Annotated in this window: 52 protein-coding genes (2 of these 52 only partly in view); 22 read left to right on the plus strand and 30 right to left on the minus strand. The window is 63.9% G+C overall.

From position 1 onward, the window contains the following. Positions 1-168, minus strand: partial view of a type II secretion system minor pseudopilin GspK gene (gene gspK, locus B4L76_RS05165; RefSeq protein ID WP_296230966.1) — the 5' end (the start) only. Its footprint begins 798 nt before the window's first position; 168 of the gene's 966 nt are visible here — the first part of the coding sequence; it begins with the start codon at positions 166-168; its stop codon lies off the left edge, out of view. A gap of 143 nt (positions 169-311) precedes the next feature. Between gspK and tatA the strand changes: the two genes are divergently transcribed. Genes tatA through tatC form a run of 3 tightly spaced genes read left to right on the plus strand, consistent with a single transcriptional unit; the run spans position 312 to position 1584 of the window. Next, positions 312-539: a twin-arginine translocase TatA/TatE family subunit gene (gene tatA, locus B4L76_RS05170; protein WP_296230968.1), complete on the plus strand. Its 228-nt coding sequence runs from the start codon at positions 312-314 to the stop codon at positions 537-539. Next, positions 539-826, plus strand: coding sequence for a Sec-independent protein translocase protein TatB (gene tatB, locus B4L76_RS05175; protein ID WP_296230970.1), 288 nt, complete (start codon positions 539-541; stop codon positions 824-826). The genes tatA and tatB overlap by 1 nt, the downstream gene beginning before the upstream one ends. Then, on the plus strand, positions 823-1584 hold the full coding sequence (tatC, locus tag B4L76_RS05180) for a twin-arginine translocase subunit TatC (protein ID WP_296230972.1): 762 nt from the start codon (positions 823-825) through the stop codon (positions 1582-1584). Before tatB ends, tatC begins: the two co-directional genes overlap by 4 nt. A 103-nt stretch (positions 1585-1687) precedes the next feature. Here the strand turns inward: tatC and B4L76_RS05185 are convergent, their stop codons facing one another. Further along, positions 1688-1999: an NGG1p interacting factor NIF3 gene (locus B4L76_RS05185; RefSeq protein ID WP_296230973.1), complete on the minus strand. Its 312-nt coding sequence runs from the start codon at positions 1997-1999 to the stop codon at positions 1688-1690. 3 nt (positions 2000-2002) lie between these two features. After that, a complete protein-coding gene (gene purL / locus B4L76_RS05190; protein ID WP_296230975.1) occupies positions 2003-5902 on the minus strand; it encodes a phosphoribosylformylglycinamidine synthase in 3900 nt (1299 codons plus the stop codon). Positions 5903-6410: 508 nt separating this feature from the next. Between purL and mltF the strand changes: the two genes are divergently transcribed. Next, positions 6411-7868, plus strand: a complete 1458-nt coding sequence (gene mltF, locus B4L76_RS05195; protein WP_296230976.1) for a membrane-bound lytic murein transglycosylase MltF — start codon at positions 6411-6413, stop codon at positions 7866-7868. 11 nt (positions 7869-7879) lie between these two features. Here the strand turns inward: mltF and tadA are convergent, their stop codons facing one another. From tadA to B4L76_RS05225, 6 genes are all read right to left on the minus strand, one after another. Beyond that, entirely contained in the window at positions 7880-8359 is a 480-nt protein-coding gene (gene tadA, locus B4L76_RS05200) for a tRNA adenosine(34) deaminase TadA (RefSeq protein WP_170028477.1), read from the minus strand. Then, positions 8359-9741 carry a multicopper oxidase family protein gene (locus B4L76_RS05205; RefSeq protein WP_296230977.1) on the minus strand — a complete coding sequence of 461 codons (1383 nt, stop codon included), beginning with the start codon at positions 9739-9741 and terminating at the stop codon, positions 8359-8361. The genes tadA and B4L76_RS05205 overlap by 1 nt, the downstream gene beginning before the upstream one ends. Before the next feature lie 89 nt (positions 9742-9830). After that, positions 9831-11303 carry a M48 family metallopeptidase gene (locus tag B4L76_RS05210; RefSeq protein WP_296230978.1) on the minus strand — a complete coding sequence of 491 codons (1473 nt, stop codon included), beginning with the start codon at positions 11301-11303 and terminating at the stop codon, positions 9831-9833. Then, positions 11300-11965, minus strand: a complete 666-nt coding sequence (locus B4L76_RS05215) for a hypothetical protein (protein ID WP_296230979.1) — start codon at positions 11963-11965, stop codon at positions 11300-11302. Before B4L76_RS05215 ends, B4L76_RS05210 begins: the two co-directional genes overlap by 4 nt. Further along, entirely contained in the window at positions 11958-12623 is a 666-nt protein-coding gene (locus tag B4L76_RS05220) for a hypothetical protein (protein ID WP_349679066.1), read from the minus strand. The genes B4L76_RS05215 and B4L76_RS05220 overlap by 8 nt, the downstream gene beginning before the upstream one ends. Next, positions 12620-13066, minus strand: coding sequence for a hypothetical protein (locus tag B4L76_RS05225; RefSeq protein ID WP_296230980.1), 447 nt, complete (start codon positions 13064-13066; stop codon positions 12620-12622). The genes B4L76_RS05220 and B4L76_RS05225 overlap by 4 nt, the downstream gene beginning before the upstream one ends. A 176-nt stretch (positions 13067-13242) precedes the next feature. On the opposite strand from B4L76_RS05225, the gene B4L76_RS05230 reads away from it, so the two are divergent. Next, positions 13243-14187 (plus strand): helix-turn-helix transcriptional regulator, encoded by a 945-nt coding sequence (locus B4L76_RS05230; RefSeq protein WP_296230981.1) that lies wholly within the window; start codon positions 13243-13245, stop codon positions 14185-14187. Positions 14188-14252: 65 nt separating this feature from the next. On the opposite strand, the gene guaA is transcribed toward B4L76_RS05230, so the two are convergent. The 4 genes from guaA to B4L76_RS05250 all read right to left on the minus strand — a co-directional run bounded on the left by guaA (position 14253) and on the right by B4L76_RS05250 (position 18828). Further along, positions 14253-15830, minus strand: coding sequence for a glutamine-hydrolyzing GMP synthase (gene guaA / locus B4L76_RS05235; protein ID WP_296230982.1), 1578 nt, complete (start codon positions 15828-15830; stop codon positions 14253-14255). Between the two features lie 78 nt (positions 15831-15908). After that, the gene (gene guaB, locus B4L76_RS05240) at positions 15909-17378 is read right to left on the minus strand and encodes an IMP dehydrogenase (RefSeq protein WP_296230983.1); all 1470 of its coding nucleotides are present in this window, start codon (positions 17376-17378) and stop codon (positions 15909-15911) included. Positions 17379-17464: 86 nt separating this feature from the next. After that, positions 17465-18022: a sugar ABC transporter ATPase gene (locus tag B4L76_RS05245; protein WP_296230985.1), complete on the minus strand. Its 558-nt coding sequence runs from the start codon at positions 18020-18022 to the stop codon at positions 17465-17467. Positions 18023-18072: 50 nt separating this feature from the next. After that, positions 18073-18828 (minus strand): sulfite exporter TauE/SafE family protein, encoded by a 756-nt coding sequence (locus B4L76_RS05250; protein WP_296230986.1) that lies wholly within the window; start codon positions 18826-18828, stop codon positions 18073-18075. A gap of 97 nt (positions 18829-18925) precedes the next feature. Between B4L76_RS05250 and B4L76_RS05255 the strand changes: the two genes are divergently transcribed. The 4 genes from B4L76_RS05255 (at position 18926) to leuA (ending at position 24210) form a co-directional block, all read left to right on the plus strand. After that, positions 18926-19804 (plus strand): LysR family transcriptional regulator, encoded by an 879-nt coding sequence (locus tag B4L76_RS05255; RefSeq protein ID WP_296230988.1) that lies wholly within the window; start codon positions 18926-18928, stop codon positions 19802-19804. 113 nt (positions 19805-19917) lie between these two features. Continuing rightward, the gene (gene xseA / locus B4L76_RS05260; RefSeq protein ID WP_296230990.1) at positions 19918-21297 is read left to right on the plus strand and encodes an exodeoxyribonuclease VII large subunit; all 1380 of its coding nucleotides are present in this window, start codon (positions 19918-19920) and stop codon (positions 21295-21297) included. 3 nt (positions 21298-21300) lie between these two features. After that, a complete protein-coding gene (locus tag B4L76_RS05265; RefSeq protein ID WP_296230992.1) occupies positions 21301-22128 on the plus strand; it encodes a M23 family metallopeptidase in 828 nt (275 codons plus the stop codon). Positions 22129-22536: 408 nt separating this feature from the next. Further along, positions 22537-24210, plus strand: a complete 1674-nt coding sequence (gene leuA, locus B4L76_RS05270) for a 2-isopropylmalate synthase (RefSeq protein ID WP_296230994.1) — start codon at positions 22537-22539, stop codon at positions 24208-24210. A gap of 166 nt (positions 24211-24376) precedes the next feature. On the opposite strand, the gene B4L76_RS05275 is transcribed toward leuA, so the two are convergent. From B4L76_RS05275 to zwf, 3 genes are read right to left on the minus strand one after another with little or no spacing between them, the layout of a single operon-like run. Beyond that, positions 24377-25057, minus strand: a complete 681-nt coding sequence (locus tag B4L76_RS05275) for a bifunctional 4-hydroxy-2-oxoglutarate aldolase/2-dehydro-3-deoxy-phosphogluconate aldolase (RefSeq protein WP_296230995.1) — start codon at positions 25055-25057, stop codon at positions 24377-24379. Positions 25058-25074: 17 nt separating this feature from the next. Next, on the minus strand, positions 25075-25788 hold the full coding sequence (pgl, locus tag B4L76_RS05280) for a 6-phosphogluconolactonase (RefSeq protein WP_296230996.1): 714 nt from the start codon (positions 25786-25788) through the stop codon (positions 25075-25077). After that, complete coding sequence (gene zwf, locus B4L76_RS05285) at positions 25775-27244, minus strand: glucose-6-phosphate dehydrogenase (RefSeq protein WP_296230997.1); 1470 nt, start codon at positions 27242-27244, stop codon at positions 25775-25777. Before zwf ends, pgl begins: the two co-directional genes overlap by 14 nt. Before the next feature lie 212 nt (positions 27245-27456). On the opposite strand from zwf, the gene hexR reads away from it, so the two are divergent. After that, positions 27457-28320, plus strand: a complete 864-nt coding sequence (gene hexR, locus B4L76_RS05290; protein WP_169774905.1) for a DNA-binding transcriptional regulator HexR — start codon at positions 27457-27459, stop codon at positions 28318-28320. Here the strand turns inward: hexR and B4L76_RS05295 are convergent. The 12 genes from B4L76_RS05295 to B4L76_RS05350 form a co-directional block, all read right to left on the minus strand. Beyond that, complete coding sequence (locus tag B4L76_RS05295) at positions 28313-29167, minus strand: D-hexose-6-phosphate mutarotase (RefSeq protein ID WP_296230999.1); 855 nt, start codon at positions 29165-29167, stop codon at positions 28313-28315. The genes hexR and B4L76_RS05295 overlap by 8 nt on opposite strands. A 116-nt stretch (positions 29168-29283) precedes the next feature. Further along, positions 29284-30627, minus strand: coding sequence for a carbohydrate porin (locus B4L76_RS05300; protein ID WP_225780593.1), 1344 nt, complete (start codon positions 30625-30627; stop codon positions 29284-29286). Between the two features lie 41 nt (positions 30628-30668). Beyond that, the gene (locus B4L76_RS05305) at positions 30669-31823 is read right to left on the minus strand and encodes an ABC transporter ATP-binding protein (protein ID WP_296231000.1); all 1155 of its coding nucleotides are present in this window, start codon (positions 31821-31823) and stop codon (positions 30669-30671) included. Positions 31824-31826: 3 nt separating this feature from the next. Beyond that, positions 31827-32672 carry a carbohydrate ABC transporter permease gene (locus B4L76_RS05310; protein ID WP_225780591.1) on the minus strand — a complete coding sequence of 282 codons (846 nt, stop codon included), beginning with the start codon at positions 32670-32672 and terminating at the stop codon, positions 31827-31829. Next, positions 32665-33573: a carbohydrate ABC transporter permease gene (locus B4L76_RS05315; RefSeq protein WP_296231003.1), complete on the minus strand. Its 909-nt coding sequence runs from the start codon at positions 33571-33573 to the stop codon at positions 32665-32667. The genes B4L76_RS05310 and B4L76_RS05315 overlap by 8 nt, the downstream gene beginning before the upstream one ends. A 182-nt stretch (positions 33574-33755) precedes the next feature. Further along, a complete protein-coding gene (locus B4L76_RS05320) occupies positions 33756-35054 on the minus strand; it encodes an ABC transporter substrate-binding protein (RefSeq protein ID WP_296231005.1) in 1299 nt (432 codons plus the stop codon). A 104-nt stretch (positions 35055-35158) separates the two neighbouring features. Beyond that, positions 35159-36409 carry an AGE family epimerase/isomerase gene (locus tag B4L76_RS05325; RefSeq protein WP_296231006.1) on the minus strand — a complete coding sequence of 417 codons (1251 nt, stop codon included), beginning with the start codon at positions 36407-36409 and terminating at the stop codon, positions 35159-35161. Between the two features lie 128 nt (positions 36410-36537). Then, positions 36538-37992 carry an ATP-binding protein gene (locus B4L76_RS05330; RefSeq protein WP_296231008.1) on the minus strand — a complete coding sequence of 485 codons (1455 nt, stop codon included), beginning with the start codon at positions 37990-37992 and terminating at the stop codon, positions 36538-36540. Then, complete coding sequence (gltR, locus tag B4L76_RS05335; protein ID WP_296231009.1) at positions 37973-38698, minus strand: two-component system response regulator GltR; 726 nt, start codon at positions 38696-38698, stop codon at positions 37973-37975. The genes B4L76_RS05330 and gltR overlap by 20 nt, the downstream gene beginning before the upstream one ends. A gap of 73 nt (positions 38699-38771) precedes the next feature. Further along, complete coding sequence (locus B4L76_RS05340) at positions 38772-39731, minus strand: glucokinase (RefSeq protein ID WP_296231010.1); 960 nt, start codon at positions 39729-39731, stop codon at positions 38772-38774. Continuing rightward, positions 39728-41554 carry a phosphogluconate dehydratase gene (edd, locus tag B4L76_RS05345; RefSeq protein ID WP_296231011.1) on the minus strand — a complete coding sequence of 609 codons (1827 nt, stop codon included), beginning with the start codon at positions 41552-41554 and terminating at the stop codon, positions 39728-39730. Before edd ends, B4L76_RS05340 begins: the two co-directional genes overlap by 4 nt. Before the next feature lie 71 nt (positions 41555-41625). Next, on the minus strand, positions 41626-41820 hold the full coding sequence (locus tag B4L76_RS05350) for a hypothetical protein (RefSeq protein ID WP_296231013.1): 195 nt from the start codon (positions 41818-41820) through the stop codon (positions 41626-41628). Here B4L76_RS05350 and gap point away from each other — a divergent pair. The 6 genes from gap to B4L76_RS05380 all read left to right on the plus strand — a co-directional run bounded on the left by gap (position 41819) and on the right by B4L76_RS05380 (position 48625). After that, the gene (gap, locus tag B4L76_RS05355; RefSeq protein ID WP_296231014.1) at positions 41819-42820 is read left to right on the plus strand and encodes a type I glyceraldehyde-3-phosphate dehydrogenase; all 1002 of its coding nucleotides are present in this window, start codon (positions 41819-41821) and stop codon (positions 42818-42820) included. The two genes, B4L76_RS05350 and gap, sit on opposite strands and share 2 nt — an antisense overlap. 224 nt (positions 42821-43044) lie before the next feature. Next, positions 43045-43557, plus strand: coding sequence for an RNA polymerase sigma factor (locus B4L76_RS05360; RefSeq protein ID WP_296231015.1), 513 nt, complete (start codon positions 43045-43047; stop codon positions 43555-43557). A 71-nt stretch (positions 43558-43628) separates the two neighbouring features. Further along, complete coding sequence (locus tag B4L76_RS05365) at positions 43629-44591, plus strand: FecR family protein (RefSeq protein WP_296231016.1); 963 nt, start codon at positions 43629-43631, stop codon at positions 44589-44591. A gap of 240 nt (positions 44592-44831) precedes the next feature. Beyond that, a complete protein-coding gene (locus tag B4L76_RS05370; RefSeq protein ID WP_296231017.1) occupies positions 44832-47417 on the plus strand; it encodes a TonB-dependent receptor in 2586 nt (861 codons plus the stop codon). Between the two features lie 144 nt (positions 47418-47561). Further along, positions 47562-48155 (plus strand): biliverdin-producing heme oxygenase, encoded by a 594-nt coding sequence (locus B4L76_RS05375; protein ID WP_296231018.1) that lies wholly within the window; start codon positions 47562-47564, stop codon positions 48153-48155. A 56-nt stretch (positions 48156-48211) separates the two neighbouring features. Beyond that, positions 48212-48625 carry a YbaN family protein gene (locus B4L76_RS05380; protein ID WP_296231020.1) on the plus strand — a complete coding sequence of 138 codons (414 nt, stop codon included), beginning with the start codon at positions 48212-48214 and terminating at the stop codon, positions 48623-48625. On the opposite strand, the gene arcD (B4L76_RS05385) is transcribed toward B4L76_RS05380, so the two are convergent. Beyond that, positions 48605-50032 (minus strand): arginine-ornithine antiporter, encoded by a 1428-nt coding sequence (gene arcD / locus B4L76_RS05385; RefSeq protein ID WP_296231021.1) that lies wholly within the window; start codon positions 50030-50032, stop codon positions 48605-48607. The genes B4L76_RS05380 and arcD (B4L76_RS05385) overlap by 21 nt on opposite strands. Before the next feature lie 430 nt (positions 50033-50462). Here arcD (B4L76_RS05385) and arcD (B4L76_RS05390) point away from each other — a divergent pair, with 430 nt between their 5' ends. The 6 genes from arcD (B4L76_RS05390) (at position 50463) to B4L76_RS05415 (ending at position 57284) form a co-directional block, all read left to right on the plus strand. Beyond that, the gene (gene arcD / locus B4L76_RS05390; RefSeq protein ID WP_296231022.1) at positions 50463-51890 is read left to right on the plus strand and encodes an arginine-ornithine antiporter; all 1428 of its coding nucleotides are present in this window, start codon (positions 50463-50465) and stop codon (positions 51888-51890) included. A gap of 33 nt (positions 51891-51923) precedes the next feature. Continuing rightward, positions 51924-53177 (plus strand): arginine deiminase, encoded by a 1254-nt coding sequence (gene arcA / locus B4L76_RS05395; protein WP_296231025.1) that lies wholly within the window; start codon positions 51924-51926, stop codon positions 53175-53177. A 69-nt stretch (positions 53178-53246) separates the two neighbouring features. After that, the gene (locus tag B4L76_RS05400) at positions 53247-54257 is read left to right on the plus strand and encodes an ornithine carbamoyltransferase (protein WP_296231026.1); all 1011 of its coding nucleotides are present in this window, start codon (positions 53247-53249) and stop codon (positions 54255-54257) included. Between the two features lie 84 nt (positions 54258-54341). Continuing rightward, positions 54342-55271, plus strand: a complete 930-nt coding sequence (gene arcC, locus B4L76_RS05405) for a carbamate kinase (protein ID WP_296231027.1) — start codon at positions 54342-54344, stop codon at positions 55269-55271. Positions 55272-55327: 56 nt separating this feature from the next. After that, on the plus strand, positions 55328-55696 hold the full coding sequence (locus B4L76_RS05410; RefSeq protein ID WP_296231030.1) for a DUF5064 family protein: 369 nt from the start codon (positions 55328-55330) through the stop codon (positions 55694-55696). Positions 55697-55775: 79 nt separating this feature from the next. Then, on the plus strand, positions 55776-57284 hold the full coding sequence (locus B4L76_RS05415) for a sigma-54-dependent transcriptional regulator (protein ID WP_296231033.1): 1509 nt from the start codon (positions 55776-55778) through the stop codon (positions 57282-57284). A 65-nt stretch (positions 57285-57349) separates the two neighbouring features. Here the strand turns inward: B4L76_RS05415 and B4L76_RS05420 are convergent, their stop codons facing one another. Further along, on the minus strand, positions 57350-57410 hold the end of the coding sequence (locus B4L76_RS05420) for a CE1758 family FMN-dependent luciferase-like monooxygenase (RefSeq protein ID WP_296231035.1). Its footprint extends 1022 nt past the window's final position; the window shows 61 of its 1083 coding nt (coding positions 1023-1083); its start codon lies off the right edge, out of view — the gene reads right to left on this strand; the stop codon is at positions 57350-57352.

Consider the following 57410-nt stretch of genomic DNA (forward strand, 5'->3'; position numbering starts at 1 on the left):
CAGGCCTGCCTGTTCCATGGCCCGCGCCTGTACCCGCTGGTGCAGCAGGCGCACCTCGTCGACCTGACGGCGGCCATCTTCCACCAGCCAGGCCATGCCCGCAGCCAGCATGGCCAGTACCACCATTACCATCAGCAGGGCCGCGCCCCGCTGTTGCCTGCCACCCATTCATGCACACCCACAAGCGAATGAAAACGCCAGTCAACACGTCAGGTGTTGCAGGTAGATGGCAGCAGCCGTTCGTCATGTGCCCGTCATCTACACAAGGCACGATTGCCCTTCCTTTTCATGACCTTACAGGAGTGGTCGCAATGGGTGGCATTGGAATCTGGCAACTGGTGATCGTACTACTGATCGTATTCCTGCTGTTTGGTACCAAGCGCCTCAAGGGCCTGGGTAGCGACGTGGGCGAGGCGATCCAGGGCTTTCGCAAGTCCATGGGCAGCGACAACGACGCCAACGCGGCTGGCCGCACGCAGGTGCCGCAATGCCCGCTGACAGGCCAGGCGGCACAACAACACACGGACCCCCAGGCCTGATGTTCGAGGTAGGTTTCAGCGAACTGTTGCTGGTAGGCGTCGTCGCACTGTTGGTGTTGGGTCCGGAACGCCTGCCGCTGGCGGCACGTACCCTCGGCCGTGGTCTGGGCCGGGCGCGTCGGGCCATGCAGGCCTTGCGCGCGCAGGTGGAACGGGAGATCGAGCTGCCTGGCTTCGATAACGCGCCCCTGCAGCGCCTGGAGCAGGAGCTCCGCCAGGGCGTCCGCCTCAGCGCAGATTCCACCAATGGAGCGGCCACGACACAGCCAGGGAGAATGCCTGAATGAGCATGGCAACGGACCCGACGGCCAGCATGCCGCTGACCGAACACCTGCGCGACCTGCGCAAGCGCCTGGTGCGCTGCCTGGGGCTGGTCGCGCTGATGTTCGCCGGCCTGTTCCCCTTCGCCCAGACGCTGTACACCCTGATATCCGAACCGCTGCGACGCTTTTTGCCGGAAGGCGCAAGCATGATCGCCACCAGCGTCACTTCGCCGTTCCTGACGCCGTTCAAGCTGACTGCGATGTGCGCGCTTTTCGTCGCCATGCCGCTGCTGCTGCACCAGGCCTGGGGGTTCATGGCGCCCGGGCTGTATCGCCGCGAACGGCGCATTGCCCTGCCGTTGCTGGTGTCGAGTATCGTGCTGTTCTATACCGGCATGGCCTTCGCGTTCTTCCTGGTGTTCCCGATGATGTTCGGCTTCTTTGCCAGCGTGACGCCAGAAGGCGTAGCGATGATGACCGACATCAGCCAGTACCTGGACTTCATCCTGGCGCTGTTCCTGGCGTTCGGGCTGGCCTTCGAGATCCCGGTGGCGACCTTCATCGTGGTCTGGGTGGGGTTGGCCGATGTGCCGACATTGCGCCGTAGCAGACCCTACGTGATCGTTGGCTGCTTTGTGGTGGGGATGATCCTGACGCCGCCGGATGTGTTTTCGCAGACCATGCTGGCGGTGCCGATGTGGCTGCTGTTCGAGGCGGGGCTGCTGGCTTGCGCCTGGTTGAAGCGGCCTGAGCCAGGCAAGGCGATTGTGGCTGATTTGTAGGGCCCTTTCGCGGGCAAGCCCGCTCCCACAGGGATATCACTGGCTCTGGAAACCGTGATGTCGCTGTGGGAGCGGGCTTGCCCGCGAAGAGCCTTGATGCGGACTAGAACTCGGCTAGCCGCCAGACCTCGTAGGCTGGCGTCTCGTACGGGTGGCTCTGCCGGAGGGCAGCGACGACCTGGGCAATCAGCTCGTTGGCGACCACCAGCTCCACCTTCCACTCCTCCACCACCTCGACCTGGCCGGTTTGCCCGAGGAACGGCTGGCTGCCGTCCAACGGGCGGAACTGGCCCTGGCCCAGGGTTTGCCAGGCGCAGTGGTCATAGTCGCCGATGCGCCCGCCACCCGCGGCGAACACAGCAGCCTTGACCACTTCGACGTGGCTGGCAGGGACGAAGAAGGCGAGCTTGTACACGCCTTAGTTCACCCACACCCGGGCATTACGGAACATACGCATCAGCGCGGCATCTTCCTGCCACTCGTCCGGGCGCCAGGAGTTCTGCACGGCGCGGAACACGCGCTCCGGGTGCGGCATCATGATGGTCACACGGCCGTCGCGACTGGTCAGGCCGGTGATACCACGCGGCGAGCCGTTCGGGTTGGCCGGGTAGGCTTCGGTGACCTTGCCGTGGTTGTCGACGTAGCGCAGGGCCACGCAGCCGGACACATCTGCAGCCAGCAGCGCCTCTTCGCTGGCGAATTCGGCATGACCTTCACCGTGGGCGATGGCGATCGGCATGCGCGAACCGGCCATGCCCTGCAGGAAGATCGAGTTGGACTTCTGCACCTCGACCATGGCCACGCGCGCCTCGAACTGCTCCGAGCGGTTGCGCACGAAGTGCGGCCAGTACTCTGTGCCCGGGATCAGCTCGTGCAGGTTGGACATCATCTGGCAGCCGTTGCACACGCCCAGGGCGAAGCTGTCGGTACGCTCGAAGAAGGCCTGGAAGGCGTCGCGGGCGCGGCTGTTGAACAGCGCCGACTTGGCCCAGCCTTCACCGGCACCCAGCACGTCGCCGTAGGAGAAGCCGCCGCAGGCGACCAGACCCTTGAACGCTTCGAAGTCAACACGGCCGGCCAGGATGTCGCTCATGTGCACGTCGATGGCAGCGAAGCCGGCGCGGTCGAAGGCGGCAGCCATCTCGACCTGGCCGTTGACACCCTGCTCGCGCAGGATGGCCACTTGCGGGCGAATGCCTTTCTTGATGTACGGCGCGGCGATGTCGTCGTTGACGTCGAAGCCCAGTTTCACCGACAGGCCCGGGTTGTCTTCCTCGAGCAGCAGGTCGAATTCCTGGTCGGCGCAGTCGGCGTTGTCGCGCAGGCGCTGGATCTGGTAGCTGGTTTCAGCCCACTGGCGCTGCAGCATGCGGCGGTCGTCGTCGAACAGCACTTCGCCGTTCAGGCTGATGGACACTTCACCGTTGTTGACCGGCTTGCCGATCACCGCGACGCATTCTTCGCCCAGGCCAGCGGCGCTGAACTGTGCCAATACGTCCGGGGTGGCATCCTGGCGAACCTGGATGACCGCGCCCAGCTCTTCGTTGAAGAGAATGGCCGGCACGTCGGCCTTGCTGTCGGTCAGCGGGTCGAGGTGCAGGTCGAGGCCGCAGTGGCCGGCGAAGGCCATTTCCAGCACGGTGGTGACCAGGCCGCCGTCGGAACGGTCATGGTAGGCCAGCAGGTGACCGTCGGCGTTGAGGCCCTGGATCACCGCGAAGAACGCCTTCAGGTCCTCGGCATCGTCGACGTCCGGAGCCTCGGCGCCGAGCTTGCCGTAGGTCTGGGCCAGGATCGAGGCGCCCATGCGGTTCTTGCCGCGGCCCAGGTCGATCAGAATCAGGTCGGTCTCGCCCTTGTCCATGCGCAGTTGCGGGGTCAGGGTGCTGCGAATGTCGACCACCGGGGCGAAGCCGCTGACGATCAGCGACATCGGCGCGGTGACGCTCTTCTCGACACCGTCCTCGCTCCACTTGGTCTTCATCGACATGGAGTCCTTGCCGACCGGAATGGTCAGGCCCAGCTCCGGGCACAGCTCCATGCCGACAGCCTTGACGGTGTCGTACAGGCGGGCGTCTTCACCGGGGTGGCCGGCAGCGGACATCCAGTTGGCCGACAGCTTGATGTCGGAGAGTTTTTCGATACGCGCGCCAGCCAGGTTGGTGAGTACCTCGCCAATGGCCATGCGGCCCGATGCCGGGGCGTCCAGCAGGGCCAGCGGGGTGCGCTCGCCCATGGCCATGGCTTCACCGGTGTAGACATCGAAGCTGGTGGCGGTGACGGCGCAGTCGGCCACCGGTACCTGCCACGGGCCGACCATCTGGTCGCGTGCCACCAGGCCGGTGATGGTGCGGTCGCCGATGGTGATCAGGAAACTCTTGCTGGCCACGGCCGGGTGGCTGAGCACGCGCTGTACGGCGTTGTCCAGGTCCAGCTGGCTCGGGTCGAAGTCATCGCCCAGCTCGGCTTCGCGGGTAACCGAACGGTGCATGCGCGGCGGCTTGCCCAGCAGCACGTCCAGCGGCATGTCCACCGGGGTGTTGCCGAAGTGGCTGTCGGTAACGGTCAGGTGCGGCTCTGCGGTGGCTTCGCCGACAACCGCGAACGGGCAGCGCTCGCGCTCGCAGATGGCCTGGAAGCGCTCGAAGTCCTCGGCGCTGACGGCCAGCACGTAACGTTCCTGCGACTCGTTGCTCCAGATTTCGTGCGGGGCCATGCCCGGCTCGTCATTGGGCACGTTGCGCAGTTCGAAGCGGCCACCACGGCCACCGTCGTTGACCAGCTCGGGGAAGGCGTTGGAGATACCGCCAGCGCCAACGTCATGGATGAAGGCGATCGGGTTCTTGTCGCCCAACTGCCAGCAACGGTCGATCACCTCCTGGCAGCGGCGCTCCATTTCAGGGTTTTCGCGCTGTACCGAAGCGAAGTCGAGGTCAGCCGAGCTGGCACCGGTGGCCACCGAGGAAGCGGCGCCGCCGCCCAGGCCGATCAGCATGGCCGGGCCACCGAGCACGATCAGCTTGGCGCCGACGGTGATCTCGCCCTTCTGTACGTGGTCTTCACGGATGTTGCCCATGCCGCCGGCGAGCATGATCGGCTTGTGGTAGCCGCGCACTTCTTCACCGCGCGGGGTGTTGATGGCCTGCTCGAAGGTGCGGAAGTAGCCGGTCAGGGCCGGGCGACCGAACTCGTTGTTGAATGCGGCGCCACCCAGCGGGCCTTCGACCATGATGTCGAGGGCATCGACAATGCGCCCTGGCTTGCCGTAGTTCTGTTCCCACGGCTGTTCGAAGCCAGGGATGCGCAGGTTGGATACGGTGAAACCGGTCAGGCCAGCCTTGGGCTTGGCGCCACGACCGGTGGCACCTTCGTCGCGGATTTCGCCGCCCGAGCCGGTGGAGGCACCGGAGAACGGCGCGATGGCGGTCGGGTGGTTGTGGGTTTCCACCTTCATCAGGATGTGCACCGGCTCCTGCACTGCGCCGTACTGGCGGGTTTCAGGGTTCGGGAAGAAACGGCCGGCCACGTTGCCGACGATCACCGAGGCGTTGTCCTTGTACGCAGACAGCACGCCTTCGCTGTGCATCTGATAGGTGTTCTTGATCATGCCGAACAGGCTTTTTTCCTGGGCCTGGCCGTCGATGTCCCAACTGGCGTTGAAGATCTTGTGGCGGCAGTGCTCGGAGTTGGCCTGGGCGAACATCATCAGTTCGATGTCGTTCGGGTTGCGCTTGAGGCCCTGGAAGGCATTGACCAGGTAGTCGATCTCGTCTTCGGCCAGGGCCAGGCCCAGGTCGATGTTGGCCTTGGCCAGGGCGTCACGGCCACCGGCCAGGATGTCCACCGAGGTCATCGGCCTGGGCTGGGCGTGGCTGAACATGTCAGCGGCCTGCTCCAGCTGGCCGAGCACGCGCTGGGTCATGCGGTCGTGCAGTTCGGCAGCGATCAGCTCGGCATCGGCGGCGCTCAGGTCGCCGGCGACGTAGTAGGCAATACCGCGCTCGAGGCGCTGGATGGCCTGCAGGCCGCAGTTGTGGGCGATGTCGCTGGCCTTGCTGGCCCACGGCGAAATCGTGCCCAGGCGCGGTACGACCAGGAACAGGCGGCCGCTCGGCTCCTGTACCGGCACGCTCGGGCCGTACTTGAGCAGACGGCCCAGCACCTGCTGCTGGTCGGCGGTCAGCTCGCCGTCGACATCGGCGAAGTGGGCAAATTCGGCATACAAACCAGTAACAGCGGGGACTTTCTGGCTCAGTTGCTCGAGTAATTTACCGTGGCGAAAGGCAGAAAGGGCAGGAGCGCCGCGCAGGATCAACATCGTCGGGACAGCCTCAGGAAGGGGTGTGCTTAGAGGCCGTGCATTCTAGCCTAATTCGAAGGGTTTCGGCACCCGCTCTAAGCCACGACTGCCGGGCGGTGGAACCGGACTTCGGGGTCAGATTTCCAAGGGCTCGGCATGACAGATTCAGCGCCTGTAAGATCGAGCGCCGCCCGCGCGGCGCTTCGCGGGGCAAGCCCGCTCCCACATGTATCTCCTGCCGCCATTGGCGCTCGGTCCCTTGTTTGTACGACGCGATATTGAAAGGGACAAACAAGGGACCGCGCGCCGATACCTCAGGAATAACTGGCCCTAAACAAATGTGGGAGCGGGCTTGCCCCGCGAAGCGCCGCGCGGGCGGCGCTCGATCTCACAGGCGCTGAATATCTTGAGGCGGGCACCCTGAGGCCTTCACGCAATCCCCCCACCCCACCACACAACCCGCTACCAGACAAGCTAACAGTTGTCGAGATATGGCTGTGCCAGTCCTTTGCGTATACTGCAACCTATGTTCGCCCACACTGCTTTGCGCCAGCGTTGCGCCAGATGGCTTTTCGCAACCGGACTCTTTCTGCTGCTCGGTGCCTGCGTTGAAAAACCCAGCACCCTCGAGCGCGTGAAGGAGGATGGCGTGCTGCGCGTGATCACCCGCAACAGCCCGGCCACCTACTTCCAGGACCGCAACGGCGAAACCGGCTTCGAGTACGAGCTGGTCCAGCATTTCGCCGATGATCTCGGCGTGAAGCTGCAGATCGAGACCGCCGACAACCTCGACGAGTTGTACGACGCCCTCGGCAAGCCCTCCGGCCCGGTGCTGGCGGCGGCCGGCCTGGTCAGCAGCGAACGGCGCCAGGCCCAGGTGAAATATTCCCACCCCTACCTGGAAGTGACGCCCCAGGTCATCTACCGCAACGGCCGCCCGCGCCCCACCGACGCCAAAGGCCTGGTCGGCAAGAAGATCATGGTGCTCAAGGGCAGCAGCCATGCCGACCAACTGGCCGAACTGAAAAAACAGTACCCGGGCCTGGAATACGAAGAATCCGATGCCGTCGAGGTGGTCGACCTGCTGCGCATGGTCGACGAAGGGCAGATCGACCTGACCCTGGTCGACTCCAACGAGCTGGCAATGAACCAGGTGTACTTCCCCAACGTGCGGGTGGCCTTCGACCTGGGCGACACCCGCGACCAGCGCTGGGCGGTAGCCGCAGGCGAGGACAACAGCCTGCTCAACGAGGTCAACGAATTCCTCGACAAGGCGCAGAAGAACGGCACCCTGCAACGCCTGAAGGACCGCTACTACGGGCATGTCGACGTACTCGGCTATGTCGGCGCCTACACCTTCGCCCAGCACCTGCAGCAGCGTCTGCCCAAGTACGAGAAGCACTTCAAGAGCTACGCCAAGGTCGAGCAGGTCGACTGGCGCCTGCTGGCGGCCATCGGTTACCAGGAGTCGATGTGGCAGCCGGAAGTCACCTCCAAGACCGGCGTGCGTGGCCTGATGATGCTGACCCAGCGCACCGCCCAGGCAATGGGCGTGTCCAACCGACTGGACCCGAAACAGAGCATTCAGGGCGGCGCCAAGTACTTCATGAAGATCAAGCAGGAGCTCGACGACAGCATCCAGGAACCGGACCGCACCTGGTTCGCCCTGGCCGCCTACAACGTCGGCACCGGCCATCTGGAAGACGCCCGCACCCTGGCCAAGCGCGAGAAGCTCAACCCGAACAAATGGCTGGACGTGAAGAAGATGCTGCCGCGCCTGTCGCAGAAGCAGTGGTATCGGCAAACCAAGTATGGCTACGCCCGCGGCGGCGAACCGGTGCATTTCGTGGCCAACATTCGTCGTTACTACGACATCCTTACCTGGGTGACCCAGCCGCAGCTCGAAGGCCAGGTGGCCGAGGGCAACCTGCATGTACCCGGGGTGAACAAGGACAAGCCGGCGGAACAGTCGCCGCCGATGTAGTCCGCCACAGGTCAACCCTTGGCCCGGCGCGCCCTGAAGAACTCCGTCAGGATCTGCCCGCATTCCTCGGCCAGCACCCCGCCCTCCACCATCACCCGATGGTTCAGGAAGCCCTGCCCGAAGAACTGCCCTTGGCTCTGCACGATCCCCGCCTTGGGTTCCAGCGCCCCGTACACCACGCGCATGACCCGCGAATGCACGATCAGCCCCGCACACATGCTGCACGGTTCCAGGGTCACGTACAGGGTGCTGCCAGGCAGTCGGTAATTGCTGGCCGACCTGGCCGCCGCCCGGATCGCTACCATCTCGGCATGCGCGCTGGGGTCGCTATCGATGATCGGCCGGTTGAAACCCTGCCCGATGACCTGGCCATGTTGCACCAGCACCGCGCCCACCGGTACTTCGCCCAGCGCCGCCCCCTCGGCGGCCAGGGCCAGGGCCAGACGCATGAATTCCTGATCGCGGCTGCGGTCGATGATCTGCGGGCGCATCAGACCACCGCGATCGCGGCCATCAGGCCGGTTTCCATGTGGTCGATGACGTGGCAGTGGAACATCCAGGTGCCCGGGTTATCCGCCACCAGCGCCACCTGGGCGCGCTCGTTCCGGCCCAGCAGGTAGGTGTCGGTGAACCACGGCTCCTTGATGTCGTGGCGGTTCGAGGCGATTACCTTGAAACTCATGCCATGCAGGTGGATCGGGTGCTGGTACTGGGTCATGTTCTTCAGCTCGAAGATGTAGCTTTTGCCCCTCTTCAACGTGGCGATCGGCCGTTCCGCGCAGGTCTTGTCGGTGATGTCCCAGGCCTGGCCGTTGATCTGCCACATGCTCGAGGGCTTGTCCTGGTCTGTACTGACAGAAACCTTGGCCGCCCATTCGAAATTGAAGTTGAGCTTTTCGGCGTTCTCCAGGTCCGGTTCGGCAATCGGGTTGGGCGGCAGTGCCGGCGGCCAGTCCCCTGGTGCATCACTGCTGGGCACCGAACGCAGCGTGCCCAGGCGGACAAAGCCGTCCCGCAGGGAAATCTCCTCGCCCGCCTGGGGAATGCGGATAGCCAGGCAGATGCGCATGCCCGGGCCAAGCCAGTAATCGTCGTCCAGCGGCCGAGGCGTCACCGGGTTGCCGTCAAGGGCATAGACCATTGCCTCGCAATTGCCCTTGAGGTTGATGCGGTAGGTCCAGGTGTTGTCCAGGTTCAACAGGCGTACACGCACCACTTGCCCGGCCGGCAGCTCGGTGACCGAATCAGCCTGGCCATTGATGGTGATCAGCCGCCCGGCGGTGCCGTTGCGCGCGGCCTCGCGGGGGATGCTGAACGGCAGCCAGGCGCCCTGCTCGTCCACATGCCAGTTCTTCAGGCTCAGGGTGCGCTCATGGCGGAACCCGGTGGGTTCGCGCTCCTCGACGATCAGCGGGCCGACCAGGCCGCGGCCCAGCTCCTCGGAGCTGCTGACATGCGGGTGGTACCAGTAGCTGCCGGCATCCGGCACGCGGAACTTGTAGTCGAAGTACTCGCCCGGCTTGACCGGCAGTTGCGACACATAAGGCACGCCGTCCATTTCCAGCGGCAGGCGAATGCCATGCCAATGGATGGTGGTTTCCACCGGCAGGTGGTTGATGAAGCGCACCCGCAGCCAGGTGCCCTGGCGCACGCGCAGCTCGGTGCCTGGGGCCGAGGGGCCGAACGCCCAGGCCTCGGTCTTGAACCCCGGCACCAGTTCCACGTCCAGCGGTGCGGCGATCAGTTGGTAATCATGCCCGGCATTGTCGTCCTCGACCCGGCCCAACCAGTAACGCGCCGCGCCCCCGGCGCCCAGGCCAACCACAACCAGGCCGGTCAGGCCCTTGAGCATTTGTCGACGGGTGAAGGACATTGGTGCGGGTACCTCATGTTCTGCGCAATCAAGCTGCCAGCATGGCTGGCGATGAAGGGCGAATACGATACACCTGCAAATGGGAAATATTAAGTGAAGTCTCTGGCAACGCCGCCCGCAGCCTTGCCATCGGCGCTGCCGCCGGGGGCCAGGCAAAGCTCGTTGAACCACCGCTGGTCATCGCTGGACGGCGCGCGCAAGGCCGCCTGCAGCAATTGCGGGTCGAGCAGGATGTTCAGGTTCTGCAAGCGCGTGGCGGTGTCGGGGTGGGTATCGAACGGGTGGGTAATGGTCAGCGCCAGCGCCTCTTCGCCCAGTTGCAACGGGGTGCGTTGCAAGTGCAACGCCAACGCCTGCGGCAGACCTTCGCCACCGCGAGCATTCAGTAACCCATCGATCACCCTGCCCAGGGCAATGGCCCGCAGCAGCGCCTGGACGAACAGCTTCGGCCCACCGACCTCGGCACCCGCCCGGTCGGCCAGCAATTCCTGCGCCCGCCCCCAGTGGTGCACCGCGACCTGGAAATGATGCAGGAACTGGCCGGCCATCCACAGGACCGGGCGCACAGCCCAAGGCGGGGCGCTGTCGGCGCCAAGCATGGCCTGATAGTGCGCGCACATCAGGCTGAAACGTGCACAGGTTTCGCTGCCTCGCTCGGTGTCACGGCGGCGGAAATGGCCCAACTCATGGCCGATCAGCGAGGCCGCCTCCGCCTGGCTCATGGCCGCCAGGCATGGCAGCGGCAGATACAGGGTCCGCCCGCTGAGCGGCGTCCCGCTGGGCTGCAGCACGACAGGCACGCAGGTGACGAAAAAGCCTTGGTCAAGCCCGACCACGATATGGTCGGGCACAGGCGCATGCAGTTGCGCAGCCAAGCCTTCGACCCAGCGCCACAGCGCCGGCGCCGCCTGCCTGTGGAGCTGCCGGCCAAGAAAGCTTGCACTTGGCGCGCCCATGCCCGGCCATTGTTGGCGCAATCGCCAAAAGGTGCGCATGCACACGAGGAGCACAGACGTCAGCGGCAGCACCACGATCAGGACGGTCAGGCCGCCTTGCGCCATATGGCTCAGCCCGAAACTGGTCTCATAGAGCAATGACAGGCTCAGCGAGCCCGCGAGCAGGACCAGGTAGGCACTCAGCCAGCGGCCCAGCGCCAACCAGCTGGCGCTCATCCGGCCGTACAAGTAATGTGCCGAGCGCAGCGCCCGCCAGGCGTCGACTTTCAGCCGGAGCCAGGCGCCGACACCGGTGAACAAAGCCCCCAGTGCCAACCAGCCGCTGAGGCCGGCCATCCATTCGCGTACGCCCAGCCAGTGGCGGTCGGCGTCGAGCACAGCCAGCTGCGCCTGCAGCGCTTCTCGCCTGTCGAGCCGCCCGTTGAGCTGCTTGCGCGCGGCCCAAGGCAGGCTTTGCAGCAAGGCATCGCTGGGTGCAGCCAGCCATTGGCGGATGACCTGTGCCTGCTCCTGCGCCGTGTCGGCGCGCCAAAGTTGCACCTGACCCCAGCCGTACAGCGCCAGCGGTAGCAACAGCAGGGCCAAGCCCCAGCCCAGGCGCCTCATCCGGCCGTTGCACCCAGCCGCGCCACGCCCGGAAACAGCTGCGCCAGGCTACGCCTGGCCTGGGCCGCCTGCACATAGGCGTAAAGCAGATCCACCAGTTCCTGCAGGCTCGCGCGACGCCCGCCCACGACGGGCGTGCACAACCACAGGCTGACCCGCAAGCCGCCCGCGATGGCCACCGCGTCAGGCGAGGCCAGCGCCCTGAAACAGGCCGGCGCCAGGGCTGGCGCGTGACTGAACGCCGACACGGTAAAGATCAGCCGGGTGGTGAAATACCCCTGCTCGACCTCGAAGCCATCAAAGCCATGCAGGGGTGTCGGTGCCTGCGCGTTGGCAAAGCACAGCATATCGGGTGTCACGCTCAGCGCTCGCTTGCCGTGCCGGCGATGGAGCACGGCGGCGCAAGCCAGCGCCGCCACCCCGGCGCCGGCCAGGGCGAGGCCGAAACCAGACATCAGCCAGGTGACACCGCTGCTGGCATTGGCACTGAACTGCAGCGCCAGGGCGATCAGCCACGCCCCCAGTCCGCCGAGCAAGAGGCCAATCACGGCGCAGGCCAGCGCCTTGCCGAGCGAGTGCTCCAGCAGTTCGAAGCTGTCGGTGGGGCCGTCGGCCTGCGCCTGCAGGTACGCCAGGTGAGCTTCGCGTTCGGCGTTATCCATCAGCCTGCAGCAGCTCCAGTTGCCGTTGTGCATGCGCCGCATTGCGGTAGGCTGCCAGCACCGCCAGCACTTCTTCGTTATCCAGCTTGCGCCCGTTGCTGGCCAGGCCGGCGGACATGATGCGGATCTGCGGTCGCGGTTTTTTCAGCACCATGGCCTGGTTACCGAAGAACTGCAGCTTCACCACATGGTGCTTCGGCAAGGCGGCTTCGCTGCTCATTTCCAGCGTCTGCACCATGACCAGCCCTTCATCCTTGACCGAAATATCCTCCACTTCCGCCAGGTCCACCGGCGCATCCAGCGTATCGACAAACAACTGCCTGCGGGTCAGGCGCATGAATACCTGGGTACCGGCATTGCGGTGTTGCCAAGTCACTGCCGCAGCGATCAGGGTTATGAAGACACCGGCTGCGACCGCCCCCAAGCGTTCCGGGTTGAAAGTGACAGCCGTGATAATCAGAGAGCCCAGCAACAGTATCGGCCCCCACACCCGGTAACGCCGGGAGTTGGTGAACTCGCTCTGCTCGGGCACGCGCTCGATCACCTGCTTGAGCTCGGCAATCACCCGGTCGCGCTGGGCGGCCCGGGTATGCTCGTAGTCCTGGCCGAGCGAGCCGGACAGGTCAGACAACGGGTCGGTGAATTCGCCCATGGTCATTGCCCCTCCTGGTTCTGTGCCGCCAGGTAATCGGTAAGAAATGCCTGCGCATTACCCTGCTGCGACAGCTCTTGCGAATAGCCGACTTGCAGCGCTTGCGCCTCGCCCGGCAGGTAGAGTTCGCCCCCCCAGCTGCCCTGGACGATCAGGACGACGAATTTCTTGCCATCCACGGTGGTGGAATAACGGGTATCCCGGCTGGTCTTCTCCACCTGCATTTTCTGGATGCGCATGTTCCAGTCGTGATCGACGCCTTCAACCTGCACCAGCGCCTCGTTGGCGGCGCGTTCACCAATGCGCAGCGTCCATACCCTGGCCCCTTGCGCGCCCGTGTAAGCCACCACCTGGTCGGCCACTTGCAGCCGTTGTTCAGCGTGAGCCTGGCTTAGCCACAGGGTGAGCGATGCCACCAGCAGGGCTGCGAATTTGCGATAAGCGAGCATGTTTTTTCATCCTGGATTGGAACAAACGCACATTGAAATAAGCCTCGTCCGCGCTGCCAACCCCGCTGACCGGTTCGCACAACAAACAGCGCCTTGCGCACAATGGCTGTCGCTGAATGTGTGCACGCGTTACCATTTGCGGCCATGCCGCCCTCAGCCAAGGATGCGAAGCGCACATGCGATCAAACAGCCCCTACCTCGACACCGCCTTTTCCTTCGACAGCCCCGGCTCACTTGCCGAGGCCGGGGTGCTGGATGCGCGCAGCGCGCGGGTGATGGGCAGCGCGACCGGCCATTATCAGGCACAGACGGTGCACGGCGGGTTGCAGTACTTCGACTGCAACCTGCAGTTCCCCGAGCCGTTGAGGATCGACAAGGTGCTGCCACAGAGCCTGTGTTTCGTGCAGGTATTCGACGGCGCGTGGCAGCACAAGATCGATGGCCAGCTCAACAGCTATGCCCCTGGCCGGTTGCACATGCTGGGCCTGGGTGAAACCCTGGAAGCGCAGGACCAGTTACCCGCCAACAGCCACGCCCGCATGGCCGGGGTTCGTCTTGCCGGTGAGTACCTGCTCGAACTGGTCCGCGACGACGTGCAGCTGAAGCCGCTGCTGGCACTGTCCGCAGATGGCATGCGCTTCGACCAGTTGCCGCAGTGGCCAACGGTCAGCCGCCTGTTCCAGCAGCTGTATCTGTCGCCCTACACAGGCGGGCTCCGGCGCCTGCATTGCGAAAGCCTGAGCCTGGCCATCGTGCTGGAGCTGGCCAACCAGCTCATCGGCCACCGGTTCAGCGGAAAACTTCGGGACCGAGGGTGGCGCGACCTGGCCATCGAAGCGCGTCGTCAGCTCGATGCCAACCTGAGCGCCACGCCTACAGCTGCAACCCTGGCCCGCCAGCTGGGCGTGAGCGAGTCCACCTTGCGCCGCGCATTCAGCCAGGAATTTGGCTGCTCGATCCTGCAGTACGTGCGGCAACAGCGCCTGGAACTGGCCCGTGCCCTGCTGCTGGAACGTCGCTGGCAGGTCTCGCAGATTGCCTATCATGTTGGCTATGCCAACCCGGCGAACTTCTGCCATGCCTACAAGGCATACTTCGGGCACTCGCCCGGGGCCGAGTAGAGTTGCCCGGATAAAAAGAAACGGGCCTGCAATGCAGGCCCGTTTCGTTCAACCGCGAGGCGGGATCATTCCCACTCGATGGTTGCCGGCGGCTTGCTCGACACGTCGTAGGTAACGCGCGAGATACCTTCGATTTCGTTGATGATACGGCCGCTGACGGTTTCCAGCAGCTCGTACGGCAAGTGCGCCCAGCGCGCGGTCATGAAGTCCACGGTTTCAACGGCACGCAGGGCCACGACCCAGGCGTAGCGACGGCCATCGCCGACGACACCCACCGACTTGACCGGCTGGAACACCACGAAGGCCTGGCTGGTCTTGTGGTACCAGTCCGCCTTGCGCAGTTCTTCGATGAAGATGTGGTCAGCGCGACGCAGCAGGTCGGCGTATTCCTTCTTCACTTCACCGAGGATACGCACGCCCAGGCCTGGGCCCGGGAATGGGTGGCGGTAGACCATGTCGTACGGCAGGCCCAGCTCCAGGCCGATCTTGCGCACTTCGTCCTTGAACAGTTCACGCAGCGGCTCGACCAGCTTGAGGTTCATTTCCTCCGGCAGGCCACCCACGTTGTGGTGCGACTTGATCACGTGGGCCTTGCCACTCTTGGCGCCAGCCGACTCGATCACGTCCGGGTAGATGGTGCCCTGGGCAAGGAACTGGATGTTCTCCAGCTTGCTGGCTTCGGCATCGAACACGTCGATGAAGGTGCGACCGATGATCTTGCGCTTCTTCTCCGGGTCGGCTTCGCCGGCCAGGTTGTCGAGGAACTGCTTTTCAGCATCGGCGCGGATCACCTTGACGCCCATGTTCTCCTTGAACATGGCCATTACCTGGTCGCCTTCGTGCAGGCGCAGCAGGCCGTTGTCGACGAATACGCAGGTCAGCTGGTCGCCGATCGCACGGTGCAGCAGTGCGGCAACCACCGAGCTGTCGACACCGCCGGACAGGCCCAGCAGCACGTTGGCCGAACCGACTTGCTCACGTACCTGGGCGATGGCGTCTTCAACGATGTTGGAAGGCGTCCACAGGGCTTCGCAGCCGCAGATGTCCTGCACGAAGCGGGACAGGATGCGACCGCCCTGCTTGGTGTGGGTCACTTCCGGGTGGAACTGCACGCCGTAGTAACCACGCGCGTCGTCGAACATGCCGGCGATCGGGCAGCTCGGGGTGCTGGCCAGTACGTGGAAGTTGCCCGGCATCTGGGTGACCTTGTCGCCGTGGCTCATCCACACGTCCAGGCCCAGCAGGCCGTCGGGGTCGATGTGGTCTTCGATGCCGTCGAGCAGGCGGCTCTTGCCGACCACGTCCACGCGCGCATAGCCGAATTCACGCAGGTCGGAACCTTCGACCTTGCCGCCCATCTGCTCGGCCATGGTCTGCATGCCATAGCAGATGCCCAGCACCGGAACGTTGAGGTCGAACACGGCCTGCGGGGCACGTGGGCTGTTGGCTTCGTGGACCGACTCGGGGCCGCCGGCGAGGATGATGCCGCGCGGGTTGAATGCACGGATCGCTTCATCGTCCATGTCGAACGGGTGCAGTTCGCAGTACACGCCGATTTCGCGCACGCGGCGGGCGATCAGCTGGGTGTACTGGGAACCGAAATCGAGGATCAGGATGCGGTGAGCGTGAATGTCGAGGGCCATGACTCAATCTCGTCAGTGGAAATCGGAAACGACGCGGGGCTGTCGTGACAGCCCCGCTAACAGGTATTGCCGGAAGCCTCAGCCTACGCGGTAGTTAGGGGCTTCTTTGGTGATCTGCACGTCATGCACGTGGGACTCGGCCATGCCGGCACCGGTGATGCGCACGAACTCCGGCTTGGTGCGCATCTCTTCGATGGTCGCGCTGCCGGTGTAGCCCATGGACGAACGCAGGCCGCCCATCAGCTGGTGGATGATCGCGGCCAGGGCGCCCTTGTAGGGAACACGGCCTTCGATGCCTTCCGGCACCAGCTTCTCGGCACCGGCCGAGGAGTCCTGGAAGTAGCGGTCGGACGAGCCTTGCGCCTGTGCCATGGCACCCAGCGAGCCCATGCCGCGGTAGGCCTTGTAGGAACGGCCCTGGAACAGTTCGACTTCACCCGGGGCCTCTTCGGTACCGGCGAACATCGAACCCATCATCACGCACGAAGCACCGGCGACGATGGCCTTGGACAGGTCACCGGAGAACCGGATGCCGCCGTCGGCGATCAGCGGCACGCCAGTGCCCTCCAGTGCTGCGGCGACGTTGGCGATGGCGCTGATTTGCGGCACGCCGACACCGGCAACGATACGGGTGGTGCAGATCGAGCCTGGGCCGATACCGACCTTGACGGCATCGGCGCCGGCTTCGGCCAGGGCCTTGGCCGCAGCGCCGGTGGCGATGTTGCCGCCGATCACCTGCACTTGCGGGTAGTTCTCCTTCACCCAGCGAACGCGGTCGATAACGCCTTTGGAGTGACCGTGGGCGGTGTCGACAACCACCACGTCAACGCCGGCGGCAACCAGGGCGGCAACGCGCTCGCCGGTATCCTTGCCGGTACCGACGGCGGCGCCGACGCGCAGGCGACCCTGGTCGTCCTTGCTGGCCAGCGGGTAGGCCTTGGCCTTTTCGATGTCCTTGACGGTCATCATGCCCTTGAGGTTGAACTTGTCGTCGACGATCAGGACCTTTTCCAGGCGGTGCTTGTGCAGCAGCTCGCGGACTTCGTTCTTGTCGGCGCCTTCGCGGACAGTGACCAGACGCTCTTTCGGCGTCATCACGTCGCGAACCTTGGCCTCCAGGCGGCTTTCGAAGCGCACGTCACGGGAGGTGACGATACCGACCAGATCACCATTGGCCAGCACCGGAACACCGGAGATGTTGTTCAGGCGGGTCAGGTCGAACAGGTCGCGCACGGTGGCATCGGCGTCGATGGTGATCGGGTCCTTGACCACGCCAGCCTCGAACTTCTTGACCTTGCGGACTTCGCTGGCCTGCTGCTCGATGGTCATGTTCTTGTGGATGATGCCGATACCGCCTTCCTGGGCCATGGCAATGGCCAGGCGCGCTTCGGTCACGGTATCCATGGCGGCGGAAACCAGCGGAATGTTCAGCTCGATGCCGCGGGTCAAACGGGTCTTGAGACTGACTTCATTGGGCAGTACCTCGGAATAGCCAGGTACAAGGAGGATATCGTCGAAGGTCAGGGCTTCTTGGCTGATACGCAGCATCGCGGGGGCTCCCGGGCGGGAAAAATGGAAGCGCGCCATTATACTCATGCACGGCGCGCCGCTCAATGCAAAATAAGGGCCTTCGGTCAGCCTCGTGGCAGTTTTACCTGTACCACCGCCACCGGCTGGTCGAGCCAGTCGGCGAAGCTGTCGAGAAAGGCCGGGGTGAACCCGGCATCGCCCCAGTTGTTGAAGATGAACCCGAGGTTGGAAAAGGCACATGGCTGCAAGAAAATGAAGCCATTGATGTCGTCTTCGAAGCCGCACAGCGGGCAGGTGAAGTTGTCGCTCACCGCCGGCATCCATTCTTCCAGGCTTTCGAACAGCGGCTCCCCTACCTCGCGTCGGCACTCCGGGCAACCGGCTTCTTCGAGAAAACCTTCGGTGGGCGTATAGATGCAGCGCTTGAGCATCACTTCCAGGCCGTTGACCGGCTCGCCGAAGGGCAGTCTTTCCGGGTGCAGGGCCACTTTGCGGGCGCCTTCGGCCAAGGCATGGCCCATGCGGTTGCCGGTACGACCACAGGTGGTCAACTGCTCTTCGACGACCTTTTCGCGCACCAGCCAGCGCAGGATGGCGCGGGCCCGGGCTTCGTGCACCGGGACGGTGGACAGTTTGGGAACGATGATGCTCTGGGTGTTCATGAACGGGGCAAGCCTGAAAACTGCGGTTGTGCTGCAATTCTACCGCCTGCTCAGGTACTCAGGTAGCGACCGATCAGCGCCAGGCCGCTGGCCAGCACCAGCCAGGTGACCAGGCGCACGAAGGCTTCACGGGACAGGCGCTGGGTCAGCCTGCGACCGGCCCAGAGCCCGGCGCCCATTACCGGCAGCAGGCAGGCGGCGAGCAGCAGCAGGCTCTGGTCGGCATACACGCCGGCGACCAGGAACAGCGTCAGGCGCACCACGGTGCTGCAGCTGATCAACGCGCTCTGGGTGGCGCGGACCTGCTCCTTTGCCTCCAGCCGCGCACTCAGGTACAGCGCGTAGAGGAAGCCGCCGCTGCCGAACAACGCGCCGAACATTCCGCCGGCAGTGCCCATCGGCGCCGCCCACAAGCCGGACAGACTGGCCGGCCGCACCTTCACTGCTAGCCCGTACAGCGCATAGGCGGTCACGAACAGCCCCATCAGCAGCAGTAGCAGGTCGGACTTCAGCTGCAACAGGAACACCACGCCCAGCGTGCAACCGATGGCCATGAACGGCAGCAACCGCAGCAGCTCGCCGCGCACCACGTCGCGGCGCGAAGGCAGCAGGTTGCCGAAGGCGGCGACGAAGTCGAGCAGCACCAGCAACGGGATGACCCGCGACAACGGCATGAAGTGGATGAGGATCGGCCCAGCCACCAGCGCGGTGCCGAACCCGGCAATGCCGAAGACGATGTAGGCGGCGCCTACACCAAGCAGGACGGGTAGCCAGTCGAGGCCGGAAAACGACAATTGCGTGAGCATGGCAGCAGTTCCAGGAAGGACAGGCAAAGGTTAGCCAGCCATGAGTCATGCCGACTAATATGGCTTTATCGCCACAGCCATCTCGAAAAGGCATGACATGACGTCGATCCGCCAGTTGCGTTACTTCGTGGAAATCGCCGAGTGCGGCAGCTTCAGTGCAGCGGCCGAACGGCTGTACATCGCTCAGTCGGCACTGAGCCGGCAGATCAAGGAGCTGGAACAGCAATTGGGCACTCCGCTTTTCGAGCGCACGGCACGCCTGCCACGCCTGACATCGGCTGGCCAGGTTTTCCTGCACCGGGCGCGCCGGCTGCTGGCGGAACTGGCGCAGGCCGAGCGGGTAACCCGCGACATTGGCGAGGGGCGGCAAGGCAGCCTGCGCCTGAACCACTCCAGTACGGTGCCGCTGAGCGGCCTGCTGCTGGCTCGCCTGGGCAGCTACCTCAGCGGCAATCCGGGTATTTCGCTGGAGATCGCCCAGCAATCGTCGGAGGCGCAGCTGGAGGATATCGCTGCGGGGCGGCTGGATGTTGGCCTGCTGCGCTTGCCGGTACTGCGCCAGCATGAAGGGGTAATGCTGCAGGAACTGTTCAGTGAGCCCCTGCTGCTGGCGGTCGCCGCCGGGCATCCCCTGGCCAGCGCGGTACAGGTGAAGCTGGAGCAGTTGCGCGAGGAGCGCTTCATTTCCATCCCGCACCGCGACCGTGGCGGGCTGAGCTACCTGTCGGCCTCGTTGTGCATGGCGGCAGGTTTCTTTCCGCAGGCGGCGCAGGTGCTGTCGCGCAAGACCACGCAGTTGCAGTTGATACAGGCGGGCTTCGGGGTGGCGTTGTTGCCGGAATGCATGCGTGAGATTGCGCCGGCGTCGGTCAGTTTTGTTGCTTTGGAGGGCGGCTGCAAGAGCACTGTGGCGCTGGCTTGCCGGCGAGATGCGGGGCAGATGGTTAGTCAGTTCGTGACGGCGATGCAGGGTTGATGGCACCGGCTACGCTGGTGTTCTTGGTTAAACCCGCTCCCGCAGGGCTTGCGCGAATCCGACCACGAGGCCGGGACAGACAACCGGGGCCGATGTCCTTTATGATGCCGGGCATGATCAGAGACCCCTTTGAACGACTCGGCCTGGACCGCGAGGTCCTCACCGTCAGCCAACTCAACGGCCGCGCCCGCGTGCTGCTGGAAGACGTGTTCCGCAGCGTGTGGGTGGAAGGCGAGATCTCCAACCTCGCCCGCCCGGCGTCCGGCCACATGTACTTCACCCTCAAGGACAGCGGCGCGCAAGTGCGCTGCGCGCTGTTCCGGCAGAACGCCACGCGGGTGCGCCAGGCACTGCGCGACGGCCTGGCGGTGCGGGTACGTGGCAAGGTGTCGTTGTTCGAGGGCCGCGGCGACTACCAGCTGATCCTCGATACCGTCGAGCCGGCCGGTGACGGCGCCTTGCGCCTGGCCTTCGAGGCGCTGAAGGAAAAGCTCGGCGCCGAAGGCCTGTTCAGCACCGAACGCAAGCAGCCGCTGCCCGCCCACCCGCAGCGCATCGGCATCATCACCTCGCCCACCGGCGCGGTGATCCGCGACATCATAAGCGTGTTCGGCCGCCGCGCCCCGCAAGTGGAACTGAACCTGATCCCCACCGCCGTGCAGGGTCGCGAAGCGATTGCCCAGATCGTGCGCGCCATCCGCCTGGCCGACAGCCTCGGTTTCGATGCGCTGATCCTGGCCCGGGGTGGCGGCTCGCTGGAAGACTTGTGGTGCTTCAACGAAGAAGCCGTGGCGCGGGCCGTGGCGGCTTGCGTCACGCCGATCGTAAGCGCCGTGGGCCATGAAACCGATGTCTCGATCAGCGACTTCGTTGCCGACGTGCGCGCCCCCACGCCGTCGGCCGCCGCCGAGCTGCTGGCGCCCGACAACAGCGGCTTGCAGCAGCGTCTGGATGGTCTGCAGCGGCGCCTGCTGCTGCGCATGCAGAACCGCCTGACCCACGACCGCCTGCGCCTCGAATCGCTGACCCGGCGCTTGCGTCACCCGGGCGAGCGCCTGCGCCAGCAGGCACAGCGCCTGGATGACCTGGACATGCGTTTGCGCCGGGCGTTCATGCTCAGCCTCAACAAGCGCCACGAACGCCTGGCCCGGCTGGATACCCGCCTGGCTGCGCAGCACCCCGGGCGCACCCTGAAGCTGCTGGGCCAGCGCCTGGACAGCCTGGCCGAACGCCTGCCGCGGGCCATGCGCGAGGTGCTCAAGGACCGCCGCCAGCGCTTCCAGGCCCAATTGCAGACGCTGCAGGTGGTCAGCCCGCTGGCCACCCTCGCCCGCGGCTACAGCATCCTGCTGGACGAGCAGGGCCGGGCTATCCGCAGCGCGCAGCAGACCCGCAACGGCCAGCGCCTGACCGCCCGCCTCAACGAAGGCGAGCTGTCGGTGCGGGTCGAAGACAACCACCTGACCCCGGTCACCCTCTCACTACTGGACTGACACATGCCTCGCCTGCTCGCGCCCCTGCTTGCTCTTTCCCTCCTGCTGCTGGCCGGCGGCGCCCAGGCCAGCTATATCACCCGCACGCTGAACAAGCCGGTACCCGGCGGCGTTGCAGTAGTCGACCTCGGCCCCGCCGCCAGCGCACCGCACGCCCGCTTCGACGGCAAGCCGGTGCTGGTGGTGAAGGAGCAGGACAACTGGCTGGCCATCGTCGGCATCCCGCTGACCCAGAAACCGGGTACTGCGCTGCTGAGCCAGGGCGACCGCACCCTGCCGTTTACCGTCGGCAGCAAGAAGTACCCCGAACAGCGCATCACCCTGAAGAATACCCGCCAGGTCAACCCGAACCCGGGCGACCTCAAACGCATCGACCGCGAGCTGGCCGAGCAGATCGCGGCCTACCGCAGCTTCAGCCCGGTCCTGCCGAGCAACCTGATCCTCGACAAGCCGGTCAATGGCCCGCTGTCGAGCAAGTTCGGCGTGCGGCGCTTCTTCAATGGCGAAGAACGCAACCCGCATGCCGGGCTGGATTTCGCGGTGCCGGCAGGTACACCGATCAAGACCCCGGCCAATGGCAAGGTGATCCTGGTGGGGGACTATTTCTTCAATGGCCGCACCGTGTTCGTTGACCATGGGCAGGGCTTCATCAGCATGTTCTGCCACATGTCGAAGATCGACGTGCAGGTGGGCCAGCCACTGCGCCGGGGTGACGTGGTCGGCCGGGTAGGCTCTACCGGGCGGGCTACCGGGCCGCACATGCACTGGAATGTCAGCCTGAATGATGCGCGGGTGGACCCGGCGATTTTCATTGGGGCATTCCAGCCCTGAGCCTCGTATTGCCTGGGGCGGGTAAACCCGCTCCCACAGCAATCGCCGCCTGTGAACGCGGGTCTACCCGGGAAGAGGACGGCACTGCCAGATCGATTTCACTGTGTTGCGCCTTCTAAATATACTGCGCAAGAATAAACACGCCCCACAGAAAAATCTGAAATAAAATCTCGCGAAATAGCTTTTTTTAAGCATTCCTCTCAATTTTTTCTGAACGCTTGCCATCCCCCACCCCACTGGTTAGGGTTGAAGGCATGAAAACCTTCAGCACCCTCATCCTGCTCCGACAACATTGCAGCCTCTGCCTGGTCAGCGCCCGACTACCAGGCTGAATCGCGTCGCCTCGCCCATTCATCTCGTTATCGCTCGGCAGGCCCGATCTCGGCCGCACACAAAAGGATTGCTTCCATGACCATGCTCAAAGACCCTTCGAAGAAATACCGTGCTTTCCCGACCATCGACCTGCCTGACCGTACCTGGCCGTCGAAGACCATCACAGCCGCGCCGATCTGGTGCAGCTCCGACCTGCGTGATGGTAACCAGTCGCTGATCGAGCCGATGGATTCGGAGAAGAAACTGCGCTTCTGGAAGACCCTGGTGCAGGTAGGCGTGAAGGAAATCGAAGCCTCGTTCCCGTCTGCTTCGCAAACCGATTTCGACTTCGTGCGTACGCTGATCGAAGACGGCCACATCCCGGACGACACTACCATCCAGGTGCTTACCCAGGCCCGTGAAGACCTGATCGCCCGCACCTTCGAGTCGCTGCGCGGCGCGAAGAAGGCCATCGTCCACCTGTACAATGCCACCAGCCCGTCGTTCCGCCGCATCGTCTTCAACCAGGACAAGCAAGGCGTCAAGGACATCGCGGTGAACGCGGCCAAGCTGTTCGTCAAATATGCCGCGCAGCAGCCGGAAACCCAGTGGACCTTCCAGTACTCGCCGGAAACCTTCAGCGCCACCGAAATGGAGTTCGCCAAGGAAGTCTGCGACGCGGTCATCGAAGTATGGAACCCCACGCCTGAGCACAAGATCATCCTCAACCTGCCGGCCACCGTGGAAGTCTCCACGCCGAACGTGTACGCCGACCAGATCGAGTGGTTCTGCCGCAACATCAGCCGTCGCGACAGCGTGATCATCAGCCTGCACTGCCACAATGACCGTGGCACCGGCATCGCCGCCACCGAACTGGGCCTGATGGCCGGCGCCGACCGCGCCGAAGGCTGCCTGTTCGGCAACGGCGAACGCACCGGCAACGTTGACCTGGTGACCCTGGCGTTGAACCTCTATACCCAGGGCATCGACCCGCTGCTGGACTTCTCCGACATCGATGGCGTACGCAAGGTGGTTGAAGAGTGCAACCAGTTGCCGGTGCACCCGCGTCACCCGTACGTGGGCGATCTGGTCCACACCGCCTTCTCCGGCTCGCACCAGGATGCCATCCGCAAGGGCTTCGCCAAGCAACAGGAAGGCGAGCTGTGGGAAGTGCCATACCTGCCGATCGACCCGGCCGACATCGGCCGCAGCTATGAAGCGGTGATCCGCGTCAACAGCCAGTCGGGCAAAGGCGGTATCACCTACCTGCTCGAGCAGGAATACGGCATCAGCCTGCCGCGCCGCATGCAGATCGAATTCAGCCAGGTGGTGCAAGGTGAAACCGACCGCTTGGGCCTGGAAATGACTGCGCAGCAGATCTACAACCTGCTGCACAAGGAATACCTCCAGGCCAACGCGCCGTATGCACTGGTCAGCCACCGCCTGCAGGAAGAGAACGGCCACAGCGCCGTGGAAGTGGAAGTCGCCGGCGAAGGCGAGACCACCCTGCACTGGCGCGGTAAGGGGAATGGCGCGCTGGAAGCCCTGGTAGCCGGCCTGCCGATTGCCGTCGAGATCATGGACTACAACGAACACGCGATTGGCGCGGGCACCAACGCCAAGGCTGCTGCCTACATTGAGCTGCGCGTGGCCGGTGGCCGCCCGGTGCATGGCGTGGGTATTGATGAAAACATCACTACCGCCAGCTTCAAAGCCCTGTTCAGCGCACTGAACCGCTCGCTGAGCCAGCAGGAAGCCAAGGCGGCCTGAGCCTTGCCCTGGTAGACAAGAAAGCCCGCATCGTTTGATGCGGGCTTTTTTTGCGTTCGCCACAGCTTTTTTAGCGTCGATGCAATCGAGCGCCGCCCAACCCACGCCAGGCAAAAAAAAGGGGCGCTGACCAAGCGCCCCATAAGCCGTAAAGCACACAACAGATTCAGTTGGCGTCCAGCAACGCGATCGCCTCCGCACTGCACGCCTCGATCCGCGCCCAGTCGCCGTTCTTGATCCAGCTGCTGTCGAGCATCCAGGTGCCCCCTACACACATCACATTCGCCAGCGCCATGTAGTTGCGCACATTGCCTGGGTTGACCCCGCCGGTCGGGCAGAAGCGAATGTCGCCGAATGGGCCGCCAAAGGCCTTGATAGCCGCGACGCCGCCGCAGATTTCCGCCGGGAACAGCTTGAAACGGCGATAACCCAGGGCGTAGCCCATCATGATTTCCGATGGCGTGCTGATGCCCGGCAGCAACGGGATCTCGCTGTCTACGCCTGCTTCGAGGATGTCCTGGGTAATGCCGGGGGTGACAACGAACTGCGCTCCGGCAGCTTCAACTGCCGCGAACATGCGGCGATCGAGCACGGTGCCGGCACCGACACAAAGCTCCGGGCGCTGCTCGCGCAATACCTGGATGGCTTTAAGGCCATGCTGGGAGCGCAAGGTCACCTCCAGGGTACGGATACCGCCGGCGGCCAGGGCATCAGCCAAGGGCAGGATGTCGTCCTCGCGGGCGATGGTGATCACCGGCAGGATGCGCGCCTTTTCGCAAATGGCATCGATCCGTGCGGCTTTATCGGCCATCGAGAGCTTGGGCTGTGGGCGTTCGAGGGTGGTCATGACTGTGGATCCTTGGCTCATGGGCACCAGTAGATGTCCAGGGGGGCGTGAAGAAAAGCGCGAATCGGCATTTCCGTAAGGTCGGTGCCAGCCAGCGCGGCGCGCAGGGTAGCGAGTTTGCCCTGCCCTTGCACGGACAGTGCAGTGAAAGCAGCACTGGCCAGCAACGCGCGGCTCATGGACAAGCGCTGGCGCGGTACGCTCGGTGCCAGCATAGGCAGGCAGCGACGTGGGTTGGCCAGGTCGAGGCCGGCCTCCAGGTTGGGGCTGGCGGGGAACAGCGAAGCGGTATGGCCATCGTCACCCATGCCCAGCACCAGCACATCGATCGGCGGTAGCTCGGCCAGGGCCTGGTCGGCCTTGATGGCGGCGGCGTCGAGGTTTTCCGCCTGCTGGTACAAGCCAACGAAACGGGCCTTGGCCGCTGCGCCCTTGAACAGATGGCGAGCCAGCAGGCCGGCATTGCTGTCGGCGTGCTCCACCGGCACCCAACGCTCATCGGCCAGGCTGACGGTGACCCTGGCCCAGTCGAGGTCTTCGCTGGCCAGCTGTTCGAGGAACGGTACCGGGCTGCGACCGCCAGACAGCACCACGCAGGCCTGCCCCTTGCTGGCGATCGCCTCGCGCAGGCGTGCAGCCACGTCATGCGCCTGGCGCACGGCCAGGGCCTCGGCATTGGCCAGCTCGTGCACGTTCACCGAGCCTGGCAGTTTCAGTTCAGATATCCCCATACCACGCCCTCCCGTCGCGTGTGATCAGAGCAATCGAGCTCATCGGCCCCCAGGAACCGGCCGCATAAGGTTTGGGCGCATCGCCCGCATTACGCCAGCCGGCAATCAACTGGTCGCACCACTTCCAGGCATATTCGATTTCATCCTTGCGCACGAACAGGTTCTGGTTGCCGCGCATCACCTCGAGCAACAACCGCTCATAGGCATCCGGAATCCTCGCGCTGCGCCAGGTGTCGGAAAAATTCAGTTGCAACGGGCCGCTGCGCAGTTGCATGCCCTTGTCCAGGCCCTGCTCCTTGGTCATTACCCGCAAGGAAATGCCTTCGTCCGGTTGCAGGCGGATGATCAGCTTGTTACCGATCTGCAAACGCTGTTCCGGAGCGAAGATATAGTGCGGGGTTTCCTTGAAATGGATGACGATCTGCGACAGTTTCTGCGGCATGCGCTTGCCGGTGCGCAGGTAGAACGGCACGCCGGACCAGCGCCAGTTGCGGATGTCGGCACGCAGGGCGACAAAGGTTTCGGTGTCGCTCTGGGCGTTGGCGTTGTCTTCCTCGAGGTAGCCGGGCACCGGCTTGCCATCGCTGTAGCCGGCAATGTACTGGCCGCGCACCACACGGGTGCTCAGCCCCTCACCCGTGATCGGTGCCAGGGCCTTGAGCACCTTGACTTTCTCGTCACGGATAGCATCGGCAGACAGTTCGCTGGGCGGGTCCATGGCGATCAGGCACAACAGCTGCAACAGGTGGTTCTGGATCATGTCGCGCAGTTGACCGGCCTTGTCGAAGTAACCCCAGCGGCCTTCGATACCGACCTTCTCGGCGACGGTAATCTCCACATGGGAGATGGAGTTCTGGTTCCACTGGGTTTCGAACAGGCTGTTGGCGAAGCGCAGGGCGATCAGGTTCTGCACCGTCTCCTTGCCCAGATAATGGTCGATGCGGTAGACCCGGTTCTCGGGGAAGAACCGCGCCACGGCGTCGTTGACCCGGCGCGACGACTCCAGGTCGTGGCCGATGGGCTTCTCCAGCACTACCCGGGTGCGCTCGGCCAGACCGGCCTTGTCGAGGTTCTCGCAGATGGCGCCATATACCGCCGCCGCCGTGGCGAAATAGGCAATCAGCGGCAGCTCGCCCTGCAACTGCCCGGCCAGGGCTTGATAGCCCTCGGGCTGGAGGAAGTCCAGGTGCTGGTAGCTCAGGCGGGCAAGGAAGCGCCCTAGCGCGGCGGGCTCTATGTCAGCCTCGGGCACATGCCGGCGCAGGTGCGCTTCGATACTGTCCAGGTGGTCCTGTGCCGTTCCGGCCTCACGGGCCAATGCCAGCAGGCGGGTATCCGGGTGCAACAGGTTGGCCCGGTCGAGCTGGTAAAGCGCTGGAAACAGCTTGCGCAATGCCAGGTCGCCGAGGGCGCCAAACAGGGCAAAGGTGCAAGGTTCGACACTGATCGCAGCCATGATGTTGGTTCTTTCCTAAAGTTGGTCTAGGAATACCGCTTTCACATACGGTTTTCAAGGGATAATGTAGTAAAAACCACAACATTCGACACTAGTGTTACAGACAAGTGGTACGCCAACCGCGCCGACAGTACGATAGACGACCGTGCAAAAAGCCTGCTGCTCCCACAGCCGGCTGTCTTCCCGACCCAAGGACATACCCCATGGACCGCGTGCGAAACCTCCTGGAACAGATCCAGGGACGCCTCGACGAGCTGAACAAGGCCGAACGCAAAGTCGCCGAAGTCATCCTGCTCAACCCGCAACAAGCCACCCGTTTCAGCATCGCTGCGCTGGCCCAGGCGGCCAAGGTCAGCGAACCGACCGTCAACCGCTTCTGCCGTTCGTTCGGTGTCAGCGGCTACCCCGAGCTCAAGCTGCAACTGGCGCAAAGCCTGGCCAGCGGCGCCGCATACGTCAGCCGCGCGGTAGAGGCCGACGATGATCCGGCAGCCTATACCCAGAAGATCTTTGCCAGCGCCATCGCCTCGCTCGACAGCGCCTGCCAGCAACTGGACCCACAGCAGGTCAGCCGTGCCGTGGACATGATGATCCAGGCGCGGCAGATCCATTTCTTCGGCCTGGGCGCCTCTGCCCCGGTGGCGCTGGATGCCCAGCACAAGTTCTTCCGCTTCAACCTGGCGGTGTCGGCCCACGCCGACGTGCTGATGCAGCGCATGCTGGCCTCGGTTGCCCACACTGGCGACCTGTTCGTGATCATTTCCTATACCGGACGCACCCGCGAACTGGTCGAGGTGGCGCGCCTTGCCCGGGAAAACGGCGCCTCGGTGCTGGGCCTGACGGCCGCCGGTTCGCCATTGGCCAATGCCTGCAGCCTGAGCCTGCATATTCCGTTGCCGGAAGACACCGATATCTACATGCCGATGACTTCGCGGATCATCCAGCTGACCGTGCTCGATGTGCTGGCCACTGGCATGACCTTGCGCCGTGGCGTGGACTTCCAGCCACACCTGCGCAAGATCAAGGAAAGCCTCAACGCCAGCCGCTACCCGATCGAGGACGACGAACTCAACTGAGCCGGTGCGCCTGCAAACGCAGGTGGGCACGCTGTCCCGGCGCCAGGCTCAGGCCTTCGCCACTGCCGCTGGCGGCCTCGACGCAGACGAAACGCTGGCATTCGCGGCCGCTCACCCCCATCAGCGGGCGATTGCCCGGGTGCCAGACCACGGTGTCGTCACTGTCGCCAGTATCGATGCACAATTCACGTTGCCAGGCCGGGTCCTGCAGCTGTACCCGTGGCGTACCGGGGTAGACCCTCTGGCAGCCGCCCTTGAGCTTCAGCGCGCCATCCTCGCGGCATGCCTGGCGGTTGAGGCGGTCGTAGCCTTCGATGTCCTCGAGCCCGGACAGCGCTATCTCGGACACGTCACTGATACACCAGTAGGCCAGCAGGGCATGACTCAACTGGCAGGGTTCGCTGTCCTGGTGCTCGGTGCTCAGGCTCAGCTCCATGCGACTGCCCAGCCGGGCATGCAGGTCGACCTGCCAGTCGCACAGGTCCAGCCGCCATTTCAGGGTAACGCCCTCCTCGTCCTCGCGGCTGTCGACCAGTTTCCAGTCCAGCAGGCGCGCCCAGCCATGGGCCGGCCACAGGTCTTCGCTGGGATGACGGCCATACCAAGGCCAGCACACCGGCACACCACCGCGGATCGCCCCGACCTGTGGCCACTGCTCGGCACACCACAGCCAGGGCCGTTCGCCGGCTGGCTGGAAATGCAGCAGTTGCGCGCCCTGGCGGCTGAACACCGCCTGGCAGCGTGGGTGGTCGATGATCAGCACATCGCGCTGCTGGTAACGCTCCCACTCGAATGTCGGCCGAGGCCGCTGCGAGGTGAAGAAGCGATGAAGCGGATGTTCGGGCATGTTCAGGGCTCTTGTTGTTTGAGACAGCGCTATCTCGGCCTATCCCCGATACCCACTGCAAGCCAGTGGGTGCCGGGGGCCGAAATGGGATTGGCGTAAATTTACAACAATTGCCCTTAGAATGACGACTGAATCTTCAACCCTGCGACCAGCGCATTGTCCACCTCGTCGACCCCGCCGGGGCTCTTGATGTACTGCAGGTTGGGCCGCACGGTCAGCCAGTTGGTGACGTGGAAGCCGTAATAGAGTTCGGCGTTGTACTCGGTGCGTTGCAGCGGCACGAAGCCGGGGTTGTCGTAATCGTCGATACCGCTCTGGGCGTTCAGCAGCTCGGCGCGCTTCTTCACATCGTCATTCACATGAATGCGTGCCACGCCGAAGCCGATATCGTCCTTGGGCCGGGCGTCGAAGGCGCCTTTGTAGACCAACCCGACCTGCTGGTAGTTGTCGACCACGTTGGTGGCTTTGTCGTGCACGGTGAAGTTGGCGAACAGGCTCAGGCCACGGTTGACATCGCCAGCGTGGGCAGTCACCTGCTGCTGGGCCACGACCCACCAGCCATGCTTGCTGGAGTGCGACTTGAAGGCTTCGCCAGTCAGCGCCTGCGGGTTGCCGTTGACATCGTCGAATACATCATCGGCCTTGGCCGTGCTGTAGTAGTAACCCAGGCGGTACTCACCGGGCAGGCCATTGACCTTGGGTGACCACACCGCTTCCACCGGCAGTATCGCGCCTTTGGTGCCGCTGCCGCTAAGCTTGAAGCCGTTGCCGGTTTCCAGGTTGGAAGGGTTTTGCTCGAAGGCACCGACCTGGACGAAGAATTCCGGGGTGATGTTGTACTTGACCCGCAGGGCCCACTGGCTCACCGGCCAGTTGTACCAGATGCCACCGACCCAGTTGCCCACCTGCGAGCCGCAGAAGGCCAGATTCTGGAAGTCGCAAGGGAAGCTGTTGAAATCCTCGCCTTCGCCGAAACGGCCGAATTTCACGTCCAGCGCGCCGTCGAAGTATTTCTGCTTGATCCACATCTGGGTCAGGCGCCAGGTCTGGCCGCGGCCCCACACTTCCTGCACCGAGCTGAACTGCCCGGCGCGCGGGTCGCTGATGCGGTCGTTGGACAGGTTGCGGCCACTGCGCTCGGTGATCGCCAGTTTGAACTCGGCATCGTGCCAGCCGAGGATCTTCTGCAGGTCCAGGTGTGCACCAAGCGCGAACTGGTCGCTGTAGCGCGCGGTCTTGTCATCGTTGTAGCCGCCGTGCAGGTTACCGGCTACCTCACCGACGTAATCCAAGGTGAAGTCATAGCCCTTTTCCAGCAACTCGGTGCGGGTGCCGCCCCAGTCGCCGGTCATCCACTTCGATTCGCTGGAAAAGGCCTCGGCAGCCTGCGCGCCGCTGCTGCCAACGATGGCAAGCAAGGCCAGCGAGCCCAATGTCCTGATGCGTTTGCGCTGTTCCATCCCTTTGCGTCCTCTTTTTTCTTATTGATGGTGTAGACGAATCAACGGCCCTTGAAGTGAGCCACGTTGTCCTTTACTGCGGCGGCGGAGCTGGCCAGGTGCAGGCGCTCGCCGCTGTCGGCGTCGAACAGCAGCACCCGGGCCGGGTCGAACTGCAAGTTCAGGTTGTCACCTACCTGGCACGTCACATCCGGCGCCAGGCGGCAGCAGACCTTGGTCTGGTTGAGGGTGACGAACACCAGCAGGTCCGGCCCGGTAGGCTCGGTCACTTGCACCTCGGCACGGATGCCAGGCAAGCCGTTGCCCTCCCCGTTGCCCAGCGCGATCTGCTCGGGACGGATGCCTAGAATGATCTCGCGCCCCTCGAGCTCGTCGGCCGCCAGCCCCAAAGGCAGTTCGCAGCGTGCCTGGCCGCTGTCGAGCAGCGCCAGCAGGCGACCATCCTGTTTGGCCAGGCGGGCCGGGATGAAGTTCATCGGCGGCGAACCGATGAAGCTGGCGACAAACTGGTTGGCCGGGTTGTTGTAGATCTGTTGCGGGGTGCCGAACTGCTGGATGATGCCGTCCTTCATCACCGCCACCTTGTCACCCAGGGTCATGGCCTCGATCTGGTCATGCGTGACGTATACGGTGGTGGTCTTCAGGCGCTGATGCATCAGCTTCATTTCGGTGCGCATCTCGACGCGCAGCTTGGCATCGAGGTTGGACAGCGGCTCATCGAACAGGTAGATCTTCGGCCGCCGCGCCAGCGCCCGGCCCATGGCCACGCGCTGCTGCTGGCCGCCAGACAGCTGGGCCGGTTTGCGCGCCAGCAGATGCTCGATCTGCAGCAGCTTGGCCACCCGTGCCACCTCCTCGTCGATGGCAGCCTGGGGCAGCTTGCGTATCTTCAGGCCGAACTCGATGTTCTCGCGCACGCTCATGGTCGGGTACAGCGCATAGGACTGGAACACCATGGCGATGTCGCGGTCCTTCGGGCTCATGCCGCTGACATCCTGCTGGTCGATGAGGATCGCCCCGCCGGTGATCTGCTCCAGGCCGGCAATGCAGTTCATCAGGGTCGACTTGCCGCAGCCCGACGGGCCGACCAGGATCAGGAACTCGCCATCCTTGATCGACAGCTGGATATCCTTGAGGGTGTCCGGCAGGCCACTGCCGTAGGTCTTGTTCACATTGCGAAGTTCGAGCGTTGCCATGACTTACCCCTTTACCGCGCCAGCCGTCAGGCCGCGAACGAAATATTTGCCTGCCACCACGTACACCAGCAGGGTTGGCAGGCCGGCGATCATCGCCGCTGCCATGTCGACGTTGTATTCCTTGGCCCCGGTACTGGTGTTGACCAGGTTGTTCAAGGCCACGGTGATCGGTTGCGAGTCGCCGCTGGAGAACACCACGCCAAACAGGAAGTCGTTCCAGATCTGGGTGAATTGCCAGATCAGGCAGACCATGATGATTGGCGTGGACATCGGCAGGATGATGCGGCGGAAGATGGTGAAGAACCCGGCGCCATCCAGCCGCGCAGCCTTGACCAGCGCATCAGGGATGCTGACGTAGAAGTTGCGGAAGAACAGTGTGGTGAAGGCCAGGCCATAGACCACGTGCACCAGTACCAGGCCGCTGGTGGTGCTGGCCAGGCCGAGCTTGCCGAGGGTGAACGAGGCCGGCAGCAGCACGGTCTGGAACGGCAGGAAGCAGCCGAACAGCAGCAGGCCGAAGAACAGCTGCGAGCCGCGGAAGCGCCACATCGACAGCACATAGCCGTTCAGCGCACCGATCGCGGTGGAGATCAGTACCGCCGGCACGGTGATCATGATCGAGTTCCAGAAGTAACCGCTGACCGTGGCCCAGGCCTTGGCCCACCCGATACCACTGAACACCACCGGCCAGCTCAGCAGGTTGCCGGTGCTGATATCGTCCGGGGTCTTGAAGCTGGTCAGCAGCATCACCACCAGCGGCACCAGGTACAGCAACACGGCCAGCAACAGTACCGCGTGGATGGCGATGCGGCTGAGGCTCAGCACCGGTTTGTCGACAGGGCTATGCATGGCGCTTGCTCCGCAGCTCCGAGTACAGGTAAGGCACGAGGATCGCCAGGATCGCCCCGAGCATGAGAATGGCGCTGGCCGAACCCATGCCCATCTGCCCGCGGCTGAAGGTGAACGAATACATGAACATCGCCGGCAGGTCGGACGAATAACCCGGTCCGCCGGCGGTCATCGCCGCCACCAGGTCGAAGCTCTTGATGGCAATGTGCGCGAGAATCATCAGCGAGCTGAAGAACACCGGGCGCAGGCTGGGCAGCACCACACGCCAATAGATGCGCGGCAGGCTGGCGCCGTCGATCTGGGCGGCGCGGATGATCGACGGGTCGACACCGCGCAGGCCGGCGAGGAACATCGCCATGATGAAGCCCGATGCCTGCCAGACCGCTGCAATCACCAGGCAGTACACCACCCGGTCCGGGTCGATCAGCCAGTCCAGGCGGAACCCCTCCCAGCCCCAGTCACGCAGCAGCTTGTCCAGGCCCATGCCCGGGTTGAGCAGCCACTTCCAGGCAGTGCCGGTAACGATCATCGACAGCGCCATGGGGTACAGGTAGATGGTGCGGATGAAGCCTTCGCGGCGGATACGCTGGTCCAGCAGGACCGCCAGCAGCACGCCGATGACCAAGCTGATGGCGATGAACAGGCCGCCGAACAGCAGCAGGTTCTTGCTCGCCACCCACCAGCGGTCATTGTCGAACAGCCGGGCGTACTGGGCCAGGCCGGCCCACTTGTAGGTCGGCAGGAAGGTCGACGTGGTGAAGGACAGGACAAAGGTCCAGAGGGTGTAGCCGTAGAAGCCCACCAGGACGATGAACATGCTCGGCGCCAGCACCAGCTTGGGCAGCCAGCGCTGAAGCGCGTCCAGGGGTGAGGCCCGCAATTGGGCGGTAATTGTGCTCATGGTTCACCTCGAAGGCGCTGCACTCGCCCGTAGGAGTGGCCTTGTGTCGCGACGGGCTGCGCAGCAGACCCAAGGGACTCAAGGCCAACCCCTGACGGGAGGATCGAGTGCACAGGTATTTGGAGCTGCTGCGCAGCCCGTCGCGACGCAAGGCCGCTCCTACAACGGCAGCAGCGGCTGCTTTACTGGGCAGCCTTGATCGCCGCCGCCAGCTTCTTCGCCGCATCGGCCGGGTCGGCCTGCGGGTCGTTGATGTAGTTGGTCACCACATCGAAGAACGCGCCCTGCACGGCCAGCGTGGTGGCCATGTTGTGCGCCATGCTCGGCTGCAGCCCGCCGCTCTTGGCGTCGGCGAGGAAGTCCCTGGCGGAGGTTTGCGCGCAGGCATCGAAGCCATACTTGTCCATGTCGGCCAGCATGTCGTTGCGTACCGGAATGGAGCCCTTGTTGATGCTGAAAACTTTCTGGAAGTCCTGGCCCAGCACCTTGCGTGCGATGGCCTGCTGGCCGGCAGCGGTGCCTTCGTCGTTCTGCTTGAACACCACCAGCGAGTCGATGTTGTACAGGAACGCCTTGTCCGTGCCAGGGAATGGCACGCACTGGTAGTCCTTGCCGGCGGTTTTCTTCGCCAGGGTCCATTCGCTCTTGGCCCAGTCGCCCATGATCTGCATGCCGGCCTTGCCGTTGATGACCTTGGCCGCTTCGAGGTTCCAGTCCTGGCCCTTGCCATCCGGGTCCATGTAGGTGGCGACCTTCTTCAGCTCGGTCAACGCCTTGATCATCTGCGGGCCGGTCAGCGCCGAATTGTCGAGGTCGACCAGGGCCTTCTTGTAGCCATCGACACCCATCACCGCCAGCACCACGCTTTCGAATACGGTGCTGTCCTGCCATGGCTGGCCGCCGTGGGCGAGGGGGATGAAGCCGGCAGCCTTGAGCTTGTCGGCGGCGACATAGAATTCGTCGAGGGTGGTCGGCGCCTTGTCGATGCCGGCCTTCTTGAAGACTTCGGGGTTGATCCACAGCCAGTTGATGCGGTGGATGTTCACCGGTACGGCCACGTAGTCACCGTCATACTTCACGGTGTCGGCCACTTTCTTGTCGAGCAGCGTGTCCCACTTCTCTTCCTTGGCCACATCCTTGAGCACATCGGGGTCGAGCAGGCCGGTGGCTGCCCAGTCCTGGATGTCCGGCCCCTTGATCTGCGCGACACCCGGCGGGTTGCCCGCCACGGCGCGGCTCTTGAGCACGGTCATGGCCGTGGCACCACCGCCGCCGGCGACAGCGCCGTCCTTCCAGGTGAAGCCATCTTTCTCGACCTGGGCCTTGAGCACATCGACCGCCGCTTTTTCACCACCGGATGTCCACCAGTGCACCACCTCGACACTGCCTTTGGAATCGGCAGCGAGGGTAGTCAGTGGAAACAGCGAAGCCCCGAGCGAGGCGATGGAAACAGCGGCAGCGAGACGAAACGTGGAGTTCATCGAAGCACCTTTCTTGTTGTTATGCCGTGCAAGTCGGTCGCTTGCGTTGCATTGAGTCTAAACAGCGTGCGCGCCTCGTCAGGTAACGAAGCGATGCGTGAATGTCATCGTTTGGTTACATTGCCAGCCAGGCTGCTGGCCAGGCTCGGCGCCAGCGGCAAGCCCGGCAGCAGCAATGCCTGGTAAGCGTGATAGAGGTCGGGTTTGCCCGGCCACAGCGTCCCGGCCGGCTGGTTGTGCGCATCGAGTTCGTGGTACCAGCTGCCCCCAACCAGGTCGATGAAATGACTGGCAATGAAGTCCCAGCAGCGCCGATACCACTGCTCGAATTGCGCCTCGCCGGTGCGCTGCAACAGCGCCGCCGCTGCGGCGCAGGCTTCGGCGTGCACCCAATGCAGGCGCGCCCGCACCATCGGCCGATCGGCCCAGTCCAGGGTGTAAACGAACCCCTCCGCGCCATCGACATTCCAGGCCTGCAGGCAGGCTGCATCGAACAGCGCACGGGCGTCGTCCGCCAGCCAGCCCGGCGCCTGTAGGCCGGCCCGTTCGAGGCTGGCCTCCAGGTGCAGCAGCAACCGCGCCCATTCCAAGGCATGCCCCGGCGTGGTGCCATAAGGCCGAAAGTGATCAGCCGGGTGTTCCTGGTTGTAGTGCGGCGATGGCTGCCAGAAGGCGTCGAAATGCTCGATGACGCGATAACCGTTGGCCGCGGCATGGGTATGGATGATGCGCTCGGCAACGCGCAAGGCACGTTGCAGCCACAGGTTGTCGCCCGTGACGTCTGCCAAGGCCAGGAAGGCCTCGACCGCGTGCATGTTGCTGTTGGCGCCACGGTAGGGCTCGGGCAGTTGCCAGGCGCGGGAAAAGGCCTCCCTGAGGGCCCCCTCCTCTTCGCTCCAGAAATGCGTGTCGAGTATCCGCACTGCATCTGCAAGCAGAGCGGGGGCATCGGCGGCGCCGGCCAGCACGGCCGAGCTGGCAGCCAGGGCAACGAAGGCATGCAGGTAGGCCGCCTTGCCGCTGTCGGTATCGCCATCGGGGTGGGCGAACCAGCCGCCGTAGCTGGCATCCTGCATGGCGCCGCGCAGGGCGGCGACACCGTGTTCGACATAGTCCAGGTAACCGGGCAGACCCTGCAGGTGGGCCAGCGCGAAGCAGTGGGTCATGCGCGCAGTGTTCAGGGTGTCGGCGCAGGCGCCAGGAGGAAGCTGCCCCCTGGCATCGAGGCTGCCATAGCCCTCGGGCAGTTTCGCAGCCTTGGCGAAAGCCAGCAGGCGCTGCGCTTCAGCCAGGCGCCAAGCGTTGTGGGCCGGGGTATCGAGCCATCGGATGGCAGGCAGGTTGCAGGTGTTCATGGGCCAGCTTGATCCTTGCCAGTCGTGTGCGAATTCTAGTCAGTGGGGTTGGGCGGGATGTCACGAAGGGCCGGAGGATTGTCACCATGCGGTGACATTTCGCTTGCCGGCGTCGGTACTACGAGCGCTCAGTCCATGCCTCGCGGTAGGTACAAGGTCACCCGCAACCCGCCCTCGCGAAGGTTGAGCAGACTTACCTCCCCACCATGGCTATGGGCAATGTTGCGTGCGATTCCCAATCCCAGCCCATAGCCCTGTTGCTGCCCCGCCAGGCGAAAGTGCGGCTCGAACACCTGCTCCAGCTGCTGCTCGGGCACCCCCGGGCCCTGGTCGTCTACCTGCAGCACGAAGCCCTCGGCGCTGTCGATGATGCGTAACCGAGCCCGCTCGCCGTACTTGATGGCATTGTCGATCAGGTTGCCGATGCAACGTCGCAGCGCCAGCGGCTTGCCCGGGTACGGCGCCAGCGCCCGACCTTCGAGGTTGATGCGGCCATCGCCCAGGTAAGGCTCGGCAAGGATCTCCAGTACCTGGTTGAGATCGACCGGCTCGATGTTTTCGTGGATGTCGGTGTCCTTCACGCACTGCAAGGCACCTTTTACCAGCAACTCAAGTTCATCCAGGTCCTGGCTGAACTTGGCCTGCAGACGTTCGTCCTCCAGTAGCTCGACGCGCAGGCGCAGGCGGGTGATCGGCGTGCGCAGGTCATGGGAAATGGCGCTGAACAGCTGGCTACGCTCGGTCAGGTAGCGGCTGATACGTTCGCGCATGCTGTTGAACGCCCGCCCCACTTCCACCACCTCACTACCCCCGCCTTCAGCCACCGGCGCCACATCGGCCCCCAGCGACATCTCTCGCGCGGCGCGTGCCAGGCGCTTGAGCGGCCAGCTCTGCCAGTGCACCAGCAGGCCGATGAACAACAGCAGCAAGACGGTGGTCAGCACGATGAAGCCGATCTGCTGGCGCGGCAGGCGTTCGGCTTCCAGGCTGGTATAGGGTTCGGGCAGCAGCGAGGCAATGTACAGCCACTCGCCCTCGCCCAGGCGGATCTGGGTCACCAGCACCGGCGGGTTGAGCGGTTCCAGGGTCAACGAGTAGTGCGCCCATGAGCGTGGCAGCTCGTCGAGCTTGAGGCCGCTATTGAAGATGCGCAGGTCGTCGGGGCCGACGAATGCCACGGAAATTTCCATCTGCGAACCCAGGCGCTCATGCAGCACCTGCTGGAACACGTCGATCACCGCCTGCTTGCGCGGGGTGACGGGCAGCACCGGCATGTCCAACGGCTTGGCGTTGAGCGACACGAAGAAGCGCGTGCCGCCCATGCTGCGCAGCTGGTCGAGCACCATGGGCCGGTAGCCCACCGGCAACGAGCGAAAGTAGCTGACGCTGGCGCTCATCGAGTGGGCCAGGCTGCTGGCGCTGGCGCGCAGGCCTTGCAGTTGGCTGGCGCGCAACTGGGCGACCCAGATGATGCTGGACAGGCCCTGGGCCAGCAGCACCACCAGCAAGGTCAGCAGCAGCATGCGCCCCAGCAGGGAGCGCGGGAGCAGCCGCCAGCGCCGCTCAGGAGCCACTGCAGACATGGGCAGCCAGCAGGTAGCCACTGCCGCGCACGGTGCGGATCAGCCGGGGGGGTTTGTCGGTATCGCGCAGGCGCTGGCGCAGGCGACTCACTGCCATGTCGACGATACGGTCCAGCGGCATCGGTTCGCGGCCGCGGGTGGCGTTGCCGATGGTGTCGCGGTCAAGGATCTGCTGGGGATGGTCGAGGAACAGCTTGAGCAGGGCGAAATCAGCACCGGAGAGCATCACCTCCTCGCCATCGCGATGGAACAGGCGGTGGCTGACCGTGTCCAGGCGCCAGTCGTCGAAAGCCAGCACCGCACCGCCCGGCGCCGCCTGGCCGAATTCGGCCCGGCGCAGCAGGGCCTTGATCCGCGCCTGCAGTTCGCGCGGGCTGAACGGTTTGCCCAGGTAGTCGTCGGCGCCCAGTTCCAGGCCAATGACCCGGTCGGCTTCGTCCGAGCTGGCAGTGAGCATGATGATCGGTACCCGTGCCTGGCGCGGGTGCTGGCGTACCCAGCGGCACAGGCTGAAGCCGTCTTCGTCGGGCAACATGACGTCGAGGATGACCAGATCAAAGGGGGTGGTCTCCAGGGCGCGGCGAAAGCCCCTGCCGTCGGCTTCGGCATGTACCTGGAAGCCGGAGCGGCTCAGGTAGGTCTGCAGCAGTTCGCGGATTTCCTGGTCGTCGTCGACCATCAGGATCGATTTACCGGCAGTGCTCAAGGTGGTCCTTCCTTTTGTCTGGTTACAGGTCTTGGTTGCCTGCTATCGGGGCTGCTGGGCGGCCTCCAGTCACCTATCCATGATCCAGCGCTTGCTGCAAGGCCACTCCTGCCCCGAGCAACCCGGAAAATTCGGCCGTCACCAGCCAAACCGGCACGCCGGCGAAGTAGCCACTCATGCAGCCTTTGTCGGCAAAGCTGGTGGCGAACCCGCTACGCAGGAACAGCTCGGCAAAGCGCGGGATTACACCGCCGACAATATAAACCCCACCGCGCGCACCCAGGGTCAGCACATTGTTACCCGCCACTCGGCCAAGGAATCGGCAGAACTGTTCGATCACCGCCAGCGCCTGCGGTTCGCCGGCCAGCGCAGCATCGGTGATCTGCGCCGGGGTCTTGTGTCGGGGTGTGTCGCCGTCCAGTGCACAGATTGCCTGGTACAGGCGCAGCAGGCCACCGCCACTGAGCACGGTTTCGGCGCTGACGTGGCCGATCTGGGCGTGGATCTGTTGGTGGATTGCTGCTTCGCGGGCATTGCCCACCGGCAGGTCGACGTGCCCGCCCTCGCCTGGCAAGGCGCACCAACGCTCACCCACTCGCAACAGGGAGCCGACACCCAAACCGGTGCCTGGGCCAATGACCAATGCCGGGCGTGAAAGGTCGGCCTGGCCTGGGCACACTTCGCGGAACTCGCCATCGCGCAGGCGGGTCATGCCCAGCGCCATGGCGGTGAAGTCGTTGATCAACAGCAACTGCTCGATCTGCAGCCGCTGGCAGAACGCCTGACGGCTCAGGCGCCAATGGTTGTTGGTGAAGCGGAACTCGTCGCCATTGACCGGCCCGGCCACCGCCAGGCAGGCAGCAGTCACGCCGCCGCGGGCGATGCCCAGGCCTTCAAGGTAAGCCTCGATGGCCTGTTCCGGGCTGGTGTAGTCCTCGGTGGCGAAGACTTTCACGGCATGTAGCTGGTTGTCACGCCATAACGCAAAACGGGCATTGGTGCCGCCGATGTCGCCAACCAGCAGGTCCTTCATTTGAGGTTCTCCAGAGCCGAGGTGAAGGCGCTGGCGCCCTGCTCTGCCGGGCTGAACGCCATGCGCATGAAGCCGAACAGCTCGCGTCCGCAGCCCAGGTCGTTGCCCTGGGGCGCTGGCGGCAGGTCGCGGCTGGCCAGTTCTTCGGCCGACACCAGTACCCGCAGCGTGCCTTCGACACCATCAACCCGCACCATATCACCGTCGCGCACCCGCGCCAGCGGGCCACCGTCATACGCCTCGGGACAGACATGAATGGCTGCCGGGATCTTGCCGGAGGCGCCGGACATGCGCCCGTCGGTGACCAGCGCGACCTTGTAGCCGCGATCCTGCAACACACCGAGGAACGGCGTGAGCTTGTGCAGTTCCGGCATGCCGTTGCAACGCGGGCCCTGGAAGCGCACCACGGCGACGAAATCACGCTCCAGCTCGCCGGCCTTGAAGGCATCGGCCAGCGACTGCTGGTCGTGGAACACGCGGGCCGGGGCTTCGACCACCTGGTGTTCCGGGGCGACCGCGGAAACCTTCATCACGCCTCGGCCAAGGTTGCCTTCCATCACCCGCAGGCCGCCTTCGGCCGAGAATGGTCGGGCCACCGGGCGCAGGATGCTTTCGTCCAGGCTGTGCTGCGGCCCTTCGCGCCACACCAGCTTGCCGTCGTCGAGGAACGGCTCCTGGGTGTAGCGACGCAGGCCATGGCCGGCCACGGTGTTGACGTCCTCGTGCAGCAGCCCGGCATCGAGCAGCTCGCGAATCAGGAAAGCCATGCCACCAGCGGCCTGGAAGTGGTTGATGTCGGCCTTGCCGTTGGGGTAGACATGGGACAGGGTCGGCACCACTTCGGAAAGGTCGGCCATGTCCTGCCAGGTCAGCTGGATCCCCGCCGCCTGGGCAATCGCCGGAATATGCAGGGTATGGTTGGTCGAGCCGCCGGTGGCGTGCAGGGCAACGATGGAGTTGACCAGCGCCTTCTCATCGACGATTTCCCCCAACGGCATGAAGTTGCCGCTGGCCTTGGTCATGCGCGTGACCTGCTGCGCGGCCTCGGCAGTGAGCGCGTCGCGCAGCGGTGTGTACGGGTTGACGAAGGAGGCGCCCGGCAGGTGCAGGCCCATCACCTCCATCACCAGCTGGTTGGTGTTGGCCGTGCCGTAGAAGGTACAGGTGCCCGGGCTGTGGTAGGACTTCATTTCCGATTCCAGCAGTTCCTCGCGGCTGGCCTTGCCCTCGGCGTAGCGTTGGCGCACGTCGGCCTTCTGCTTGTTGGAAATACCGGAAACCATCGGCCCACCGGGGACAAAGATGGTCGGCAGGTGGCCAAAGCGCAGTGCGCCCATCATCAGCCCGGGGACGATCTTGTCGCAGATGCCGAGCATCAGCGCGGCGTCGAACATGTTGTGCGACAAGGCCACGGCGGTGGACATGGCGATCACTTCACGGCTGGCAATCGCCAACTCCATGCCCGGCTCGCCCTGGGTCACGCCGTCGCACATCGCCGGTACGCCACCGGCGAACTGGCCGACCGAACCGACCTCGCGCAGGGCCTGCTTGATCTGCTCGGGGAAGTGCAGGTACGGCTGGTGCGCCGAGAGCATGTCGTTGTAGGCCGAGACGATGGCCACGTTGGCCGCATTCATCAGGCGCAGGGTCTGCTTGTCCTCGCTGCCGCAACCGGCCACGCCGTGGGCGAAGTTGGCGCATTGCAGGCTGGCACGCATGGGGCCTTCACTGGCCGCGCCGCGAATCAGCTGCAGGTAGCGTTCGCGGGTGGCACGGCTGCGCTCGACCAGCCGCTGGGTGACCTCAAGGATGCGCGGATGCATGTACTGGACTCCAGGCTAATTGTAAGGGCGGTTTACCAGGCATTTTCCCTCCAAACGATTGCGGCCTAGGCTCAGGTAGAGGAGCCCGCTGCATCGGCGGAGGCATGTTGCCCAACCACTCGTTGTATGTTTAAACAAAATACTGCCATTAAAAAGGCTTGTTTTCTATCCGCCAGTGAATAATCTTGTAATTCCAACAACAAAACCGTTTCAGTGAAGCTCCTTTGTGCCACAGGTTTCACTCGGACTGCCAGAGGTACTGCCATGACTCTACGCATCGCCATCAATGGATTCGGCCGCATCGGGCGCAACGTCCTGCGCGCACTGTATACCCAAGGCTACCGCCAGGACCTGCAGGTCGTCGCCATCAATGACCTGGGTGACAGCGCCATGAACGCCCATCTGCTCAAGTACGACAGCGTGCACGGCATCTTCGACGCCAGCGTCGAGGCCGACCATGAAAGCCTGACGGTCAATGGCGACCGCATCGCCGTCAGCGCCATCCGCAACCCGGCCGAACTGCCCTGGAAGGCCGAGGCGATCGACGTGGTGTTCGAATGCACCGGGCTGTTCACCGAGCGCGCCAAGGCTGCAGCACACCTGGCTGCGGGGGCAGGCAAGGTGATCGTCTCGGCACCCGCCAAGGGCGCCGATGCCACGGTGGTATATGGCGTCAACCATGACGTGCTGCGGGCCTCGCACCAGGTCATTTCCAACGCCTCGTGTACCACCAACTGCCTGGCGCCGATCGCCCAGGTGCTGCACCGCGAGTTCGGCATCGAGCAAGGCCTGATGACCACCATCCATGCCTATACCAACGATCAGGTGCTGACCGACGTGTACCATGGCGACCCGTATCGCGCACGCTCGGCGACCCAATCGATGATTCCCAGCAAGACCGGCGCCGCCGAGGCGGTGGGCCTGGTGCTGCCGGAACTGGCCGGCAAACTGACCGGCATGGCGGTGCGCGTGCCGGTGATCAACGTGTCGCTGGTGGACCTCACCGTCAACCTCAGGCGCGAGGCTACGGCCGAGCAGGTCAACCAGCTGTTCCTCGAAGCCAGCAAGCATTCGCGAGTACTGGGCTACAACGCCTTGCCGCTGGTTTCCTGCGATTTCAACCACAACCCGCTGTCGTCGATCTTCGATGCCAACCATACCCGGGCCAACGGGCGCATGCTCAAGGTGCTGGCCTGGTATGACAACGAATGGGGCTTCTCCAACCGTATGCTGGATAACTGCCTGGCGCTGTGCCACGCCGGCTGAGCCCCAGCTCGCGCCATGTAGGCGCGGCCTTGCGTCGCGATGGATCACGCCCCGGCACAGATTGCCGCGAGCGCCTTGCCCCCATCGCGAGGCCAGGCCGCGCCTGGACCGGGTCGGGCAAGGCGTGGTATTCACAATCTTTACCTTTTCCCGACACTTTCAAGCTTGACCTTCGACACGGATGATAAGCATTATCATTAGCCTTTTGTCGGCCAGGTCCCCTCGTGAGTCAGTCCCGGTTCAATTCCGTCTTCCTCGTCCAGCGCCTGAGCCTGCTGCGCACCCTGCAGCGTATGGTCGGCAACCCGAACACGGCCGAGGACCTGCTGCAGGAGACCTACCTGCGGGTGTCCCGCGCCCTCGCTGAGCGGCCGGTCGAACACATCGAACCGTTCGTCTTCCAGACCGCGCGCAACCTGGCCCTCGACCACCTGCGTGCACGCCGGGTGCAGTCGCGCATGCTGGTTGACGATGTGCCCGACGAGGTCTTGCACAGCGTTGCTGCGCCAGCCAGCAGCAACGAAGACGCCGCCCATGCCGAACAATTGCTCAGGCAACTGAGCGTCAGCCTTGGCCAACTGAGCCAACGCCAGCAGCGTATCTTCATCCTCAGCCGCCTGCATGGCGCCACCTATCTGGAAATTGCCGAACAGCTGAAGGTTTCCCCCAGCACGGTGCAGAAGGAACTGAAACTGATCATGGCGATCTGCATGGGTGTTGCCGACCGACTCAGGTAACGCAAGCCAAGCCCTTGCCACTGCCCGTCCCAGCCTTGATCATCTGCAAAAAGTCCATTCAGGGATTCACCGTGACCGATAGCCCTGCCCCCCGCCCGTCATCCGCTGGGCCCAACGCCCGTGCTCGTGCCATGGACGAGGCGCTGGACTGGCTGGTGCGCCTGCAATGCGCGGATGCCGAGGATACCCTGGCCTTTGAAGCCTGGCTCAGCGCGGCGCCGGAAAACGCCGAAGCCTATGTGGCCGCGGAAGCCCTGTGGAATGGCGCACCGCTGCATCAGCTGGCCACGCAGATGCATCAGCAACAGCGCCGCTCATGGCGCGGACGCCTACGCAGTCACTGGAAGCCACTGGCTACGGCGGCGCTGTTGCTGGTAGGGCTGTGCACGCTCGGCAACCTGCCCATGCGCCTGCAGGCGGACCACCTGACGGTGGTCGGCGAACGCCAGCGCCTGCAACTGGGCGACGGGGCGAACGTGCTGCTCAATACTGATACGGCATTGGCCAGCGAGTACCACGACGGCCGCCAGGTCGCCCGTCTGCTGCAAGGCGAGGCCTATTTCCAGGTTGCCGAGGGTGCACGACTTCCGCTGGAAGTGCAGGCCGGGCCGTTGCGCGCGCAGGTGCGCGACACCGACTTTGCCGTGCGTTATCTCGACGGTGAGGCACAAGTGCGAGTGCAGCGCGGCGATATCGACCTGCAGGGCGAGCGCGACCAACGCATCAGCCTGGGTGCCGGCGAGAGTATCAGTGTCGGCCCCCATGGCTTCGGCCAGCGCCAGCGCCCCGACATGCACAGGGATCTGGCCTGGGTCGATGGCCGCCTTGTATTTGAAAATTGCCCGCTCAGCCAGGTGCTGGCCGAACTGCGGCGCTATTACCCAGGCTGGATCATCAACCGCAACAGGCAGCTGGAAAACGTGACGGTGACCGGCAACTACCGCCTCGATCAGCCCCTGGAAACCCTGCGTGCGCTGGCCCACATCACCTCGGCCCGGCTGCACGAGTACCCGGCGCTGGTCATCCTGAACTGATCCTTTGCCTGTGCCGGCCCGATCGCCAGATAACGCGCTGGCTTCGCATAATGCCTTACCTGGAGAGAGCTGGCTCGCCGGTGACAGGCCCCTGACACGCCTCAGGGATCACAGTCTCGTATTTATTTTTACGCGCTCGCGCCGCCTCGCCCGTCTCGTTATAGCCAATGCGACTGATTCTTGTTTGATGACAGGAACAGCCAACACCTATAACAGTCCGCGCGTCAGGGAGCGCTTTCGATGTCCACAGGTCCTACCCGCCCCTCCACCCTTGCCCGCCGTACAGGGCAACTGTCCCTGCTCACCCTGGCCCTGCTCGCCAGCTGCGCCTGCAGCCTGCCGGCACTGGCCGCCGAGCCGTCCCAGGCCAGCCCGCGCATGGGTGAGTACCGCTTCAACATCGGCCAGCAGCCGCTGGTGACGGCCATCAATGCGTTCAGCCAGGCCACCGGCTGGCAAGTCGGCTTCAGCGCCGAGCTGGCCGACGGCGTAGTCTCGCCTGGGGTGCAGGGTTCGCTACTGCCGGAAGCCGCACTCAAGCGCCTGTTGCACGGCACCGGCCTGGGCGTACGCAAGATCGGCAACGGTAATGTGGTGCTCGAACGCCAGGCTGGCAGCAACGTGGTCGCCCTGCAGCAGGTCACCGTCAGCGCCACCCGCAGCGCCCAGGACGTCAGCCAGGTGCCGAGCACCGTCAGCGTGCAGACCCGCGAGCAACTGGACCGGCAGAACGTCAACACTATCCAGGACCTGGTGCGCTACGAACCCGGGGTGTCAGTGGCCGGCACCGGCCAGCGCAGCGGCCTGAACGGCTACAACATCCGTGGCATCGATGGCGAACGAATCCTCACTCAGGTCGACGGCGTGTCGATTCCCGACAGTTTCTTCTACGGCCCCTACGCCCAGACCCAGCGCAACTACGTCGACCCGGAAATCGTCAAACGTGTGGAGATCCTGCGCGGCCCGGCCTCGGTGCTGTACGGCAGCAATGCCATCGGCGGCGCGGTCAGCTATTTCACCCTCGACCCAGACGACATAATCAAGCCCGGCCAGGACGTGGGTGCCCGCCTGAAGAGCGGCTACAGCTCGGCCGACGAAAGCTGGCTGACCTCCGCCACTGTCGCCGCTCGCCAGGGGGACTTCGACGGCCTGCTGCACCTGAGCCAGCGTAACGGCCACGAAACCGAGACCCACGGCGGCCACAGCGGCGAAGGGCTGTCGCGTAGCGAAGCCAACCCGATGGACGCACGCACTACCAACGTGCTGGCCAAGCTGGGCTGGAATTACGCCGACGATGCTCGCCTGGGCTTCACCTACGAGCGCTACAAGGATGACCGCGACCAAAACATCCTCAGCGCAGTGGGCGGGCCGTTCACCGGCGGCGCCAATGGCATGGGCTTCTACAAGGCGCGTACCGGCAACGACACCATCACCCGTGAGCGCTTCGGCATCAGTCACGAGTTTGACCTGGCATCGACGCTTGCCGACCACATGAAGTGGAGCCTCAATTACCAGATCGCCAAGACCGACCAGCACACCGAGGAAATCTATGCGCCCTTTACCCGCCAGGTACTGCGCACCCGCGATACCACCTACAAGGACCGCCAATGGGTGTTCGACGCGCAACTGGACAAGGCTTTCAGCCTGGGTGCCACCGACCATCTGCTGACCTACGGCACCACCCTCAGGCATGAGAAGGTCACCGGCTCGCGCAGCGGCACTGGTACCTGCCTGGCCGCTGGCGCAGGTTGCCCCGCCGCCGGTGCTGACCGCCCGGCCGATGGCCAGGCCCTGGTCAGCGACTTCCCGGACCCGACCGTGAACACCTACAGCTTGTTCGTGCAGGATGAAATCCGCTGGCGCGACTGGACCTTCCTGCCCGGTGCACGCTATGACTACACGCGCATGGAGCCCAGATTCACCGAGGAGTTCCTGCGTGGCCTGGAAGCCACCGGTACTGCGCCCACCTTCCAGGATGACTCCGAGAGGAAGTGGCACCGTGTCTCGCCCAAGTTCGGCCTGACCTACGCCTTCGATGACAACTACACCTGGTACGGCCAGTACGCCGAAGGCTTCCGCACGCCAACGGCCAAAGCCATGTTCGGCAAGTTCCAGAACCTTGAACAAGGCTACCGCGTGGAAGGCAACCCGGGACTGGAGCCGGAGAAGAGCAAAAGCTATGAAACCGGCCTGCGAGGCAACTTCGACGCCGGCAGCTTCGACGTGGCGGTGTTCTACAACAAGTACCGCGATTTCATCGATGAAGACGCCGTGCAGAGCGCCAACCTGGAGCAGACTTTCCGCGCCAACAACATCAAGCACGCCACCATCAAGGGCGCCGAGTTCAAGGGCCGCCTGAACCTCGACCGCTTCGGCGCGCCGCAGGGCCTGTATGGCCAGGGCTCGATTGCCTACACCTACGGTCGCAATGATGACACCGGCGCGCCGCTCAACAGCATCAATCCGCTCAAGGGTGTGTTCGGCCTGGGTTACGAGCAGCAGCAGTACGGTGGCCTGCTGAGCTGGACACTGGTCAAGCGCAAGACCCGCGTCGACGACAGCTCCTTCCACTCGCCCGACGGCTCCAGCAGCAAGTTCCGCACCCCTGGCTACGGCGTGCTGGACCTGACCGGCTACTACCGGGTCAGCGACGACATCACGGTCAATGCCGGCCTGTACAACCTGAGCGACAAGAAGTACTGGCAGTGGGACTCGGTGCGCAGCTACGACGGCCAGGGTGAAGCGGCCGTGACCCAGCCGGCCAACATCGACCGCCTGAGCATGCCGGGGCGCAACTTCGCCATCAATGTGGTCTGGGATATCTGACCTGGGCTGCGGCTGACATCTGTGCCGTCCTGTTCGCGGGCTCAGCGCGACAGGACGGTACTGCCGCACATATCGCAGATTTTTTTACCGTCGCCCCCGCACTGTTTCGTCTCGTCTCTAGAGCCCCGATTCCAAGGAATTCCCATGACCGACCGCCCCGCCCTGCGCTCCCAGCGCCTCAACCAGATCACCCATGCCCCGCACGCCGAGCTGGATGCGCTGGTGAAATCCCACGCGCCCTTTGACAGCCGCGAAAGCTTTGCCCGTTTCGTGGTCGCCCAATACCTGTTCCAGGCCGAGTTGCAGCCTTTGTACAACGACCCGCAACTGATCGCCATCGTCCCCGACCTGGCCGAGCGCTGCCGTGCCGAACAGGCCCGTCTGGACCTCGCCGACCTGGACACCGAAGTGCCGCCCGCGCTACCCGGTGCGCTGCTCAATCCAGGCCTGGGCGAGGCAATGGGCTGGATCTTCGTCTCCGAAGGCTCCAAACTGGGCGCGGCGTTTCTGATCAAGCGTGCCATGGCCTTGGGGCTGTCGGACAGTTTCGGTGCGCGCCACCTGGGCGAGCCGGCCGCTGGCCGGGCCGAAGGCTGGAAACAGTTCAACCGTATTGTTGATGGCCTGACATTGTCGGCCGACGACGAGGCTGCGGCCGAACGCGGCGCAGTGGCTGCCTTCGAGCGCTTCACCGAGCTGCTCAGGTACGCCTATGCTACGGATGCCGCGCTGGCTTGATACGCCATACCCGGCCACCCTGTCGGTGGCCGAACCGCTTTTTACGCAGTGAGACCATGACCCGACCCGCCCGCTCGAAACTTGCCCGCGTGCTGTATGCGATCCTGGCTTATGTCAGCCTGGGCGTGGGCCTGGTAGCGATTGTGATTCCCGGCCTGCCAACCACCGAGTTCATCCTGCTCGCCGCCTGGGCGGCTACCCGCAGTTCGCCACGCCTGTCGGCCTGGCTGGAGAACCACCGGCTGTTCGGACCGACCCTGTCCAACTGGCGCAATGGCAAGGTGATCCGGCGGCACGCGAAAGTCAGCGCGACACTCAGCATGTTGCTGTGCGCAGGGCTGATGCTGGCGCTTCTGGACCACCACTGGCCGGTGTACCTGGCCATCGCCGGCATGACCCTGGGCAACCTGTGGATCTGGTCACGCCCGGAACATCCTTGCCCTGCCCCATCACAGGCTCAGCAGCCCTGAATACAGGGCATAGGCAGCAAACGCGGCGCCTGCCAGCACGGCGGCGAAAATCAGTTTTTCCCAACGGGTGAACAAAGCCTGCCCCTGCTCATGCCTGGCCCTGGCAAACAGGATTACCCCGGGAGCATAGAGCAGCGCTGACAACAACAGGTACTTGAGGCCACCGGCGTAGAGCAGCCAGATGGCATACAGCAAGGCAACCAGCGCCACCAGCAGGTCCTTGCGACGCAGCGCCGGCTGCCCGGCATAGGTTTCCGCACGCACCGCCAGCAGTACGGCATAGGCCGCCGACCACAGGTACGGCACCAGGATCATCGAAGAAGCCAGGTAGATCAGGCTGGTGTAGGTACCGGCAGAGAACAACGTGATCAGCAGAAAACCCTGGATCATGCAGTTGGTCAGCCATAGGGCATTGGCCGGCACCTGGTTGGCGTTTTCCTTGGCCAGGAACCGCGGCATGGTCTTGTCCCGCGCGGTGGCGTAGAGAATTTCGGCACACAGCAGCGCCCAGGACAACAGGGCGCCGAGCAGCGAAACCGCCAGGCCGATGCTGATCAGCAGGGCTCCCCAAGGCCCGACGATATGCTCCAGCACCGAAGCCAGCGACGGGTTCTGCAGCCCGGCCAGCTCCGGCTGGGTCATCACCCCCAGCGACAGCACATTCACCAGCACCAGCAGCGCCAGCACCCCGAGAAAGCCGATCACCGTGGCCTTGCCCACATCCGAACGGCGCTGGGCACGGCCGGAATACACGCTGGCACCTTCAATACCAATGAACACGAACACGGTCACCAGCATCATGTTGCGCAGCTGCTCCAGCACGCTGCCGAACTGCGGGTTGCCCATGCCCCAGATGTCCCGGGTGAAGATATCGGCACGGAAGGCGAACGTCGCGATCACCACGAAGATCAGCAGCGGCACGACCTTGGCCACGGTGGTCACCTGGTTGATCAACGCCGCTTCCTTGATGCCACGCAGCACCAGGAAGTGCACAGCCCAGAGCAGCAGCGAGGCACAGCCGATGGCGATCGGCGTGTTACCCTCGCCAAACGCCGGGAAGTAGAAGCCCAAGGTGCTGAACAACAACACGAAATAGCCGACGTTGCCCAGCCAGGCGCTGATCCAGTAGCCCCAGGCTGAAGAGAACCCCATGTAGTCGCCAAACCCGGCCTTGGCATAGGCGTAAACCCCCGAGTCCAGCTCAGGCTTGCGGTTGGCCAGGGTCTGGAACACGAACGCCAGGGCCAGCATGCCGACCGCGGTGATGGCCCAGCCGATCAGCACCGCGCCCACCTCCGCACGCGCCGCCATGTTCTGCGGCAGCGAGAAAATACCGCCGCCAATCATCGAGCCGACCACCAACGCGATCAGCGCGCCCAGGCGCAGCTTCTGTCCCGGTTCGCTCATGCGCCTCCTTTTTTGCGCGCTGTAATAGGTTTGAAACAGCCACTCGGGCCATATAGATATTCGCTACTTATAATGATACTGCTAGCTTGCTATAGCACTCATAACTACTTTGGCTATAACACCTTCGAGATAAAGCTAGCAGCTGGAACGCAACTAGCAAAGCAACTGGATAAAACAGGAATTCCAGGAAAAATTTGCGAATGCGGCAAAAGCGGCTAGCTTCAAGCATCGCAGGCTGAACAGAGCGTTTACTCTAGAGGGACATGGAGGTGCCAGCGTGCAAGGCCTGCAGCACAAGCGGTCGGCACTCTCCAGGAGCAACGTGAAGGAAATTTCCCACTTCACGTCGCCATGAACTGATCCAAGTCAGCGCATGGCAGCGGCGACGGTTTTACCCTGTCGTCAACTTTCTCCTGGCAGGAGTTGTTAAATGTCTGATGCATCCGGAAAATTAAAACTCGGCGCGTTAGTTGCACTCGTCGTCGGCTCGATGATTGGCGGCGGTATTTTCTCGCTGCCACAAAACATGGCGGCCAGCGCGGGCGTCGGCGCAGTCCTGATCGGCTGGGCCATCACCGCAGTCGGCATGCTGACCCTGGCGTTCGTGTTCCAGACCCTGGCCAACCGCAAGCCTGACCTGGATGGCGGGGTGTATGCCTATGCCAAGGCCGGCTTTGGCGACTACATGGGTTTCTCTTCGGCCTGGGGCTACTGGATCAGCGCCTGGCTGGGCAACGTCGGCTACTTCGTACTGCTGTTCAGCACCTTGGGCTACTTCTTCCCGATTTTCGGCGAAGGCAACACCCCGGCCGCCATCATTGGCGCCTCGGTGCTGCTGTGGGCGGTGCACTTCCTGGTGCTGCGCGGCATCAAGGAAGCGGCGTTCATCAACCTGATCACCACCGTGGCCAAGGTAGTACCGCTGGGGCTGTTCGCCCTGATCTGTCTGTTCGCATTCAAGCTCGACATCTTCACCGCCGACATCTGGGGCCTGGGCACGCCCGAGTTGGGCAGCGTGATGAACCAGGTGCGCAACATGATGTTGGTCACCGTGTGGGTGTTCATCGGTATCGAGGGCGCGAGCATTTTCTCGTCGCGGGCGGAAAAGCGTTCCGACGTGGGCAAGGCCACGGTCATCGGCTTCGTCACCGTGCTGCTGTTCCTGGTATTGGTCAACGTGCTGTCGCTGGGCATCATGACCCAACCGGAACTGGCCAAGCTGCAGAACCCGTCGATGGCTGCCGTGCTTGAACACGTGGTCGGCCACTGGGGCGCGGTGCTGATCAGCGTCGGCCTGATCATCTCGCTGCTCGGGGCCTTGTTGTCGTGGGTGCTGCTGTGCGCCGAGATCATGTTCGCTGCGGCCAAGGATCACACCATGCCGGAGTTCCTGCGCCGCGAAAACGCCAACCAGGTGCCGGCCAACGCCCTGTGGCTGACCAACGCCATGGTGCAGATCTTCCTCGTGATCACGCTGTTCTCAAGCAGTACCTACCTGTCGTTGATCTACCTCGCCACGTCCATGATCCTGGTGCCGTACCTGTGGTCGGCGGCCTATGCCTTCCTGCTCGCGCTGCGCAGCGAAACCTACGAACAGGCCCTGGCCGAACGCAGGAAGGATCTGTTCATCGGTGCCATCGCCCTGCTGTACGCCATCTGGCTGCTGTACGCCGGCGGCGTGAAATACCTGCTGCTCTCGGCCCTGCTCTACGCCCCTGGCGTGATCCTGTTCGCCAAGGCCAAGCATGAGGTGGGCCAACCTGTCTTCACCACCGTGGAGAAACTGATCTTCGCAGCCGTGGTCATCGGTGCCCTGGTGGCAGCCTTCGGCCTGTACGACGGCTTCCTGACCCTTTGACCCACGTCTTCGCTCAATTGGAGGAATGAAACCATGTCCGCTGAAAAACAGAAGTACGGTGTCCACTCCGAAGCCGGCAAACTGCGCAAAGTGATGGTTTGCTCGCCGGGCCTGGCGCACAAGCGCCTGACGCCGAGCAACTGTGACGAGCTGCTGTTCGACGATGTGATCTGGGTCGACCAGGCCAAGCGTGACCATTTCGACTTCGTCACCAAGATGCGCGAACGTGGCGTGGACGTGCTGGAAATGCACAACCTGCTGACCGACATCGTCCAGCAACCCGAAGCGCTGAAGTGGATTCTCGACCGCAAGATCACCCCAGACACCGTCGGTGTCGGCCTGACCAACGAAGTGCGCAGCTGGCTCGAGGGCCTCGAACCGCGCCACCTGGCCGAGTTCCTGATTGGCGGCGTCGCCGGGCAGGATCTGCCGCAAAGCGAAGGTGCCGATGTGGTCAAGATGTACAACGACTACCTGGGCCACTCCAGCTTCATCCTGCCACCGCTACCGAACACCCAGTTCACCCGTGACACCACCTGCTGGATCTACGGCGGCGTGACCTTGAACCCGATGTACTGGCCGGCGCGACGTCAGGAAACCCTGCTGACCACCGCCATCTACAAGTTCCACCCACAGTTCACCAACGCCGACTTCCAGGTCTGGTACGGCGACCCGGACAAGGAACACGGCCAGTCCACCCTCGAAGGCGGCGACGTCATGCCGATCGGCAAGGGCATCGTGCTGATCGGCATGGGCGAGCGCACCTCGCGCCAGGCTATCGGCCAGTTGGCACAGAACCTGTTCGCCAAGGGCGCGGTGGAAAAGGTCATTGTTGCCGGCCTGCCGAAATCGCGTGCCGCCATGCACCTGGATACCGTATTCAGCTTCTGCGACCGCGACCTGGTCACGGTCTTCCCGGAAGTCGTCAAGGAAATCGTGCCATTCATCATCCGCCCGGACGAGAGCAAGCCGTACGGCATGGACGTGCGCCGCGAACACAAGTCGTTCATCGAAGTGGTAGGCGAGCAACTGGGCGTCAAGCTGCGCGTGGTTGAAACCGGCGGCAACAGCTTCGCCGCCGAGCGTGAGCAATGGGACGACGGCAACAACGTGGTGGCCATCGAGCCGGGCGTGGTCATTGGCTACGACCGCAACACCTACACCAATACCCTGCTGCGCAAGGCCGGGGTCGAAGTCATCACCATCAGTGCCGGTGAGCTGGGCCGGGGCCGTGGCGGCGGCCACTGCATGACCTGCCCGATCGTGCGCGACCCCATCGACTACTAACGACCATCACCCCCGGCCGCCCACACCCAGCGGCGGCCGGTGCGTTCACCAAACTCAAGGAGATACGTCATGGCGTTCAACATTCACAACCGCAACCTGCTCAGCCTGGAACACCACACCACCCGTGAGCTGCGCTACCTGCTGGATCTGTCCCGCGACCTCAAGCGCGCCAAATACACCGGCACCGAGCAACAGCACCTGAAGGGCAACAACATCGCCCTGATCTTCGAAAAAACCTCCACCCGTACCCGCTGCGCCTTTGAAGTGGCCGCCTACGACCAGGGTGCCAACGTCACCTACATCGACCCCAACTCATCGCAGATCGGCCACAAGGAAAGCATGAAGGACACCGCCCGCGTGCTTGGGCGCATGTACGATGCCATCGAGTACCGTGGCTTCAAGCAGGAAATCGTCGAAGAGCTGGCCAAGTACGCTGGCGTGCCGGTGTTCAACGGCCTGACCGACGAATACCACCCGACCCAGATGATCGCCGACGTGCTGACCATGCGCGAGCACAGCGACAAGCCGCTGCATGACATCAGCTACGCCTACCTGGGCGATGCCCGCAACAACATGGGCAACTCGCTGCTGCTGATCGGTGCCAAGCTCGGTATGGACGTGCGCATCGCCGCACCCAAGGCGCTGTGGCCGCATGACGACCTGGTCGAGCGTTGCCGCAAGTACGCCGAGGAAAGCGGCGCGCGCATCACTCTCACCGAAGATCCGGTTGCCGCAGTCAAGGGGGTGGACTTCGTGCACACCGACGTCTGGGTATCGATGGGCGAGCCGATCGAAGCCTGGGGCGAGCGCATCAAGCTGCTCAAGCCGTACCAGGTCAACGCCCAGTTGATGAAGTCCACCGGCAACCCGCGGACCAAGTTCATGCACTGCCTGCCGGCGTTCCACAATTCCGAAACCAAAGTGGGCAAGCAAATTGCCGAACAGTACCCGGACCTGGCCAACGGTATCGAAGTGACCGACGACGTGTTCGAATCGCCGGCCTGCATCGCCTTCGAGCAGGCGGAAAACCGCATGCACACGATCAAGGCGATCCTGGTATCGACCCTGGCTGATCTCTGACAACCACCTCGCCCCTGTGGGGAGCTGGCAAGCCAGCTCCCACACCGGATCGAGGCGCCCCCCTATCCGCAAAGGACATTCCCCATGCGTATCGTTGTTGCATTGGGCGGCAACGCCCTGCTGCGTCGCGGCGAGCCCATGACCGCTGAGAACCAGCGCGCCAATATCCGCACCGCCACCGAGCAGATCGCCAAGATCCACCCTGGCAACGAGCTGGTCATCGCCCACGGCAACGGCCCGCAGGTCGGCCTGTTGTCGCTGCAGGGCCTCTCCTACAAGCCCGACGAGGCGTACCCGCTGGACGTGCTCGGTGCCGAGACCGAGGGCATGATCGGTTACATGATCGAGCAGGAACTGGGCAACCTGCTGGCCTTCGAAGTGCCGTTCGCCACCCTGCTGACCCAGGTGGAGGTGGACGCCAACGACCCCGCCTTCAAGGACCCGACCAAGTTCATCGGCCCGGTCTATGCCAAGGAAGAGGCCGAGCGTCTGGCCAAGGAAAAAGGCTGGGTGGTCAAGGCCGACGGCGACAAGTACCGCCGCGTGGTGGCCAGCCCGAAACCCAAGCGCATCTTCGAGATTCGCCCGATCAAGTGGCTGCTGGAAAAAAACAGCATCGTGATCTGCGCGGGCGGTGGCGGCATCCCGACCATGTACGACGAAAACCGCAAGCTCAAGGGCATCGAGGCGGTGATCGACAAGGACCTGTGCTCGGCCCTGCTGGCCGAGCAGCTGGATGCCGACCTGCTGATCATCGCTACCGACGTCGATGCCGCCTACATCGACTGGGGCAAACCCTCGCAGAAGGCCATCGCCCAGGCCCACCCCGACGAACTCGAACGCCTTGGCTTCGCCGCCGGCTCCATGGGGCCGAAGGTGCAGGCCGCCTGTGATTTTGCCCGCCACACCGGCAAGGTGGCGGTGATCAGTTCGCTGGAGAACATCGAAGACATCGTCAAAGGCACCGCCGGTACACGGGTTTCCACCGCGAAGCCGGGTATCAGCTACCGTTGAATGCAGTGGGCGGGCGCTGGATGCCCGCCATTTTCGATCTTCCAGAGGAACCTGCCATGGCCCAGTACCACCCCGGTCGTGTACACATCGAGCGCACCGCGCTGAACCAGAATGACCACAGCTATGACCTGAACATCGAATACGAGGCAGTGTCGGACCCCAAGGAAGGCCGAGGCATCGAGTTCAAGATGCATGGCAGCATCGAAGGCAAGACAGTCGATGAAAGATTCTTCCTGGCAAAGGACCAGGTACTACCCAGCTTTCTCATGCTTCTGAGCCGCAAGGCCCAGTCCTACCTGCCACCGTCCAAAAAATTTGAAAATCTGGGTTCGCCGCACAAGCTCTATGACCACATGTTCGCGGACATTCGCGAAAAACTCGATGTGAAGTCGGGCGACCCGATCAAGCCTGAACATCTGGAGTGATGTCATTCCGGGGCCGCTCTGCGGCCCCGGCGATGTTAGGGCATACTACCCCCCTCCCCAGCCACCACCGCAGCTCCCCATGCGCATCCACGTCAGCTTCATCGACCGCGTCGGCATCACCCAGGAAGTACTCGCCCTGCTCGGTGCCCGCAACCTCAACCTGGACGCCGTGGAGATGGTCCCGCCGAACGTCTACATCGACGCCCCCACCCTCAGCCCCGCCGTACTCGAAGAACTGCACGACGCACTGTTCGAGGTCCAGGGCGTGCAGTCGGTGGATGTGGTCGACATTCTCCCAGGGCAACGCCGCCACCTGCAGCTCGATGCCCTGCTGGCGGCGATGAGCGACCCGGTACTGGCAGTGGACAGTGCCGGCAAGGTGCTGCTGGCCAACCCGGCGCTGATCGAATTGTGCGGCCGCGAATCCGCAGGGCGTTCGGTGGATGAGCTGTTCGGCGACCCGGCACTGCTGCAGGCGCTGCAGGACAACAACTTCCACCTGCCCATGCGCGAGATGCAGCTCAACGGCCAGAGCCTGCTGCTGGACGCCACGCCGATCACCAACGCCGGGGGCCTGCTGACGCTGTACCCGCCCACGCGCATGGGTGAACGCCTGTCGGCCCTGCACCACGACCATGCCGAGGGCTTCGATGCGTTGCTTGGCGAATCGTCGGCGATCCGCACCCTGAAGGCCCGTGCCTTGCGCGTGGCGACGCTCGATGCGCCGCTGTTGGTGCACGGCGAAACCGGCACCGGCAAAGAGCTGGTAGCCCGCGCCTGCCACGCCATCAGCAGTCGCCACGCGGCGCCTTTCCTGGCGCTGAACTGTGCCGCGCTGCCCGAAAGCCTGGCCGAGAGCGAACTGTTCGGCTATGCCCCGGGCGCCTTCACCGGCGCGCAACGAGGGGGCAAGCCCGGGCTGATGGAGCTGGCCAACCAGGGCACGGTGTTTCTCGATGAAATCGGCGAGATGTCGCCGTACCTGCAGGCCAAGCTGCTGCGTTTTCTCAGCGATGGCAGTTTCCGCCGGGTGGGCGGCGACCGTGAAGTGAAGGTGGACGTACGCATCATCAGCGCCACCCACCGTGACCTGGAACGCATGGTCGCCGAAGGCAGCTTCCGCGAAGACCTGTTCTACCGCCTCAACGTGCTCAACCTGCAGGTGCCACCGCTGCGCGACCGTGGCCAGGATATCCTGATGCTGGCGCATTTCTTCATGCAGCAGGCCTGCACGCAGATCCAGCGCCCGCCCTGCCGGCTGACCCCGGCCACCCATTCCGCATTGCTGGCCAACCCTTGGCCAGGCAATGTGCGCCAGCTGCAGAACGTGATCTTCCGCGCTGCGGCCATCTGCGAGGGCAACCTGGTGGATATCGGTGACCTGGACATCGCCGGCACCTCGGTCGCCCGCGGACAGGATGGCGAAGTGGCGAGCCTGGAACAGGCCGTGGCCGATTTCGAGCGCGAGTTGTTGCAACGCCTGTACGCCAGCTACCCATCGACGCGACAACTGGCCGGGCGCCTGCAAACCTCACATACCGCCATTGCCCAGCGCCTGCGTAAATATGGAATACCGGGCAACGCTTGATCGAATGCTTTTCTGCCCTTTCCCATGGCGCAAGGCTGCTCTCGCCGAAGCCGCAACGGCAAGCACTACTGGGGCGCGGTCGTGCTTGCCAGGCGCCCCGCATGAGTCGGCGCCGGGGCTGCTCTG

The organism is Pseudomonas sp. UBA4617, assembly GCF_002386445.1.
Taxonomy (GTDB): domain Bacteria; phylum Pseudomonadota; class Gammaproteobacteria; order Pseudomonadales; family Pseudomonadaceae; genus Aquipseudomonas.

Coding starts and splice junctions, on each gene's coding strand:
- B4L76_RS05255 (WP_296230988.1), top strand. CDS start 18,926: ATGACGTCGATCCGCCAGTTGCGTTACTTCGTGGAAATCGCCGAGTGC.
- B4L76_RS05265 (WP_296230992.1), top strand. CDS start 21,301: ATGCCTCGCCTGCTCGCGCCCCTGCTTGCTCTTTCCCTCCTGCTGCTG.
- B4L76_RS05305 (WP_296231000.1), bottom strand. CDS start 31,823: ATGGCAACGCTCGAACTTCGCAATGTGAACAAGACCTACGGCAGTGGC.
- guaB (WP_296230983.1), bottom strand. CDS start 17,378: ATGCTGCGTATCAGCCAAGAAGCCCTGACCTTCGACGATATCCTCCTT.
- B4L76_RS05245 (WP_296230985.1), bottom strand. CDS start 18,022: ATGAACACCCAGAGCATCATCGTTCCCAAACTGTCCACCGTCCCGGTG.
- B4L76_RS05375 (WP_296231018.1), top strand. CDS start 47,562: ATGACCGACCGCCCCGCCCTGCGCTCCCAGCGCCTCAACCAGATCACC.
- B4L76_RS05310 (WP_225780591.1), bottom strand. CDS start 32,672: ATGCATAGCCCTGTCGACAAACCGGTGCTGAGCCTCAGCCGCATCGCC.
- B4L76_RS05340 (WP_296231010.1), bottom strand. CDS start 39,731: ATGAAGGACCTGCTGGTTGGCGACATCGGCGGCACCAATGCCCGTTTT.
- B4L76_RS05250 (WP_296230986.1), bottom strand. CDS start 18,828: ATGCTCACGCAATTGTCGTTTTCCGGCCTCGACTGGCTACCCGTCCTG.
- zwf (WP_296230997.1), bottom strand. CDS start 27,244: ATGGCTGCGATCAGTGTCGAACCTTGCACCTTTGCCCTGTTTGGCGCC.
- B4L76_RS05300 (WP_225780593.1), bottom strand. CDS start 30,627: ATGGAACAGCGCAAACGCATCAGGACATTGGGCTCGCTGGCCTTGCTT.
- pgl (WP_296230996.1), bottom strand. CDS start 25,788: ATGGGGATATCTGAACTGAAACTGCCAGGCTCGGTGAACGTGCACGAG.
- B4L76_RS05320 (WP_296231005.1), bottom strand. CDS start 35,054: ATGAACTCCACGTTTCGTCTCGCTGCCGCTGTTTCCATCGCCTCGCTC.
- B4L76_RS05380 (WP_296231020.1), top strand. CDS start 48,212: ATGACCCGACCCGCCCGCTCGAAACTTGCCCGCGTGCTGTATGCGATC.
- B4L76_RS05325 (WP_296231006.1), bottom strand. CDS start 36,409: ATGAACACCTGCAACCTGCCTGCCATCCGATGGCTCGATACCCCGGCC.
- guaA (WP_296230982.1), bottom strand. CDS start 15,830: ATGGCCCTCGACATTCACGCTCACCGCATCCTGATCCTCGATTTCGGT.
- tadA (WP_170028477.1), bottom strand. CDS start 8,359: ATGCGCCCGCAGATCATCGACCGCAGCCGCGATCAGGAATTCATGCGT.
- tatB (WP_296230970.1), top strand. CDS start 539: ATGTTCGAGGTAGGTTTCAGCGAACTGTTGCTGGTAGGCGTCGTCGCA.
- B4L76_RS05410 (WP_296231030.1), top strand. CDS start 55,328: ATGGCCCAGTACCACCCCGGTCGTGTACACATCGAGCGCACCGCGCTG.
- arcD (WP_296231022.1), top strand. CDS start 50,463: ATGTCTGATGCATCCGGAAAATTAAAACTCGGCGCGTTAGTTGCACTC.
- B4L76_RS05315 (WP_296231003.1), bottom strand. CDS start 33,573: ATGAGCACAATTACCGCCCAATTGCGGGCCTCACCCCTGGACGCGCTT.
- arcD (WP_296231021.1), bottom strand. CDS start 50,032: ATGAGCGAACCGGGACAGAAGCTGCGCCTGGGCGCGCTGATCGCGTTG.
- gap (WP_296231014.1), top strand. CDS start 41,819: ATGACTCTACGCATCGCCATCAATGGATTCGGCCGCATCGGGCGCAAC.
- B4L76_RS05400 (WP_296231026.1), top strand. CDS start 53,247: ATGGCGTTCAACATTCACAACCGCAACCTGCTCAGCCTGGAACACCAC.
- B4L76_RS05220 (WP_349679066.1), bottom strand. CDS start 12,623: ATGACCATGGGCGAATTCACCGACCCGTTGTCTGACCTGTCCGGCTCG.
- xseA (WP_296230990.1), top strand. CDS start 19,918: ATGATCAGAGACCCCTTTGAACGACTCGGCCTGGACCGCGAGGTCCTC.
- B4L76_RS05370 (WP_296231017.1), top strand. CDS start 44,832: ATGTCCACAGGTCCTACCCGCCCCTCCACCCTTGCCCGCCGTACAGGG.
- B4L76_RS05415 (WP_296231033.1), top strand. CDS start 55,776: ATGCGCATCCACGTCAGCTTCATCGACCGCGTCGGCATCACCCAGGAA.
- edd (WP_296231011.1), bottom strand. CDS start 41,554: ATGCATCCGCGCATCCTTGAGGTCACCCAGCGGCTGGTCGAGCGCAGC.
- B4L76_RS05330 (WP_296231008.1), bottom strand. CDS start 37,992: ATGTCTGCAGTGGCTCCTGAGCGGCGCTGGCGGCTGCTCCCGCGCTCC.
- B4L76_RS05275 (WP_296230995.1), bottom strand. CDS start 25,057: ATGACCACCCTCGAACGCCCACAGCCCAAGCTCTCGATGGCCGATAAA.
- B4L76_RS05205 (WP_296230977.1), bottom strand. CDS start 9,741: ATGTCCTTCACCCGTCGACAAATGCTCAAGGGCCTGACCGGCCTGGTT.
- tatC (WP_296230972.1), top strand. CDS start 823: ATGAGCATGGCAACGGACCCGACGGCCAGCATGCCGCTGACCGAACAC.
- tatA (WP_296230968.1), top strand. CDS start 312: ATGGGTGGCATTGGAATCTGGCAACTGGTGATCGTACTACTGATCGTA.
- mltF (WP_296230976.1), top strand. CDS start 6,411: ATGTTCGCCCACACTGCTTTGCGCCAGCGTTGCGCCAGATGGCTTTTC.
- B4L76_RS05350 (WP_296231013.1), bottom strand. CDS start 41,820: ATGGCAGTACCTCTGGCAGTCCGAGTGAAACCTGTGGCACAAAGGAGC.
- B4L76_RS05225 (WP_296230980.1), bottom strand. CDS start 13,066: ATGCTCGCTTATCGCAAATTCGCAGCCCTGCTGGTGGCATCGCTCACC.
- purL (WP_296230975.1), bottom strand. CDS start 5,902: ATGTTGATCCTGCGCGGCGCTCCTGCCCTTTCTGCCTTTCGCCACGGT.
- arcA (WP_296231025.1), top strand. CDS start 51,924: ATGTCCGCTGAAAAACAGAAGTACGGTGTCCACTCCGAAGCCGGCAAA.
- B4L76_RS05230 (WP_296230981.1), top strand. CDS start 13,243: ATGCGATCAAACAGCCCCTACCTCGACACCGCCTTTTCCTTCGACAGC.
- leuA (WP_296230994.1), top strand. CDS start 22,537: ATGACCATGCTCAAAGACCCTTCGAAGAAATACCGTGCTTTCCCGACC.
- B4L76_RS05210 (WP_296230978.1), bottom strand. CDS start 11,303: ATGAGGCGCCTGGGCTGGGGCTTGGCCCTGCTGTTGCTACCGCTGGCG.
- B4L76_RS05215 (WP_296230979.1), bottom strand. CDS start 11,965: ATGGATAACGCCGAACGCGAAGCTCACCTGGCGTACCTGCAGGCGCAG.
- arcC (WP_296231027.1), top strand. CDS start 54,342: ATGCGTATCGTTGTTGCATTGGGCGGCAACGCCCTGCTGCGTCGCGGC.
- B4L76_RS05295 (WP_296230999.1), bottom strand. CDS start 29,167: ATGCCCGAACATCCGCTTCATCGCTTCTTCACCTCGCAGCGGCCTCGG.